The organism is Pantoea sp. Cr_R13 (genome assembly GCF_029222565.1).
Classification (GTDB): domain Bacteria; phylum Pseudomonadota; class Gammaproteobacteria; order Enterobacterales; family Enterobacteriaceae; genus Pantoea; species Pantoea eucalypti.
In genome coordinates this window covers 1,313,659-1,362,449 of record NZ_JARHXL010000013.1, presented here as the reverse complement: position 1 = coordinate 1,362,449, position 48,791 = coordinate 1,313,659, and the positions used below count along the sequence as shown (strand labels likewise).

The window sequence follows — 48,791 nt, the reverse complement described above, 5'->3', positions numbered from 1 at the left end:
ACGCCCTGCTGGGCAAGCCGGTGACCTTTACGCTGCCGACCGACGGCCTGATGAACGCGCTGAGCCCGCGCTACCTCAACGGCAAAATCACCCGGGTGGCGGTGCGCAGCCAGGAGCTGAGCGGCACCCGCTACGCGGTCTATGAGCTGACGGTTGAGCCGGACCTGTGGCCGATGAAGCGCGACCGCAACCTGCGCATCTTCCAGAGCCAGACGGTGCCGCAGATAGTGCAGACGCTGCTGAAGGAGTACGGGGTCAATGTGGAGACGCGCCTGGCGGGCAGCTACCGGGTGTGGGAATACTGCGTGCAGTATCAGGAGAGCAGCCTGGACTTCATCAGCCGCCTGATGGAGCTGGAGGGGATTTACTACTTCTTCCGCCACGAGGCGGACAGGCATACGCTGGTGCTGTGCGACGCGCCGGACCAGCATCAGGCGTTTCCGGGCTATGAGACCATCGCCTATCACGTCACCCCGTCGGGCGGCGTGGTGACGGAAGAGGGCATCAGCCAGTGGTCGCTGGCGGAGAGCGTGACGCCGGGCATCTACAGCACCGACGACTACGACTTCCGCAAGCCGAACGCGTGGATGCTGCAGGCGCGGCAGAACCCGGCGTCGCCGGTGCCGGGGTCGGTGGACGTCTACGACTGGCCGGGCCATTTTGTCGACCACAGCCACGGCGAGTCCTACGCGCGCATCCGTCAGGAGGTGTGGCAGGCCGAGCACCACAGCGTCAGCGGGTCGGGCACCGCCACCGGCATCGCACCGGGCTTCACCTTCGCCATCATCAACGCGCCGCACTTCAGCGACAACGGCGAGTATCTGGTGACCTCGGCCACCTATGACTTCGCCGAGAACAGTTACGCCAGCGGCGACACCGGCGACAGCCGTCACAACATCAGCTTCACGGTGCTGCCGTCGTCGGTGACGTACCGCACGCCGCCGGAGACGCCGTGGCCGAAAACGCACGGTCCGCAGACGGCGAAGGTGGTGGGGCCGAAAGGCGAGTCGATCTGGACCGACCGCTACGGCCGGGTGAAGGTGAAGTTTCACTGGGACCGGCTGGCAAAGGGTGACGACACCAGCTCCTGCTGGGTGCGCGTCTCCAGCGCGTGGGCCGGTCAGGGGTTCGGCGGCGTGCAGATCCCGCGTGTTAACGACGAAGTGGTGGTGGATTTTATTAATGGCGATCCGGACCGTCCGCTGATTATCGGCCGGGTTTACAACGAGGCGAGCATGCCGCCGTGGGCGCTGCCGGCGGCGGCGACGCAGATGGGTTTTCTGAGCCGGTCAAAGGATGGCACGGCAGATACGGCGAACGCGCTGAGGTTTGAGGACAAGGCGGGTGAGGAACACCTGTGGATTCAGGCACAGAAGAACATGGATACCCATGTTAAAAATGATTCCAGTCATTCAGTCGCCAACAATCACAGTCATTATGCGGGCGGCAATGAGTTCTACCGTGTCGAAACCAATCGCGTCCACGGTGTAAAAGGGGGCGAAGAGCGGCTGACCGGTAAGGGCAAACTCGATGCGGTGGTCGATACCTATGTAGTGGGTTCGGGGACTAAACTCCGCCTGGAATGTGGCGAGAGTGCAATCGAACTGAATGCGAATGGCCAGATTAACATTGTGGGTATGGGCTTCAATATTTTCGTGCAGGGCGATGGTCATATCACCACCTCTGGCGGCAAATTGAACCTGAACACAGATGGCGCAAAACCGGGCACTAGCGCACCGGGCTCCAGTCATAAACAGAACATCAGTCAGGCGGTGGAGAACCTGTTCCCGCCGAAGCAGAAAGGCCAGGCCGCGCCCGCTGCGCCAAAAGCTGCGGCGGCACCGGCGAAAGGGGTGGCAACACTAAAAAATGGTGACAATTTTTCAACCATTTCTCCAATAATATTAAGACATGAAGGGGGCTATGCAAATCGCGCATCTGATAAAGGCGGTCCAACAAACCATGGGATTGCCTGGAATACATGGAAAAAATATTCAAAAGAGGATCTGGGTGTTGAGCCGACGCTAGAAAATCTTAAAAAAATCACTCCAGAACAGGCTGAGATTATTTACAAGAAAAGATATTGGGACCCAAGTGGTTTTAATGACATAAAAGATCCTAAGTTAGCTTTGATGTCCTATGACTGGAGCATTACATCTGGTGGGGCAGGAAAACAGATTCAAAAACTCTTAAATAGTCAATATGGAAAAAGTTTAAATGTTGATGGTGTCATTGGACCTGATACAATTTCAGCTATGAATAGTGTCGAAGATTCAGGTAAACTAACCGATAGCATTGATGAAATCAGAAAGCAATATTATACTAACCTCACTATATCTGATCCTAAAAACTTACCCAATCTTACCGGCTGGATTAATAGGGTTAATGATTGTCTGGATTTTAAAGGTTAATTAAATGAACAAAGTTGGATTTAGCTTAGCGGTGCTGTTGTCAATCTCTTCATCATCCTTGTTTGCTTCAGACGATTTCACCGGTCAATGGAGTGGGCAAGAAAAAAATGATAACGGATCATTATACTCAACGTTAACATTAAAGTTAAAGCAGAAAAATAATAACATAATGGGTAGCTATTGCTATGTTACCAGAAGCGGTAACAAAATAGATTGTCCTGATAATGAACAAAAAAATCTCAAAGGTGTTGCAAACGGAAATAATGCTTTGATTGATTTTAATTCTGCTTTTGGTGGTGTAAAAGGTAAAGCAAGTTTAGAAATTAAAGATAATAAAGTTATATGGAAGTTAATTAAAGATCCTGAGAATGGTGAGTTCTATGCGCCTAAAAATTACACGCTCGATAAAGAAGTAAATCAGGAAAATTTAAAATCAGATATGAAAGTTTTTTCGACATCTGATTTCACCATTACTTTAGTGAATGGTTGTGGAGGGTTTTATACTGTATGTGATAAAGTTAAATACTTTGGCCTGAGAAATAAAGATGGAAAGCAAATTATTCTTGAAGGTAAAACCACGCAGCCTGTTAATTTAAATAAAGCCGACGGAATGGTTTTTAAAAATAACGATGTAGATTATATTGTGCGCTTTAATCCGCTTGCGTTAAAGGTAATGCAGGGGAATAAAACACTTGTAGAGCAAACTGGTAAGTGGGAATGATAATTTTTATTTTTCAAATACGAGGATTTTCCTGCGGATTGAATAATATGTATAAACTTAATTAATAATATGATATTTCTCGGGGAGGTGGTTTTTTATCTCCTCCCTGCACGTAGAATTTAAATTTGAATTTATATTCAGTAAGTTAAATTGCAATTTATTAGTGAGAAACCGAAAGTTTTTTCTTGTTTTTTTTGCTAATCTCGATAAAATTTAACAAATGTAGTTTTTTTGATGGTCTTATATTTGTGTCTGCCCTCATTTTTTTATCTTGCATTGCAAGGGCCGAACCCAGAACGAACTTATACTTTCCAACTCTTAATGATAGCGACTTTTCCGTTCTGCTAAATAGCTATGCTTTCAATCCCGGTGAGACCTGAAGCAACTAAAATTTCGTACGTGCAGGCAAGGCCCTGAGTTCAGCTATGGCCTGAGTCGACCTTTTCAGCGCAGGTTTGAATTATGACAAGTAAATATATTGTTCAAGCACTACGGTTAAAAACGGTGTTTAATATAACTGGTGGAATCATTATTCCACCGTTTTGACAAAGCGCTATACCAATGAAGCTGCTGAATTTTTGAAGTTTTCAGGTGAATAAAGTGAGTTTATTTATTAAGTTGTTTTTTTGGGTTTTTTTTATTGGTAGCTTAACAGGTTTTGCAACAGCCTCTGATACGAAATCGACTTACTCTCAGTATGATGTTCTGGGTAATGTTTCGACTATTTTTAATGACCAGGAAGTCGTTTCAAGTTTAAAATCTGTTTTAGGCAGCGAGTACAATGACTTTAGCCAGAACTTTGATGTTTTTGGTAAGCCTCATATAACAGCGAACGGTGGTATATTCGTTGAGGGCTGGTTAAAAGATCTTTACCTTGAGCAGGCTTCAGCATTTGTTATACAGCCTGACGGTAAAGTCTACGCTGCATGGATACTGCCTGTAGATAATAAAATAAATTATATAAGTAATGACCGTGCAACTAACAAAATGCAGGAAGATATTGCGATCTGGGCGAAGCGTTTCGATAAAAAACAGTCAGCTATTTCGGCTATAAATAAAAAAGAAGTTCAAAAAAACGGCGAGAAAGTTTTCGAGACGCAGAAGTTCAGGATTAGGATAGCGTCGCTTTGCACTACTGATTCGGAGTGTAATGACGTCAGTTATGAAGGTGTAAGAAAATCAGATGGCGCGGTTGTCAGGTTAAGAGGAAAGGCTATGAAAAGTGATTGTGGTCAGGCTTCCTGCACGGTGCTAAGTTATAAATTCCGTAATCATGATGCAACTTATATTATCAACAATGTAATTAGTAATCTTACAGTTGTTGTTAATGAAAAAATCGTACTATCTGAAGGCGGAAAGTGGATAAATATTTCCGAGTAATAAAGTTTCTGTGTGATGGTGCGCCATGTGTGCGCACTGTCACACATGATGTTTGCACATTATTTTAAATGGAATTTTATAAAATGGGATGTCTCATTAATAAACGTAATTTTCAATTATGCGCGCTGCTTTCAGTTGTTTTTTATTTTTATTCTTGTTGTGTAATGGCTGATGATTCCAGTAATGAACTAAAAAGCTCTGACTTTCAGGTAATAATAAATCATCACGGTTTAACTTTAGGTGACGATTGGAACAGTGAAATTCAGAAACAGGTGGGCGCGCAGATAAGCGAAAACTTCGTTGGCGACGTGCCCGCCGGTGACAACAGCTATAAGTACTATCAGCATAAATATGATGGTTTTGAAATCTACACTTCCAACTTGTTTTGGCAAAAAAAACAGCGTGATATCAATAGCTATCTCATTGCACAGATCACCATCAATACGCCTGCAATCAAAACAGCCAGAGGCGTAGAAATCGGTGACAGTCAGGATGTGCTGGTCAGTAAATATGGTCAGGGCACAGTGGATGACAGTGATAATCAGCACTGGTTATATTATGACGCTGATCACAAACGCATGTCATTTCAGTTAGAGCATAAAAAAGTCAGTCATATTATGATGACGATTAATACGGATGATTGAAAGGAGTTCTACGTGATATGTCGCGCGGAATTGAATTATGTTATATCTCTGATGTGATCGTTATTTTTAAAAATGACAGGGTAGTTATGGTTAAAATTTTACCTTTAATAGTATTTTCATTGCCTCTGACCGTGTTTGCCAATAACGCATGCCAGATGTTGAGTGATGCTGCCAACGCAAATGGCGTGCGTTTCGACAATACAGATAATGTCTACAAGGTTGGCGGGTCAGGACGGCTGCAGTTTTATTCTGCGCCTGATAGCCGCTGTGTAGAGAAAGATGTTTTTGTGGTGCCTGGCAATGAATTATATGCTTACGTCGAGTATGGGAACTATTACAGCGTAATGTATGTGGCCAATGACGGAAACCAGGTCAACGGCTGGGTCGAAAAATTCCGATTAGTTGAAACACATACTGGTATCGCACCCGACTATGAGGAAAATAAATAATTAATCCCTCTGCTGTTAATAACATCCCATTTTTACTTCCCCCATATGGATATCTATTATGAATTACCAATTCAATGAGGGCGCCTTTGCGCTTTTTCCTGCTGCCTGGCAGGACACCACCATGAATATTCTCCGCGACGAAGCCAGTGGGCTGGCATGGGTTGTAAGCCGTGGTGTTATTTCTGAGGGCAGTGATGCGGAAAAAGAATTCCAGCGTCAGTGGGACACGTTGCGGAGTCAGATGGGTCACATCCAGCAGAGTGAGTTTGTACGCGTGACGGCGGGTGTAGATAACACCCTACACGCAATTGAAGTTGAAACTATGTTTGACCGTAACGGGCAGGCCGTGTGGCAGAAACAGCTGGCTACGCAGGTGCCGGACTCGAACACCTTAATGATTTTTACGCTCTCCGCGATGCGTCCATTCAATGAAGAAGACGGACAGCGCTGGAGTGCTTTTAAACAAAGCCTGACTCTGAACACGCCACGGAAAGCATAACTTATGGATAATCCTGCGGCCCGCGTGGGCGATGAGATCATTCACTCCAGCATTTTTGCTGATATCACCAGCATTGTGGCAGAAGGTGCGGCGTATGCCGTCATTGGTGCCGCAGTGGGTGCTGCTATCGTCTCGGCAGCGCCCCTGCTGGGTACGGGGGCGGCAGCGGCGAGTGTAGCCGCCGTGGGTAACAGTTGCCTGCTCAGCGGTATTCTTGGCGGTATACTGGCCAATGCCGTGGGTCTGTCACATGAGATCAGTAAAGCGGCCGATGGGCTGGGAAACATGATATTCCCGCCGTCACCCGCCGGTGTGATATCCAGCGGTTCAGACAACGTTTACGTAAATGGTCTTTTAGCCGTACGTGCGGCCGGGATGCTCACGCTCGGCGAGACACCGCCACCGGAACCTCAATCACCGAAGAGCTTTGCCGACTACGGCAGCATGCTGCTCTCTGCGGTGGGTCAGTTTGGCAGTGCAATGTGGCAACCCACGGTCGCCTCCGCCGATGCGGGTACCTCTCCGCTGGAGCAGGACAAAGTAGCCTGTGAAAAACACAGTGCACCGCAATATCTGGCGCAGGGATCGAAAAGTGTCTTTATCAATGGCCAGCCAGCGGTGCGCGCAAAGGATAAAACCACCTGTGATGCCACCGTGAGTGACGATGTGTCCCCCAATGTCATTATTGGTGGTGAAACCGTCACGGTCAGAGAGATCAAAAGTGGCAAGGTGCCAGGCCTGGCCGTGATGATGATCGGCCTTTCCCTCATCCGTGGTCGCCCCAGTCAGATCCTCAAAAACATGCCCTGCGCGCTGGCCGGTGCCGTGGGCGGTATGGCGGCGGACATGGCCATCAACGCGGCTTTCTCGTCGCTGTTCCCGGTTCATGCGGCGACCGGCGTCAAAGTCCTGAATGATGATGCCGAGCGCGATTTTTCCCTTCCCGGACGTTTCCCGCTCAGTTTTCAGCGCAGCTATAACAGCCTGACTCAGCGCGCTGGCCTGTTTGGTCAGGGCTGGGCCACGGTGTTTGACAGTTACCTGACGCTGGAAGGGAATCGGGCAACCTGGTTTGATGACAACGGGCGCGAGCTGAGCTTTGACGTTCCTGGTGAAAAAGAGGTGCTCTACAGCATCAGCGAAGGGTTGATGGTGCGGCGCAACGAATCTGGCGATATCGCCATTGCCGATGACGACGGTGCAGTCTGGCGTCTTTACCGGCGCACGGCTGCTGATCCGCAGGTGCTGCGTCTGGCTTCACTGAGTGATGAGTACGGCAACGCCCTGGAGATGGGCTGGGATGAACAGGCTCGTCTGGTGCGTATCCATGACGCGCCGCTGGCGATTGACGTCACGCTGCACTACGACGACAAACAGCACGCGCGGCGCCCGACATCAGCCAGCCATTTTGATGGCGATCAGCACTGGCCTCTGACGCGCTGGACATACACTGAACAGGGCCAGCTTGCCAGCGTTACTGATGCGGCTGGCGTTGTGTCGCGGCGTTTCCGGTACAACGACGACGGGTTAATGGTCTGGCATCAGCTGCCCGGCGGGCTGGAAAGTGAATATCGCTGGCAGAAGCTGGATCACTGGCGCGTTGTCGAAAACCGCACCAATACCGGTGATGGCTGCCACATGCATTACGATCTTGAGGCGGGCATCACGCGGGTTTCAACCTATGACGGTCAGCAGCGTGAACATCACTGGAATGCTGCGGGCCTCATCACCTGTTTTATCGACGAGCGGGGCGAGAAGTGGCGCTACGAGTGGGATGAAAACGAACTCCTGACTCGCCGCACCGATCCGCTGGGCAACGCGGTGAGCTTCACCTATGACGATCTGGGCAACCGCATTGAAGAGAAAGATGCTGACGGCGGTGTGCAGGCGGTGCAATGGCTGTCCCACCGTTCGCTGCCGACAGTGGTTGCCGGAGCAGATGGTTCTACCACGAAATACTATTACGATCCCCATCATGGCCTTGAGCGCGTCGTTGATGCGCTCGGGCAAAGCACGCTCTATAAACGAGATGAATTCGGACTGGTTGTCGAAGAGATCGACGCAGCGGGTAACAGCTACCGCCGGGAGTTCAACGATGCTGGCCAGGTTATCCGTGAAACCGACTGCTCAGGGCTGACCACGCGCTACCGTTATCATCCGCTGGGCTGGCTCAGTTGTGTCATCGCGCCGGATGGTGAAGAAACCCGTTATCACTATGACGCCGCAGGCCGTCCTCTTCAGCTGGAACGCGCAGAAGGATGGGAAGAGCGGTTGCACTGGAGTGAGAACGGACTGCCGCTGGCCTATGAGTCGGCTGATGGCAAACGCAGTGAGTTCCGTTACGACAACGTCGGGCGACTGATTGCCAGCCGCAATGCAGAGGGAGAGACGGTTCAGCGACGCTGGGACAGCCGCGGCCGGTTGACGGCGCTGCAAAACGAGAACGGAGAACAGTACCAGTTCGAGTGGGGCGCAGATTCTCTGTTGCTGGCTCAGGTCGGGCTGGATGGCGTTGCGACGCGATATGACTATGACGCGGCAGGCCGCACGGTATCACGTACCTTTGCCGCCGGGCATCCTCAGTCCATCACCCATCGCTACCACTGGAGCCGGGCAGGGCAACTGCGGGCGCGGACCACGCCGGAAGGCCAGACGCGTTATCACTACAGCGGTGGCGGCCAGCTGGGTAAAGTGTCGCAGCATCTGCCGCTTTCAGACACCGAGTGGAGCCAGCAGGCCGAGCAGGAGATCACCTTTAAATATGATGCGCTGGGCCGCATTATTGCTGAACAGGGAGAGCAGGGCGAACTGGCGTGGGAGTATGACGCGCTGGGTAACTGCACAGCCTTAACCCTGCCGGATGGTCGCAATCTCAAGCAGCTTTACTACGGTAGCGGTCATTTACTGAGCATCGCGTTAGACAACCTGCCGGTTACCGAGTTTACCCGCGACACACTACACCGGGAACTGAGCCGGACACAGGGCGGCCTGACCATGCGCAGTGAGTATGATCGGTTAGGCAGGCTGCGCCGCCGTGACGTGTTTAAGGGTGACTCACAGCGTCCTGCACCGCGCGTCTGGTCCCGTCGCCGCGACTTCGACTACGGCAACAACCTGATCCGTGAAGAGCGTGACGATAATCCGTTCAGCCAGACATTATGGAACTACGATAATGCCGGCCGGCTGTTGTCACAGGACGGCGCACAGCCGGGTAATGAGCAGTGGCGCTGGGATGGCGCAGGCAACCCGCTGGATCGCCATAGTGCCGCGCATGTGATGCATAACCGTGTCACAGAACTGAACGGTATTCGCTGGCAATATGACGTTCATGGTCGTACCACGGAGAAAGATGACGGGCATACCCGCTGGCGATATCGCTACGATGGTTAGCATCGCCTGACGGACGTCATCAGTGAGCCGCGGGACCGCAATAAGCCGCGCACAAAGGTGAGTTTCCGCTACGATCCGCTAGGACGCCGCATCAGTAAAACCAGCCAGCAAATGTTGCAGGGCAGGCAGTCTGGCAACGCCGTCACGACGCGCTTTGTCTGGGAAGGTTACCGCCTGCTGCAGGAAATCCACGACGGCATTCCGCTGACCTACGTTTACAGCGACAGCCAGAGCTATGAGCCGCTGGCCCGTATTGATGGTGTTGAAAGCCCGGAGATTTACTGGTTCCATAATGCGGCCAACGGGATGCCGGAACTGCTGACTGACGCTGAAGGGCAAAAAGCCTGGGAAGGGATCAACAGCCCGTGGGGCAAGCTGCTGCGCGAGTCCAGCGAAAGAGTTCCGGTGGTGAAGCAGAATCTGCGTATGCAGGGCCAATACCTGGATCGGGAAACCGGACTGCACTACAATCTGTTTCGTTATTATGACCCGGACAGTGGACGGTTTACCCAGCAGGATCCGATAGGGCTGGCGGGCGGGATCAACCTTTACCAGTATGCGCCGAATGCGCTGGGGTGGGTGGATCCGTGGGGGTTGAGTTGTAAAAAAATTCAAGGAAAATATAAAGAGATTGAGAAAAGGCCCCTTGCAGAATCACTCGCTGCTACATTTACAAATAGTGATTACAAAACTGTTATTACAACAGAAGATATTGTCTTATACCGTGTTTATGGAGGACGGGCTGATGTGGGAGGTTCATTCGTCTCAACATCAAGTGCAGGTAGTCGTATTCAAGCAAAAATTGATGCTGCGTTGCTACCTGAATGGAAAAATACAAGACAATACGAAGCTACAATATTGGTACCTAAGGGTACAATAATGCAGATTGGTGAAGTTGCACCTCAAGTAACAAAATCTGGTGCAATCCTTAATGGTAAAGCTGATCAAATAATCCTTCCTCGAGAATGGGATCAGAGTTGGATTTTAAATATTAAGAAAATTAACATGCCATAGGTTTTAATATGAAAAAGAGTGAAGTTATAAAAATTTTGAATGATACTTTATTATTAATAAAATATGAAGCTAACAATTATGGAAAAAATAAGCTTGATGATATTATTAGAAAGTATGAATTGACAATCAAAAAGATAGAGAATGAAAGTCTTGACCACAATGACATCCACAACTCAGTAAAAGCTTATTTGGAAATTTATAATGATTACGATAACCCATTGCTTTTTAAAATGTCAGATGCTGAGAAAGCAGTGTCTACATATCTTAAATTATAGTATTTATAAAGGGTTAAAAGTGGTAGATATCAGATTTAAAGAACATTAATTATAATACTGGTGGATGTCTCTTAAAAGGCGCACTGCCGGGAAATGAGCAGTGGTGCTGGGATGGCGCAGGCAACCCGCTGGATCGCCATAGTGCCGCGCACGTGATGCATAACCGTGTCACAGAACTGAACGGTATCCGCTGGCAATATGACATTCATGGCCGTACCACTGAGAAGGATGATGGTCAGACCCGCTGGCGATATCGCTACGATGGTGAGCATCGCCTGACGGACGTCATCAGCGAGCCACGGGACCGTAATAAGCCGCGCACTAAGGTGAGTTTTCGATACGATCCGCTAGGACGCCGCATCAGTAAAACCAGCCAGCCGCTGTTACAGGGAAGACCGTCTGGCAACGCCGTCACGACGCGCTTTGTGTGGGAAGGTTATCGTCTGCTGCAGGAAATCCACGACGGTACACCGCTGACCTACGTTTACAGCGACAGCCAGAGCTATGAACCGCTGGCCCGTATTGATGGTGTGGAAAGCCCGGAGATTTACTGGTTCCATAACGCGGCCAACGGGATGCCGGAACTGCTGACTGACGCTGAAGGGCAAAAAGCCTGGGAAGGCATCAACAGCCCGTGGGGCAAGCTGCTGCGCGAGTCCAGCCAGCGGATGCCGGTCGTTCAGCAGAATCTGCGTATGCAGGGCCAATACCTGGATCGGGAATCCGGACTGCACTACAATCTGTTTCGTTATTATGACCCGGATAGCGGCCGGTTCACCCAGCAGGACCCGATAGGGCTGGCGGGCGGGATCAACCTTTACCAGTATGCGCCGAATGCGCTGGGATGGGTGGATCCGTGGGGGTTGATGAAGTGTAACAACCCTGCGAAAGAAGCAACGCAGTGGCAGGGACCAGGGAATAAATCTTATCCAGGTGTCGATGTTTATGAGAATACGGTAATAAAAAAAGGTACGATACTTTATGCCCTTCATCCTAATGGAGATCAGTTACCTGCATATACTGTAAGCCATCCTACAGTCAGACAACATAAAGGTGATCCACTTGGCTATCATGAAGCTTTGCAAGTTGAGTTGAACCCAGCATATCCAATGCGTTCAAAGGTGAGAGCTTATTACGTTACAGAAGATATATTTGTAGCCAGAGGGCGTGCTGAAGCTAATCCTAAACATGGAGAAGGGGGAGGGCTGCAGTTCTATATTCCGGAAGAAGCTCGGCTTAAACTGAAACCTGGAAAAGTAATTGACATATGAAAATAATGAATTTAGACGAGTCAAGTGGAGCTTTACATATAGATGGGAGTGAAATAGATCTTTCATCTTACGAGGCTTTTACTAAGTCCTTTTTTTTTAATTCAGTTGATGATCTGACATCAGTTGGAAAATATCGTTTTTTTTTAGAAGACGTCAGTTGGCACGATGAACCATTTACTGTGGAATTCAATCCGGCTGTTTTTTCTTTCAAGGCGCTTGTTTTCCTCACTAGCAAAACCGGTGATTTTTATAAAAGTCTATCTGATTGGGAAAAAAGAGCCAATGTAAAGGCTTTAAAGGAAGAAGAAAAAAGAATGTTTGAATGGATGCTTAATAGATATCCCAATAATTATAAGGGTGAATTAAAAGATCCTCCTTATGGTCATGTTTGGAATTTTGAATGGGGAGAGATAACGGTACAGTCGGAAGAGAGATCATTTAATTGTGGGATATACATTGAGTGGGGCTGATTTTAAATTACCAGTCTTATCAAGGTGTTATTTTATAATTTTTGTGCAATGACATATTAACAAGTTGCCAATATTTATAAGTTGGCTCTATATGATGGATGCGAATGTTCGATAGCGATTTTTTATTCCTTTGCTGCTGGAAGGAATGGCAAGCAGACCTGCTAGCGATATATTCACGATGGCAGGGGCATGGTGAATTCTATTTCAGATGCTAAATAATTTGTTATGATCTTTTTTTGATGGAATTTATGGTTGCTATTTGATGTCATTATTGTAGTGATAATAAATGGAGCATCTAGCATTTTTTTCAATCAAAAAATGATAGGGTTTTTTGTGGGTTGTATGCTTAACGATATATAAAACTGATGTGATAATGACTGGTTTTTCTCTTCAAATTTAATATCTCAAGAAATCTATTTTTACCCTGTTGAGCCTATAAGGAGATAAAATGAACCTGCCAGGAATGAATCCCGAAAATAACTTACCGGGTTATGACATCGCGAGACTAACCGGTTATGGGGCACCCGATTTTGATTTTAAAGCGCTGGGTGCGGCAATGGATTGTACCCGGGAGTTTTATCAGGCTGGCATCATCTATGCAGATGGTGCACAGCGATATCTTGTCCGGCCTGGTCAGCGTCATCCTAATGGCCAAAGTGGTATCGTCACACATCTTATTGTGACCAAAACGCCTAAGCAAGCCACAGCGTCTGATACGGGCAAGTCACTGAGTGAAGCAGTCAGCGCGACCTCAATGGGCACGGAGATTGCCTCGACCGTGCTTTCCTGTGGTGCAATGATTATCACCGCTGGCGTGGCGGTTATCGGTGCTTCAGCAACGCCGATAACGGCTGGCAGTAGCGGCGTGCTTGTCGCCATTGGTTATGCCGGTGCTGCGGCAACAGGTGTGCAGTGTATTAATGGTATCTACCGGGTTTATGATCTCGTCGAAAACGGTGGTGAAAACGTCGCGTGGCTGGACTCTCAGGAGTGGTACGTTGCCACTTCAACGTCTCTTGACCTTATTTCACTTGCCAGTGTGGGTGGTGCATTAAAAGAAGCTCTCGCAACATGGCGAGCGATGAAATCGGTCTCTTCTTTAAAAGCCACGGAGTGGCTCAGGAACTATCCAAGGCAGGACAGGGCGCGGCTTACTGAATTAATCATCAAGGCACAAAACCCGGGTATAACTAATAAAGAGCTCAAAGCCGCCATCCGTGCAGGACTTTATCCAAAACGTTTCCCTGTAGAGCCGGTGCAAAAAGAACTTGTTAAGCAACTCGCACAGGTCGTCACCAGTGCAGCGGCTGTGGCTGGCAGTGCTGTCAGTGGTATCATTGCTGCTCCAGGTAACGTCCCGCGTACCGGACGCTACATCGTGGGAACAATCCAGTCACTGGCGGTAATTTAATGCAATTTTTATCATGGCTTATTGGACGTAATATCACTGAACTCCTGCAACAGGGGCGCGAAATAGATCAGGCAATCGCACGGCAGGATGATTCCATACTTGCCCATTCCACTTCAGAGCTTGAGCGCTATTTTAAACAGCCTTCTGAGTCGCTGCCGCGGCAAAACGGCTTCCCGGTTGCAATCGTGCTGATGCTATTACTGGTTGCATTTGCATTTAATCTGCTGACGTTTCTGCATGCTTTGCCTCCTCTGAGTCCACAGATGCATGCGTTGAGTTTTTTTGTTCCCTCAATTGTTGTTATTGGCGCGATGCTCACGGCCAGTTACCTGCTTGCGCGAGGCCATACAGCGGGTGTGGCGGGACTGGCTTATGTCTGTGCAATATTGCTTATATCGACTGTTTTACTCCTGATCTACAGCGTTGTTACTGCTAGCCACTCGGGCCTGTGGCTGCTTCTGGCACTCGCTGCTTTGATGGGTGCTCGCTGGGTATTGAATGGGCAGGGTTTTGTTCTGTTTGCCATTTACTGCCGGACACAACGCCTAACCAGCGTCGCCCGGCAGCGTCGCATGAAATAACCCGTACGGGTCTGTAGTGCTGTTATCGCGGAATATCCATTCCGCGACTCTCTTCTATTTTCTCTCAAACCTGTCGCTAATGGATTTCGATAATGAGGATAGCCATGCAACATTCAGGTTTCTTTGGCGCGACTTCGATAACGGTAGTTGGTTATTGTCACAGGAAGGTGCGCAGGCAGGTAAGTAACTATGACGCTAGTATGGCGCAGGCAACCTGCTGAATTGCGGGTCCACCCAGCGGAAGTCAGTAGTTCAGCACAACCTGCGTATGCTATATGGCCATGAGGCGGGTGAGAATGATTTTTGGTTGCCTGGTATATACTTCTGGGTGAATCTCAGATGAAATTACAGGTCACATAGCCAGCAAATAAATTGTTTATTAATATAATTTAAGGAAAGGGGTAAATGATGGGTGAAACTATATTTAGTGGCTACGGCATATTTATTACCCAAGAAGATGGGAAGTATTTTATCAACTATGATGCTGGTGGAATTTCTAATAAAGATGTTAAATCTGAGATAAGCGAAGAAGAGTTCAATAAAGCCACGCTATGCGAACAAGACACTTATGAAGTAATCATTCGCACTCAAGTTAGAGATAAAATAAACTGCCAGCAGTGAGCTGATTATTTTTGTGATTTCACTAACTACAAAGGCGGCCAAACTATGTTTCTGGAGTTCGACTTTTCAAATCTACCAGTGGCATTAAGTGCTGGATAAGCCATTTCCTCCCCTTGCCCATATCCCTCCCGCCTGCCCGAACACAATCTTTTTCCTATGACTCACCTTTTTATTTAATCCATTACCTGTGACAAACCCCCCTGAAAAACTCATCCATCATCACTATTCCCTCTGGCTATAACCTGCCGTTATACCCTCCTGCTAAACAAGCATTCGTCACCTTTCAGAACGCATGAAATAGTGGTTTCAGAACCTGATCTTTTGGCTGAAACGAGAGACAACATGCTAATCCCACAACCCTATTTACTCTTTCTTGGCGATGTTACCGATCCCCTCGCGGCAAAAACGGCGCGCGGCGTTCATATCTGGCGGCCGGAGCAGTGCGTTGGTGAAATTAAACTGCCGGGCTGCACGGTCAGTCTGGGTCTGGATGAACTGGATATTCCCGACGCCAAAGCACGCGGCGCAAAAACGCTGGTGCTGGGCACGGCGAATGCCGGCGGCTATCTGCCTGCACACTGGCTGGAAACGATTAAAAGTGCCATTCAGGCAGGCATGAATGTGGCCAGTGGTCTGCACCATCGGCTGGTGGACGAACCGGAACTGGTCGCGCTTGCGCAGGTTGCTGGTGTTGAGCTGTTTGACCTGCGTCATATGCGTCCAGCGCTTAATGTTGGCAGCGGTAAGAAACGCTCAGGTAAGCGTATCCTGACCGTGGGTACGGACTGCTCAGTGGGCAAGATGTACACCTCTCTGGCGCTGGAAGCGGCGATGCGCGCGCGCGGTATGAAAGCCGATTTTCGTGCCACGGGGCAGACCGGCATTCTGGTTGCAGGGGAGGGTATTGCTGTGGATGCGGTCATCGCTGACTTTATTGCCGGTGCGGCAGAAGCGTTGTCACCGGCGAATGACGAGGACCACTGGGATATCGTTGAAGGTCAGGGCTCTCTGTTCCATCCGTCCTATGCGGGCGTGAGTATGGGGCTGATGCACGGTGCGCAACCGCACTGGCTGGTGATGTGCCATGAAATGGGACGTCCTCATATGCGTCATTTGCCACACCAGCCCATGGTCAGCCTGCAGGCGTGCGTTGAAGCCAATCTGCGTGCCGCGCAGGTGACCAGTGAGTCCGTCCAGCTTGCTGGCTTTGCTATCAACACCTCCAATTACAGTGAAGAAGAGGCGCTCGCTTATTGCGCTGAAATCAGCGCTGAGTTCGGCTTACCGGCCACGGATCCTGTGCGTTTTGGTATTGATGGGATCGCCGCACTGCTTCAGGAGCGTGGCTGAAATGCGACAGTTGCAGATTGATGTGGTGGAGCTGCCGCTGGCCCGACCTTTTGCTATCGCACGTGGTACCCGAACCGCCGTGACGGTCATCCGGGTCACACTGGAGCAGGATGGGTTCATCGGGCAGGGCGAATGTACCCCGACGGCGCGTTACGATGAGTCGCCGGAGAGCGTTCAGACTATGCTCGAAGCCGTTCGTACTGAGGTAGAGTCGGGCCTGAGCCGTCATGATCTGCAACACCGTTTACCCGCCGGTTCAGCGCGCAACGTGCTGGACTGTGCGCTGTGGCGACTTGATTCTGCCCGGGCGAATCAGACGCTGTGGCAAATGAGTACGTGCTCTCAGCCTGAGTCAGTCATTACGGCAGAAACCCTTAGCCTGGATACGCAGGAAAATATGGCTCTTGCAGCGGCGGATGCCGTGTTCCGTGGCGCCATCCTGCTCAAAATTAAGCTCGACCGCAGTGAGATTCTGGAAAAAGTGGCGGCAATTCGTGCGGCGGCACCGCATGCCACGCTCATTATTGATGCCAATGAAGCCTGGTCGGGGCTGGACCTTGAAAGCCTGCTGGTGGCATTGAAAGCCTTCAATATTGCGATGGTCGAGCAACCGCTTCCCGCCGGACAGGATCATGACCTGCAACGCTTTAAGCATCCCATACCGGTCTGTGCAGATGAAAGCTGCCATACACGGGCGGATATTGCCGGATTACGCGATCGTTACGAAATGATCAATATCAAGCTGGATAAGTGCGGTGGCCTGACGGAAGCGCTGGCGATGGCGGATGAAGCCCGGACGCTGAATATGCGCATCATGGTCGGTTGCATGCTGGGCTCGTCACTGGCCATGGAAGCGGCATTGCCCGTCGCGGTTAACGCAGAGTTCGTCGATCTGGATGGCCCCATCTGGCTTGCCGCCGACAGTTCTCCTTTTTTGAGCTACTCCGAAGGCCGTATCTGGCTATAACTCTGCGAGGCGACGATGACGGACACAGAACGTACTTCCCCTGCAACCCGCGCTGCCTTGCCATCCCCCGTGCTGGCGATTCAGGATCTCAGCGTCTCGTTTCATGGACGCAGCGGTGAAAATCAGGCACTCAAAGGCATCAGTTTTGCCATTCATCCCGGTGAAATTGTCGCTGTCGTGGGCGAAAGCGGCTCCGGTAAATCGGTCACGTCGCTGGCTGTGATGGGCCTGCTGGCAAATAACGGCCGAATCGATCGCGGCAGTATGCAGTTTTGCGACCGGAGCGGAAACGTGCATGCGTTAGAAACGCTGGATGACGCTCAGCGCCGCACACTGCGTGGCCGTGAAATGGCGATGATCTTTCAGGAGCCCATGACGTCGCTGAATCCGGTGCTGCGCGTTGATGATCAGCTTACGGAGGCATTACGCGATCACCATCTGTGTGACAAAAAGCAGGCCCATGCGCGCGTGCGTGAACTGCTGCGCCAGGTGCGAATCGCCGATGTGGATCGCGTCATGAAAAGCTATCCGCACTCGCTGTCAGGCGGCATGCGGCAGCGTGTGATGATTGCGCAGGCCCTTGCCTGTGACCCGCAACTCCTGATTGCTGATGAGCCGACCACTGCGCTGGATGTCACCGTGCAGGCGCGCATTCTTCATATTCTTCGTGACCTGCAACGCGAGAAACAGATGGCGGTGCTGTTTATCACCCATGATATGGGCGTGGTAGCGGAAATTGCCGATCGCGTGGTGGTCATGCTGCGTGGCGAAGTGGTCGAGCAGGGAACCGTATCTGAAATTTTTGCGGCCCCGAAGCACGCTTATACTCAGGCGTTACTGGCGGCAGTGCCAAAACTCGGCGATATGCGGGAACACACGTGGCCGCAACGCTTTCCTCTGCCGGGTGCGGGCGAGGCTGTGCAAAGCGAACAGCAAACCGCTCGGTATGACGTTGCGCCGCTGCTGGATGTGCGCGGCCTGAAAGTCTATTACCCAATCCGCAGCGGCATCTTTTCAAGCCTTACGCATCATGTGCATGCAGTGGAACAGATTGATTTCAGCCTGTGGCCAGGTGAAACCCTGGCGATCGTAGGTGAAAGCGGCTGCGGCAAATCGACAACCGGACGGGCGCTAATGCGCCTCATCAACAGTGACGCTGAAAGCATTCATTTTGAAGGAAAGGAAATTTCTGACCTGAAAGAGGCCGCGTTCCAGCCGCTGCGCCGTGAAATCCAGATGGTGTTTCAGGATCCTTATGCCTCACTGAATCCCCGCCTGACAGTGGGTTTTACCATTGCCGAGCCGTTACTGTTACATGGCATGGTCTCTTCACTGGAACAGGCTTCCCCACAGATTGATGCGCTGCTGAAGAGCGTCGGTCTCCTGCCAGAGCACGCGCGTCGTTATCCGCACGAATTTTCGGGTGGTCAGCGTCAGCGTATTGCCATTGCCCGCGCTATGGCGCTGAAACCGAAAGTCATTATTGCGGATGAGGCGGTATCGGCCTTGGATGTCTCAATTCAGGCGCAGGTGGTCAATCTGATGATGGACCTGCAGCAGCAAACGGGCGTGGCATGGATTTTCATCTCTCACGATATGGCGGTCGTGGAGCGTATTGCGAATCGCGTCGCGGTGATGTACCTCGGCCAGATTGTGGAGCTGGGACCACGTCAGTCGGTCTTTAATCAGCCGCAACATCCCTATACCCAACGTCTGCTGGCCTCCGTGCCGGTTGCCGATCCAGAGAACCGTCAGCCCCGTCTTTTCGATGACAGCGAAATTCCCTCGCCGTTGCGTAAGGTGGGTGAAACGGTCACTAAACCCCGTTATCGCCAGGTTGCGCCCCAGCACTGGGTCGCTGACGGCATTGCATTGTAATTATCATCAACGACCAGGAGAATCTATGAAAACGCTGTTTCGCCGTACTTCGCTAGCCCTCGCATTGACGACGACGCTGGTCATGACGGCGCAGGCACAGGATCTGCGCATTTCAATGTATGCCGATATCACGGGGCTGGATCCACATGACACCTCTGATAATGTCAGCTACTCGGTGCAGAGCGGCATCTTCGAGCGGTTGTTCCAGTTTGATCCCGCGATGAAGCTGCAGCCCTGGCTGGCGACCGGTTATACCTCTAATGACAGTGCCACCGAATTTACGCTGACGCTGCGCAAAGGCGTCACTTTCCAGGACGGTACCCCGTTTGATGCCGAAGCCGTCAAAGCGAACCTTGATCGTCTGGCAGATCAGAAAAAAGGGCTGAAGCGTAATAGCCTCTACAAAATGATCGATAAGGTCACGGTGCTGGCACCCGACCAGGTAAAAATCGATCTGAATCAGTCGTTCGGGGCCTTTATCAACACGCTGGCGCATCCTTCGGCGGTGATGTGGAGTCCATCCATTCTTAAGCAATACCCGGACGAAGCGCAGTTGCGACTGCATCCGGTCGGCACCGGTCCGTTTAAATTTGTTAACTGGACACCGGGCAAAGCAGTCACGCTGGCGAAGTATGACGGTTACTGGCAGAAGGGATGGCCTAAAGTTGACCATGTCATCTTCTCGCCGAGTCCGGAAGATGCGACACGCGTCGCCGCATTAAAATCGGGGCAGGTGGATGCCATCTGGCCCCTGCCTTCAGACCTGATCGCCGCCGTAAAACAGGACAGCCATCTCTCCATTCAGCGCGATCCGAGCATTTATCTCTATTACATGGCGATCAACACGCAGCACAAGCCGCTGGCGGATGTTCGGGTGCGTCAGGCCATCAACTATGCGATTGACCGTAATCTGTGGCTGAAAGTGGCCTTTGCCGGTCTGGGTAAACCTGCCACATCCGCTATACCGGAAGGCGTACAGTTCTATCAGAAACAAACCGATCCTGAGTACAGTTATGCGCCGGATAAGGCAAAAGCCCTGCTGAAAGCGGCAGGCTATCCGAATGGTCTGGATCTTAAGCTCTGGGTGACCAACGCCACGGCCAGCGTCCGTGCCGCTCAGGTGCTGAAAGCGCAACTGGCCACGGCAGGGATTCGGGCCACGGTAACGCCTATGGATTCTGGCACGCGCAACGCTAAGTTGTGGGGCGTACAGGACCCGAAAAAGGCCGAGTTTGACCTCTATTATGGCGGCTGGTCGACCTCAACAGGTGATGCCGACTGGGCGCTGCGTCCGCTGTTTGCCACCGAATCCTGGGTGCCGACCTCCTATAACGTCTCCTACTTCAGTAATCCTGACGCAGACAAAGCGATTGCTGCCGGGCTGGCGACGGCCGATCCGGCAAAGCGTGGCATCGCCTATGCACAGGCGCAAAAAGTCTTGTGGAAAGAAGCACCGGTGGCGTTCCTTGGTACGCCAGACAACCTGGTGGGCAAGCGCAGCACCCTGAGCGGCGTTTCAATGCTGCCTGATGGCAATTTCCTGTTCACTCAGGCGTCCTTTAAATAAGACCGTTCTTCTCTCGTCACCACTCCGGAACGGGGCGGAGACGTGAGGAGGCTAGTCACACCTCATTTCAGGGAATGGCATGTTTGCATACATCATTCGCCGATTACTGGAGATGATCCCGGTTTTGCTGGTGGTCTCGTTGCTGGTATTTGGTTTTATCAAGCTCATGCCGGGCGACCCGGCGCGCGCTTATGCCGGACCGGATGCGCCCATTGAGGCTATCGAGGCGGCGCGTCAGCATCTCGGGCTTAACGATCCGCTGCCGCAGCAGTACCTCCACTGGATCGGCAGCCTGTTGCAGGGCGATCTGGGCACCACTTATCGCACTCAGCAACCGGTGCGGGAGGTGATCCAACAGGGCTTTATGCCGACGCTGTGGCTGGCCTTAGCAGGTTTTACCTGGTCCGTTATTCTCGGGTTGTTATTTGGCGTGATGGCGGCCCTGAAACGGGGAAGATGGCAGGACTGGACGCTGATGAGCGTGGCGGTAGGCGGTATTTCGATGCCCGCCTTCTGGCTGGGGCTGTTGCTTATTCAGTTCGTCGCGATGCCTTTTGGGCTGTTTTCGGTCAGCGGTTTTAACCAGGCCAGCGATATTGTACTGCCCGCTATCACGCTGGGTGCGTCGGTTGCGGCGGTCATGGCGCGCTTTACCCGTTCGGCCTTTCTTGAGGTGGCGCAGGAAGATTACGTGCGCACAGCCAAAGCCAAAGGACTGCGTAACCGGCTGGTAACGTGGAAACATGTAATGCGCAATGCGCTCATTCCGGTGATTACCATGCTGGGTCTGCAGTTCGGATTTCTGCTGGGTGGATCCATCGTCGTCGAGAGTGTTTTCAACTGGCCAGGGTTAGGCTGGTTACTGATTGAGTCGATCAAAGCGCAGGATCAGCCGGTGATTCAGGCACTCGTGATGCTGTTTGTGTTTGAATTTATTGTGATTAATCTGCTGGTCGATCTGCTTTACGCGTTGGTCAATCCGGCCATTCGTCTGCGACAGGAGCCGAAATGAGTAGTCAATCGCTGACTGACAACCCGCCTCAGATCATTCGTTCGCCGTGGCGCGATTTCCTGCATGCCTTCGTGCGTAACCCTCTGGCACTCGTCTCAGGCGGCTTTGTGCTGCTGTTGATTGTAGTGGCGATCTTTGCACCCTGGCTGGCGCCCTGGGATCCCATGGCCCCGGACTGGATGGCGTTATCGTCACCGCCAACGGCGGCACACTGGATGGGGACTGATGAACTGGGGCGCGACCTGCTCAGTCGTATTATTTATGGCGCGCGTATCTCGCTCTATATCGGCGTGCTGTCGGTGACGATCGGCATGCTGGTCGGGGTCATGCTCGGGTTACTGGCGGGCTATTACGGCGGCTGGGCCGATATGCTGATCATGCGCGGTGCCGACGTCTTATTCGCGTTTCCCGGCATGTTGCTGGCCATTGCGGTGGTGGCGCTGCTGGGGACGGGCCTGAACAATGTCATTATCGCGGTCGCGGTATTCAGCGTGCCGGTATTTACCCGCATCGTGCGGGCATCGACGCTCTCTCTGAAGCAGGCTGCCTATGTTGAAGCCGTACGCTGTGCCGGTGCGCCAGACCGCGTGATTATTCTGCGGCATATTCTGCCCGGCACGCTCTCCAGCGTAATTGTCTATTTTACCATGCGCATTGGTACCAGTATTCTGACTGCGGCGGGCCTGAGTTTTATCGGACTGGGTCCGGAGCCAGACGTGCCGGAATGGGGCAATATTCTGGCGATGAGCCGCAGCATGATGATGGCCGGATCCTGGCACATGAGCGTATTTCCAGGGCTGGCGATTTTTATCACCGTGCTGGCATTCAATCTGCTTGGCGACGCGTTGCGCGATACACTCGATCCCAAACTCAAAGGCTGACGATGGATTACCAACAACTGCAGCGTGACCTGCTGCTTGATCGCTGGCGTGACCTGCGTCAGCTTGGGCAGCCGCGAAGCGCCTGCGGACCTACTAATCGCATCAGCGATGTTGCGGGCGTGCGTGTCGGACATTACACGCTGAATGAAGGCGAAAAGCAGACTGGCGTCACCGCTATCCTGCCGCCGGGCGATAATCTGTTTCTCACGCCGCTGCCGTGTGGGGCTGAGGTGCTGAACGGCTTTGCGAAACCCGTCGGACTGGTTCAGATAGAGGAACTTGGCGTGCTTCAGACGCCGATTCTGCTCAGTAACACGCTGGCGGTTGGCTCGCTGTTTACCGCGCTGGTGCGCGATGCCATCCGTCATAACCCGGAACTGGCCCGGACGTTGCCCACGGTGAATCCACTGGTGCTGGAGTGCAACGATGGCTGGCTGAATGATATCCAGGCGCTGGCAATCAGTGAGGATATGGCTAAGGCGGCGCTGCAGACGGCCTCCGCAGACTTCGCGCGTGGCAGCGTCGGCGCGGGACGCGGGATGAGCTGTTTCAGTCTGAAAGGGGGCATCGGAACCGCCTCACGGGTAATTCCTTCACTGAACGCCACGCTTGGCGTGCTGGTATTGGCCAATTTCGGCGCGCTGGAGGCACTCACACTGGATGGCGTCCGGGCGGGCGAGATGATTGCGCCGCTGCTCGCCGGAGAGGCGCCGCAGCGTGATGCCGGCTCTGTCATCATCATCATGGCAACAGATGCCCCGCTGGACACACGGCAGCTAAAGCGCATCGCGAAGCGAGCCGGTGCCGGTCTTGGAAGGCTGGGCAGTTACTGGGGACACGGCTCGGGCGATATTGCCGTGGCGTTTTCCACGCAACCGCTGCCACTGCCGCCACAGGACGACACGCTGGAGCCGCTGTTTGCTGCCGCAGCGGATGCAACGGAACAGGCTGTACTCGATGCCTTGTTGAGCGCAGAGGCTGTTACTGGCTTTCGCGGTCATCATCGTCCCTCACTGACGCAGATTCTGGATAAATTAACCTCATGAAAATTTTTATCTCGGCCGACATTGAAGGTATCGCGGGGGTCATGCGCCCGGAGCAATGTTCACCCGGCCACCCGGAGCATCAGATCGCCCGTGGTCTGATGGAGCAGGAAGTGAATGCCGCGATTGCGGGTGCGTTTGCGGGTGGGGCAACCGAAGTGGTGGTTGCAGACAGCCATGCTCAGATGACCAATTTGCGTGCGGAAAATATCGATCCCCGCGCCCGACTGGTGCAGGGCAAACCCCGCTGCCTGTCGATGGTGGAGGGGATAGAACAGCAGACGTTCGACGGGCTGTTTCTGGTGGGATTTCACAGCGCAGCAGGTGAATCCGGCGTACTGGCGCATACCATTAACGGTCGGGCCTTCTGGCGTATCCATATTCATGGTCTGGTGATGGGCGAAACCGATATTTATGCTGCCGCCGCTGCTGAACAGGGCACGCCATTGCTGCTGGTCACGGGTGACGATCAGTTACAGAACTGGATAGCGGAATATTACTCAGCGGTCGATTACGTCTGTGTAAAGCGCGCCATTTCGCATACCTGCGCGGAATCGGTCAGTCCGCAGGCGGCCCAACGAGCGATCGCTACCGCGGCAAGTACCGCACTGCAACATCGCCCTCAGGTGAGTACGACCCGCCTGACGGCACCTTACACGATGCGGCTTCAGGCCACTAAACCTGTGCTGGCCGATCTGTTCAGTCTGATTCCCGGCGTCACGCGCCTTGATGCCGTTACCGTGGCGTATCAGGCGGAGAAAATGGAAACGTTGATCAGCTTACTCAGTGCATTCTCCTATCTGGCGAGTACGCAGTCGTAGCAACTTTATGCCGGGGCTGCACTGGTTTTGCGGTACAGTTTTTGCAGCAGCATAATGATTGCTCTCACTCTCCGCCGGTGCAGCTGGCTGGAGAGGCCTCCGTGTCCGGTATTCCATCCAGGGTAAATCATCATGCGGCTCCGCCATATAGAGGTCTTTCAGGCCATCGTACAGACCGGCAGCATCAGCGCAGCGGCGCGCCTGCTGAATGTGTCGCAGCCGAATATCAGCCGTGTGCTGAATCACGCTGAACAGCAGCTGGGATTTGCGCTGTTTGAGCGACGGCTACAGGGAATGAGTGTCACGGCAGAAGGGCGACGTCTGCTGCCTGAAATAGAAGATCTCTGTCAGCGCCTGCAATCCATTACCCAGCTCACCGAACAGCTGCGGCGTGGCGAAGGGCAACTCGTTCGCGTTGGCGCCGCTCACGCGTTTGGTCAGATGGTGATGGCTCCCGCGCTGGTCACCTGGCGGCAACAGATGGCCTCGGTCAGTGTGGAACTGGTCACCGAGCACTTCAGTACCTTATGCCAGATGATTCTGGAGAATCAGCTCGATTTCGCGCTGGTCTTTGGTCAGCAGGTCGATGCGGATCTCCTGGCCGAGCCTCTGTTTCAGTCCTCCATGGTGGCGCTGCTACCGCTCACTCATCACTGGCATGAACCCGTTACGCTGGAGTGGTTGTGCAACAATAATTTACTGATGATGCAGGCGCAGGATCCGCTTGGACGCGTACTTCATCGTGCGCTGCGCGATAAAAAACTGAACCCCGCCGTGTCGTTGTCGATTAAAACCTATTCTGTCATTGCGGATATGGTGCTGGCAGGCGGCGGCATGGGCGTCGTGGATCTCTTCACCGCCTGCCGCTATGCCGAACAGTTAAAACTGCTGCCCATAGCACAACCTCTGCCGTTTGAAGTGATGCTGATCAGCCGCCGTGACCAGCCTCAGTCGCAGTCCACTCTGCAGCTTAAGCAGGTTATTCGAAACAGACTGTGGGAAATCGCCCGGCAGTGTGAGGCGCAGTTTATCCGTGGCTGAACAGGTGCCGTTTCAGGTGAAGAGAAGGAGAAGAGGGTGCGCTCAGGTAGCTTCAGATTCTTTTGGCGGCTTTTGCAGAAGAAAAGCGAAGCTAAAACAGTAAACTTTTAGGCCATGATCCCGGCGTTGCGGGAATATGCTGACAGACACTACTGTAAGAGCGTTAAAAAGAAAAACCCACGCCAGTGCGTGGGTCTTAGCGAGTCTGTCAGGTTTTATGGGGTTGCTAAAACCGCATGAAAAAAATCAGACGTTAAACAGGAAGTTCATCACATCGCCATCTTTCACGATGTACTCTTTACCTTCTGAACGCATCTTGCCGGCTTCTTTCGCACCTTGCTCGCCTTTATAAGCGATAAAGTCTTCAAACGCGATGGTCTGGGCGCGGATAAAGCCTTTCTCAAAGTCGGTATGGATTTTACCGGCTGCCTGTGGGGCTGTTGCGCCAACCGGGATGGTCCATGCACGCACTTCTTTCACGCCAGCGGTGAAGTAGGTCTGCAGGTTCAGCAACGAGTAACCGGCGCGGATCACGCGGTTCAGGCCCGGCTCTTCCAGTCCCAATTCGGCCATGAACTCGTCACGATCTTCATCTTCCAGCTCAGCAATGTCAGATTCAACAGCGGCACACACAGGCACCACCACGGAACCTTCTGCTTCGGCGATAGCGCGCACCTGATCCAGGTACGGGTTGTTCTCGAAACCATCTTCATTGACGTTAGCAATGTACATGGTGGGTTTCAGGGTCAGGAAGCTCAGATAGCGGATTGCCGCTTTGTCGTCTGCATCCAGATCCAGTGAACGCAGCATGCCTGCTTCAGAAAGATGCGGCAGGCATTTTTCCAGTGCAGCCAGCTCGGCTTTGGCATCTTTGTCACCGCCTTTGGCTTTCTTCTGCACACGCTGAATCGCACGTTCACAGGTCTCAAGATCGGACAGGGCCAGTTCGGTGTTGATCACATCAATATCTTCAGCCGGGTTCACTTTACCCGCCACGTGGATGATGTTGTCGTTTTCAAAGCAACGCACCACGTGGCCGATCGCTTCGGTTTCGCGGATGTTGGTCAGGAACTGGTTGCCCAGGCCTTCACCTTTTGACGCGCCTTTCACCAGACCCGCGATATCGACGAATTCCATGGTAGTCGGCACCACGCGCTGTGGCTTAACAATCTCAGAAAGCTGGTCGAGACGCAGGTCAGGCATTGGCACCACACCGGTGTTTGGCTCAATGGTGCAGAAAGGGAAGTTAGCCGCTTCGATGCCCGCTTTGGTCAGCGCGTTGAACAGAGTGGATTTACCGACGTTCGGCAGGCCCACGATACCGCATTTGAATCCCATGGTTCGATACCCTTTATAACTGGATGGACAGCACGTCAGGCGACGGACTGTCGGAGACGAATAGAAAAATTTCGCGCATTATACACGGAATCACGACGATTCGGGCGTTTAAGCAGGCTTGAAGGCGTGCAGCCGGTTCATCGCCTTGATGCGATCCTCTTTCAGCCACAGTTCGGTGCAGCGCACCGCTTCATCAATGGCATCATCAATCAGCTTCTGCTCACTGACAGGCGGCTTGCCCAGCACAAATCCGGTTACCTTATTGCGATCGCCGGGATGGCCGATGCCGATGCGGAGCCGATGAAAATTGTTGTTGTTGCCCAGTTTGCTGATGATGTCTTTCAGACCGTTGTGACCGCCATGCCCGCCGCCCTGCTTGAATTTCGCCACGCCGGGTGGCAGATCAAGTTCATCGTGTGCCACCAGAATCTCTTCTGGCGCGATGCGATAAAAGGTCGCCATCGCCGCCACCGCTTTACCGCTCAGGTTCATAAAGGTGGTTGGCACCAGCAGGCGCACATCCTCTCCGGCGATCATCAGGCGGGCCGTGTAGCCGTAGAATTTGCCTTCCTCTTTCAGTGACTGATTGTGGCGCTCAGCCAGCAGATCCAGATACCAGGCACCCGCATTGTGGCGCGTGGCGGCATATTCAGCGCCCGGATTGGCAAGGCCCACAATCAGTTTAATGCTGCTCACAATGATTATCCTGCTGTTATTGCGAAAGGGCGTTAGTTTACTTCGCCACAGCCAGGATGACAAAGCACAAGAGCCGAAATGGTTCAGTGAAGTGATTAATCATTTTCTATCTAAATCAACAGGCTGGACTCAGGGCCAGGGAATGCTTTATGACTGATGTGTGATCCAGTCCGCAACGTAATCTTTACCCATTGCCTAAACTTATGGCACTTAACATTGTGTGCGGTCATTTTCTCATAAGGATGGGGGTGCAGCATGAAATACCAACACTGCCGTGTAGCAGGTAACAGCTTGATGGTACTGGGATTAGTGACAATGGTGCTGGGCGTCGGCTTCTCAATTATTAATCAGCTCCCCTCACTTGATCTGCCACAACTTCTGGCTCAGGGAGCGATTTTAGGCATCTTTATTGGTGCGCTGCTGTGGCTGGTGGGCGCCGGTCTGAGTGGTCGTGAAAAGGTAGAAGATCGTTATTACTGGCTGCGTCACTATGATAAACGCTGCCGCAGATCGCACAACTCACATCATTAAGTGAGTTCAGCCGTGACCGGATGCTGCGCAGTGCAGTTCCGGCCACTTGCCTTCGCGTGATAAAGCGCCGCATCCGCCAGTGCCAGTAAATCCTCAAAGCCCTGATGCGGTTGGGTCAGCGTTGCGAATCCAATGCTGACTGAATAGGTAATCTCATTGGGCTGTGACGCACATACCGCCAGTCGTGTCGCTTCACACCAGGCTTCCGTCTCCTTTGCTCCGGCCGGGATTATCGCCGCAAACTCCTCTCCACCCAGCCTTGCAAAGCGCCCGTCAGCAGGCATCAGCTCTCTGACAATGCCGCAAAAGTGGATCAAAATCTGGTCACCCTGCTGATGTCCGTACCGATCATTAATGCTCTTGAAGTGATCAAGATCGAACAGGATTGCACTATAAGGCCAGTTCTGACGGCGGCAACGCGCCACAATTTTCTCTGCTTCGTTAAATAAAGCACGGCGATTCCAGGCGCTGGTCAGCGGATCGTGCAGGGAAGTGTGTTTCAACACGCTCTGCATCCGCTCATTCACCATGGCGAGTATGGTAAACGTCAGGCCAATGACAAACAGAATGGATTCCAGAATCACGTAAACTGAGAAGTCCGATCCGCCAATGGCGCCATGCTTCGTACTGGCGATGGCGCTATCCAGAAAAATGCGCGCCAGATGAAACAGCAGGTGAATCCACAGCAGCAACTGTGCAGGCCAGAAAGTCGCTTTTAGCGAGTCGTGAGCCAGCCAGACCAGTTGAATAAATGCAGCGGTATAGGCCATGCAGGCGATACACAGCACAAATACTCGCCTGGGTAAGCTGTAATAGAACGCCGGAAAGCAGCAGAGGATTGCCCAGAGCAGCGCGCCCAGCAGCCAGTGGGTACCGATGGGTTTGCCACTCAAGCGCCGCAACGCATTTAACAATCCGCCATAAGCCAGCATCACTAAAACATTGCCCATCGCAACTGGCAGAAAATGCAGACCACTGCTGCGCAGGCTACTTAAGAACACGGAAATCAGGGTAAATATCAGCGACAGGCAGGTGAAGCCCAGAACGCGGTCATACTGCGATCCAATCCAGGCAAAAACCATGATGATGCTCAGAAATCCCAGCACATAAAGCTCGCAAATAAATAAGGTATAAATATCGAGGTTCATGAGGGCCGGGTTCTTATGAAAATTGCGTTGCAAATTACCACTTAACGGCATCGGGCAGAAGCGGGGAACGCAGCGTTTTACTAAAAGAGTGAGTGGCGTTGAAAATAGGGGATAGTGGGGAAATTTATCGCGGAAAAATCAGAAAAAGAAGCGCGTTAGTCGGGCGACGGGCTGGCTTAAAAAAAACCGGGCACAGGGCCCGGTTCCGCGAAGAATTAATGCTCGAACATCGCCGAGATCGATTCTTCGTTACTGATGCGGCGAATCGCTTCGGCCAGCATGCCAGATAAGGTCAGCGTGCGCACATTCGGCAGTGACTTAATCTCGTCAGAGAGTGGGATGGTATCGCAGACGATCACCTGGTCCAGAACAGATTTACGCAGGTTTTCAACCGCATTGCCGGAGAAGATCGGGTGCGTCGCGTAAGCAAACACGCGTTTAGCACCACGCTCTTTCAGCGCTTCAGCCGCTTTGCACAGCGTGCCGCCGGTGTCGATCATGTCGTCGACCAGCACACAGTCGCGGCCAGCAACGTCACCAATAATGTGCATCACCTGAGAAACGTTCGCGCGAGGGCGGCGTTTATCAATGATAGCCATATCGGTGTCGTTCAGCAGTTTAGCGATAGCACGGGCACGTACTACGCCACCAATATCGGGAGAAACAACAATCGGGTTTTCCAGACCGATCTGCATCATATCTTCCAGCAGGATCGGACTGCCAAATACGTTATCAACCGGGACGTCGAAGAAGCCCTGGATCTGCTCGGCGTGCAGGTCAACCGTCAGAACACGGTCAACACCGACGCTGGAAAGGAAGTCTGCCACTACTTTTGCGGTGATTGGCACACGCGCGGAACGCACGCGGCGATCCTGACGGGCATAACCAAAGTAGGGAATGACTGCGGTAATACGACCAGCAGAAGCACGACGCAGCGCGTCGACCATCACAACCAGTTCCATCAGATTATCGTTGGTGGGAGCACAGGTGGACTGGATGATGAAAATATCACCACCGCGTACATTTTCGTTAATCTGTACGCTCACTTCACCATCACTGAAACGTCCTACAGCGGCGTCTCCCAGGCTGGTGTAAAGGCGGTTGGCAATACGTTGTGCTAGTTCCGGGGTGGCGTTACCAGCAAATAGCTTCATATCAGGCACGAGAAGAACCTCAGGCTTTGCGTCCAGAGAATGAACGGCATGACGGTAACCGGCGCGTACAGTCATGTGCGTTCACACGGGTGTGTTGATGCGAAACGTGCAGTGTCTGGAACGTGGTGACACTGTCACGCAATCGCTAATCGCCTCGCAGGGTACGCTGTAGCGGCGAAACGTTTACGCCCCGGGCTACAAATCCGCGCACCCCATTCGGGGCAAGCTCCAGCACCTGACGGGCAGCAGACTCAGTGTCGAATTCAGCAAACACACAAGCGCCCGTGCCAGTCAGGCGTGACGGCGCGTATTCTAGCAGCCAGGAAACAAGCTCATCAACCTTACGAAAACGTTTTCTTACCACTGCTTCACAATCATTGGTGAAGGGTGCAGCTAAAAGCGTCGATAAACTGCGCGATGGGGTATCACGCGTCAGTTCGGGGTCGTTGAATACCACTGGTGTGCTGATGTTCACGCCGGGATGAGCGACAAGATACCACTTTTCTTCCGGCTCTGCGGGCTGAAGTTGTTCACCCACTCCCTGCGCAAAGGCCGCGAAGCCGTGCACAAATACCGGCACATCCGCGCCCAGCTTCACGCCAATTGCTGCCAGCTCATCCGGTGTGAAGCCGGTTTGCCACAGATGATTCAGCGCCACCAGTACGGTTGCAGCATCCGATGAACCCCCACCGAGGCCGCCCCCCATGGGCAGATGCTTCTCAATGGCGATCTGTGCGCCAGCACGATCAGGCAGGGAATGTTTATTCAGGGCTGCCTGTTTCAGCCTATTTGCGGCGCGCACAATCAGGTTATCTGCATCCGCGACGCCTTCAACCGGCGTTAACAGCTGAATGGAATCGCTGTCGTCAACGGTAATCTGCAACTGGTCACCGTAATCCAGAAACTGAAACAGCGTCTGCAGGTTGTGATAGCCGTCGGGGCGACGGCCAGTGATGTAGAGAAAAAGATTCAGTTTTGCCGGGGCAGGCCAGTGGGTGATCATTGAACGGTCCAGCCGTCCATACGCAGTTTAATTCGCTGATCACCCTCTTTCAGCTCCAGGCTGGACGGCAGCGGTGGGGTAACTTTGCTATCGTAGCCCGCAATAGACACCTGCCAGTTCTGGCCGTCGCGGCTGTAGTTCAGGCTGCGTAGCTGATAGCTCTCGTTAAGCTGATAATCGGTGGCATCGCCAGGCAGACCCATCATCCACTGGCGCAGGTTTGCCAGCGGGATGTTCATGCCGGTCAGCTGCGAAATCATCTTCTGCGCATCATTGCTGACGTAACGCTTGCCTTTGTTGTCGACGATCTGCACCACCGAGCCCTGTGCATCAAGCTGCAGTTCGGTACTGCCCAGTGGATTGGTCAGCAGCAGGCGATACCGATCAGGCGCGGTCTGTTGCCAGTTGAAGCGGGCATAGACTTTCTGCTTGTCAGAGAGGTAGGCAAAGGCACCGCGGGTCTGATAGTGCGTAACCTTTGAGACCGCCTGCTGATGCTGTTGCCACTGTGGCGCGGTAACGCTGGGGCCCGGGCCTTGCGGTTTGTTGACGCTACAGGCCGCCAGCAGGACGCTGGCAAGGGGCAAAAGGCGCAACAGATTGCGTGGTGTATTAAGCATCAAGTGGTCATCTCCTCGGACACATGTATTTTTCGTAACGGATAACGCTAACCGTCCCGGTTTTAACCGTCAATGCTGTTATGCAGCAAATTGCGCACGATCGGGTTAATCTTATTACAGTCATAGCCTTTGTATGGCTTTTCTTGATCTGCCGCATCTTGTAGAATGCGCATCACAAAACCCTGACATTATTGGGACATCCCAACAAAAACCGCCATGACGCTGCTCGCTCTCGGAATCAATCACAAGACAGCCCCCATTGCTCTGCGCGAACGCGTCTCGTTCGGGCCGGAGACGCTTGAGCAGGCGTTAAACAGCCTGTTATCACAGCCAATGGTGCAGAGCGGCGTGGTGTTGTCCACCTGTAACCGGACTGAACTCTACCTGAGTGTAGAGCAACAGGCCGATTTACAGGCGCGTCTGGTGAGCTGGTTATGTAATTATCATCAGCTGGATGAAGAGGATGTACGCAACAGCCTCTACTGGCATCAGGATAACGAGGCGGTCAGCCACCTGATGCGCGTCGCCAGCGGACTCGACTCTCTGGTACTCGGTGAACCCCAGATCCTCGGTCAGGTAAAAAAAGCGTTTGCTGACTCCTCGCGCGGCCAGGCACTGAGCAGTGAACTGGAGCGCATGTTCCAGAAAACCTTCTCTGTGGCCAAACGCGTGCGCACAGAAACGGATATCGGTGCTAACGCGGTCTCGGTGGCGTTTGCCGCCTGTACGCTGGCCCGCCAGATCTTCGAATCTCTCTCTTCCGTCAATGTACTGCTGGTCGGCGCAGGCGAAACCATTGAGCTGGTGGCGCGTCATCTGCGTGAGCATCAGGTCAAAAATCTCATCATCGCCAACCGTACCCGCGAGCGCGCTGAAACGCTGGCGGCGGAAGTGGGTGCGGAAGTGATCACGCTGGCGGAGATCGATGCTCGTCTGGCTGAAGCCGACATCATTATTTCGTCAACCTCCAGTCCGTTACCGATTATCGGCAAGGGAATGATGGAGCGCGCCCTGAAAGCGCGCCGTAACAAACCGATGCTGCTGGTCGATATTGCGGTGCCGCGCGACGTAGAGCCGGAGGTGGGCGATCTGCCTAACGCTTATCTTTACAGCGTGGATGACCTGCAGGCGATCATCGAACAGAACCTGGCGCAGCGAAAAGCGGCCGCGGTTCAGGCCGAAAGCATCGTGGTTCAGGAAAGCAGCGAATTCATGGCGTGGCTGCGCTCACAGGGCGCGGTGAATACGATCCGTGAATATCGTTCTCAGGCGGATGAAATCCGCGCTGAGCTGGAAGGCCGTGCGCTGCAGGCGCTGCAGCAGGGTGCCGATCCGCAGAAAGTCATGCAGGAACTGGCGCACAAGCTGACCAACCGTTTAATACATGCTCCAACCAAATCACTTCAGCAGGCCGCCCGCGATGGCGATAATGAACGCCTGCAGATTTTACGCGACAGCCTGGGTCTCGATTAGGCACACCGCTGTCGCCACCTGTTACGGGAATCCCACATTTAAATGAAGACCTCTATAGTTGCCAAACTGGAAGCCCTGCAGGAGCGCCACGAAGAAGTGGAAGCGATGCTGGGCGATGCTGGCGTGATCGCCGATCAGGAGCGTTTCCGTGCGCTGTCACGCGAATATGCCCAACTGACCGATGTGACCCGTTGCTTCCGCGACTGGCAGCAGGTACAGGAAGATATCGAAACGGCGCAGCAGATGCTCGACGACCCTGAAATGCGTGATATGGCGCAGGAAGAGTTGCAGGAAGCGCGTGAGAAAAACGACGTGCTGGAGCAGCAGTTGCAGGTTCTGTTACTGCCGAAAGATCCCGATGATGAGCGCGCCTGCTTTATTGAAGTCCGCGCCGGGACCGGCGGCGACGAAGCCGCGATCTTCGCCGGCGATTTGTTCCGTATGTACAGCCGCTATGCCGAAGCGCGTCGCTGGCGCGTTGAAATCATCAGCGCCAACGAAGGCGAGCATGGCGGTTACAAAGAAGTCATTGCTCGCGTGACCGGCGACGGTGCCTATGGGCGCCTGAAGTTTGAGTCAGGCGGCCACCGCGTGCAGCGTGTACCGGAGACCGAATCTCAGGGCCGTATTCATACCTCAGCTTGTACCGTTGCCGTGATGCCGGAAATCCCGGAAGCGGAACTGCCGGAGATCAATGCCGGTGACCTGAAAATCGATACTTTCCGTTCCTCTGGTGCAGGCGGTCAGCACGTAAACACCACCGACTCCGCGATTCGTATTACCCACCTGCCAACCGGCATCGTGGTGGAGTGCCAGGACGAACGTTCACAGCATAAAAACAAAGCCAAAGCGCTGGCGGTGCTGGGTTCGCGTATTCACGCGGCAGAGATGGCCCGCCGTCACGCCGCCGAAGCCAGCACCCGCCGCAACCTGCTGGGCAGCGGCGATCGCTCTGACCGCAACCGTACCTATAACTTCCCGCAGGGCCGCGTGACCGATCACCGTATCAACCTGACGATCTACCGTCTGGATGAAGTGATGGAAGGCAAACTTGATAGCCTGATCGAGCCGATTGTGCAGGAATACCAGGCGGATCAGCTGGCGGCGCTGGCTGGTCAGGATTAATGGATTTTCGTCACTGGCTGAAACAGGCGGTTGCCACGCTGTGTGGTGGTGACAGTCCGAAGCGTGACGCAGAGATCCTGTTGGGTTACGTGACCGGCAAGTCACGCAGCTGGTTAATTGCCTTTGATGAAACGGTGCTCAGCGATGAACAGCTGGCGCAGCTGAATAGCCTGCTGGCGCGTCGTGCCCGGGGTGAACCGGTGGCGCATCTGGTGGGCGAGCGCGAGTTCTGGTCTCTGCCCTTGCGCGTCACTGACGCCACGCTGATTCCGCGTCCGGATACCGAACTGCTGGTTGAACAGGCGCTGGCGCATCTGCCCGCGACACCTTCGACCATTCTGGATATGGGCACCGGCACCGGAGCGATTGCGCTGGCACTGGCCAGCGAGCGCCCCGACTGTCAGGTGACCGGTGTGGATCGCATTCAGGCTGCCGTTGAGCTGGCAGGCAGTAATGCGCAGCAGCTCAGCCTCAGCAACACTCGCTTTCTGCTCAGTCACTGGTTCCAGGCACTCACGCCGCAGTGCTTTAATCTCATCGTCAGCAATCCGCCCTATATTGATGCCAGCGATAGTCATCTGGAGCAGGGTGACGTGCGTTTCGAACCGCGCAGCGCGCTGGTGGCCGATGAGGCGGGACTGGCGGATCTGCGCACGCTGATCGAGCAGGCACCCGCGTGGTTGTTAACCGGCGGCTGGCTGTTGCTGGAGCATGGCTGGCAGCAGGGCGAGGCGGTGGCTACGCTGATGCGGCAGAATGGCTATCACGCCGTTGAAACCGTCAACGATTACGGTGGCAATCCGCGAGTCACCTTAGGTCAGTTCCCCTAATAAAAGCGCTTTAAAAAGGATTTGTAATGGTCGCCTTTTATCCTCTGATTAAAAATCTGCACATCTTAACCGTCGTGCTGACCGTGACACTGTTTCTGCTGCGGTTTTACTGGCTGCGCTGTGGTTCGGCAATGATGACGAAACGCTGGGTCCGCATTCTGCCGCACATTAATGACACGCTGTTACTGGTGACCGGCGTCTCGCTGGTGATGATTACCCACTTCTATCCCTTCACGCCGCAAGGAAGCTGGCTGACGGAGAAGCTTTTAGCGGTTATCATCTACATCGCCTTAGGATTTGTGGCATTGAGTCGTCGTCCACGCACTGATCGCACCCGCTGGATCGCTTTTCTGGTGGCGTTACTCGCCCTGGTGACCATCATTACGCTGGCGCTGACTAAAATGCCGTTATGGGGATAGTATGACCTCGACCGAACAATTAGATTTCAGCCAGACACCGCTGTGTGAAGCGGTGATTGGCGCTACGCTTGCCATCCGCGCCGATTTTCCGGCGTTGTCGGTGGAAGCGCAACTTGCGGCGTTAGTCGCCGAAGCGCGTGACTATGTCAGCCACGCTGAAGATGCTGATATGCAGCTGGAAAAGCTGCTTGAGCTGTTTTATCGCCAGTGGGGATTTCGCGGCGCCAGCGGTGTCTACAAGCTTTCTGATGCGCTCTGGATCGACAATGTGCTGAAGACGCGTCAGGGCACGGCAGTGTCACTGGGCGTTATCCTGCTACATATTGCCGCCGAGCTGGAACTGCCGCTGATGCCGGTGATTTTCCCGACGCAGTTGATTCTGCGTGCTGACTGGATTGATGGCGACAAGTGGATGATCAACCCGTTCAATGGCGAAACCCTTGACCGGCACACGCTGGAAGTGTGGCTCAAAGGCAACATCAGCCCGACCGCGCGTCTGTATGATGATGACCTCGACGAAGCGAAGACCGTCACCGTGATGCGCAAAATGCTCGACACGCTGAAAGCGGCGTTGATGGAAGAGCAGAAGATGGAACTGGCGCTGAACGTCAGTCAGGTACTGTTGCGTATCGATCCGGACGATCCCTATGAAATTCGCGACCGCGGTTTGATCTACGCGCAGCTGGAGTGCGAACATATCGCGCTGAATGATTTAACTTACTTCGTTGAGCAGTGTCCTGAAGACCCGGTCAGCGAAATGATCAAAGTTCAGATTCACGCAATCGAACAAAAACAGGTCACGCTGCACTAAGCGGACCCACTGAAAAGGAAAGGGCATGACACAGAAAGTCGTGAGTATTGGCGATATCAACGTCGCAAACGATCTGCCATTTGTACTGTTTGGCGGGATGAACGTGCTGGAGTCACGCGACCTGGCGATGCGCATCTGCGAACACTACGTCAACGTCACCACGAAACTCGGTATCCCTTACGTCTTTAAGGCGTCGTTTGATAAAGCGAACCGCTCCTCGATTCACTCTTATCGTGGCCCGGGCCTGGAAGAAGGGATGAAGATTTTCCAGGAGCTGAAGCAGGCTTTTGGTGTGAAGATCATCACCGATGTTCATGAAGCGTCACAGGCGCAGCCAGTGTCTGAAGTGGTGGATGTGATTCAGTTGCCAGCTTTCCTGGCGCGTCAGACTGATCTGGTAGAAGCGATGGCGAAAACCGGCGCGGTTATCAACGTTAAGAAGCCACAGTTTGTCAGCCCGGGTCAGATGGGCAACATCGTTGATAAATTCGCTGAAGGTGGCAACGAGCAGGTTATCCTGTGCGATCGCGGCAGCAACTTTGGCTATGACAATCTGGTTGTCGATATGCTCGGCTTTAACGTGATGAAGAAAGTCACCAAAAACAGCCCGGTGATTTTCGATGTGACCCATGCGCTGCAGACGCGCGATCCGTTCGGTGCAGCATCAGGCGGTCGTCGTGCTCAGGTGGCTGAGCTGGCGCGTGCCGGTATGGCCGTCGGCATTGCCGGTCTGTTTATCGAAGCGCATCCGGATCCGGAACACGCCCTGTGTGATGGCCCATCCGCGTTGCCGCTGGATAAGCTGGAGCCGTTCCTGGTGCAGATGAAAGCGATTGACGATCTGGTGAAAAGCTTCCCGGACCTTGATACCAGCAAATAAGTTTGCTGAAAAAAAAAGAGCGATTACTCGCTCTTTTTTTTCGTCTGAAGCCCGCTGCCGTTACAGCATGATGGTCATCAGATATCCGATAAACAACGCCAGATGGGCGGCACCGTTCAATACATTGGTGCGTCCGGTCGAGAAGGAGAGCTGACAGAGAATCAGCGACGCCATCATAATCACCATCTGTGGCGGCTCCAGACCGAATATCAGCTCCTGGCCGGTCAGGGTGGCGATAATGGTTACCGCCGGTACCGTCAGGGAGATAGTCGCCAGCACCGAACCAAAGAACAGGTTCATGGCGCGCTGTACCTGATTCATCAGCACAGCCTTAATTGCGCCGAGGCCTTCCGGTGAGAGGATAAGCAACGCCACCAGGAAGCCGGTAAACTGTGCCGGTGCATTCAGGTCTGTCAGCAGGCTTTCCAGCGTATTGGCGTTCATCTTGGTTACGGCAATGACCGCAATCAAATGCACGATCAGCCAGATAGTGTGCCAGACGCTGCTGTGCGCCGAAGGTTTGCCATGATGCGGATCCCCATCGTCACTCTCATCTTCATGCTCATAAACAAACAGGCTCTGGTGGGTTTTGGTCTGGATTAGCAGGAAAACGCCATACATTGCGGCTGAAATTGCCGCGATGAGCAGGGCCTGGGTGACAGAGAAATTACCGCCCGGTAGCGCGTTGGGAAATACCAGCACCAGAATCGCGAGGGGAAAGATAGCGATCAGATATTGTTTCACGCCCGCCAGATTGACGTACTGCGTCGCAAACTTATTACCGCCCAGCAGCAGCGCAAAGCCGACCAGCCCGCCGGTCACAATCATCACAATCGAATAAAGCGTATCGCGCATCAGGCCGGGTGCAGCATCGCCTGTCGCCATCAGCGCCGAGATCAGACTCACTTCCAGAATGACGACAGAGAGGCTCAGAATCAGTGAGCCATAAGGTTCGCCCAGCCGGTGGGCCAGCACATCTGCATGTCTCACCACGCTAAACGCGCTGCTCAGAATGGCAATCAATGCCACTAAGTTGATACCGACGACAACGGGAAATGCGGTGTTAGCACCAAAAAAATAGAGTATACCCAGCGTGATAAGGGGAAATATCAGCGAGAATTCCTTGTGACGAGTTTTTTCATGTGAAGGCATTCACCATCCTCTCTGGTTAATGATTATCCGGACACAGCGGGGGCTGCTGTTAGAAATATAATCAGTTTTAGGGCAGGGCGCAGTTTATCTTTTCACCGGCCCTGACGGGAGAAATTTACTGGTTTTTACTTAACTGCAATAACCTTTTGAAATGATATTAACCTGATGTTATCTGAAATATTGCAATATTAATCAGGCTACAACAAGTTTGACGTGTGCATCTATCCTGACGATATATGTCAGAAAAACGGCATTTTAATATAAATTTCAGGGATGGGTTTATATTTTTAAACTGAAGTGACGATAAGTACAGGTTTGCGTTTTTCTGCTGCTGCGCCAGGCTTAACCAGAAACACTAAATCGCGACGATAAGCAGAGGAAAAGTTATGCCTTACGATAAACGAACCGACTTACCCGATAACGTTAAGCACGTGCTTCCTGCGCATGCGCAGGATATCTATCAGCAGGCATTTAACAGTGCGTGGGATCAATATAAAGAGGCGGAAGATCGACGCGGCGATGATTCGCGGGAAGAAGTGGCGCATAAGGTCGCCTGGTCAGCCGTGAAAAAAGATTATGAAAAAGGGAATGACGATAAGTGGCATCCCAAAGCGTAATCGCCTTGCTAGTCTGTTCACGTCAAAGGGCCAGGATTATCCAGCCCTTTTTTTCGACTTCGCTATCAGGTTTATCTGGTTTTTTTTAACCTGCGACCGGAATCACGCTTGAAACCCCGCGCGTAAATAGATTAATGTCAATTTAATGAACGAAACGCAGCGCCGTTTTGGAGATCATGTTACAGGAGCACTTTCGCAGGACGCCGATGACGTTGAGGAGGTCGCATTGCTTACCCGGGAATTTCTATTAAAAGCGGATTGTAAAACATCATTCGGGGATATCGATGAGACGCTACTCTGGAGTTGCGAGCAGCGCGCCGCCTCACTGGCCGCCACGCTGGCCTGCCGTCCCGATCACAGCCCTGTCTGGATCTTTGGTTACGGCTCACTGATGTGGAACCCGATTTTTGAGGCGGATGAAGTTGCATCCGGTTCGCTGGAGGGCTGGCATCGTGCTTTCTGCCTGCGGCTGATCGCGGGACGTGGCACTGCCACGCATCCGGGGCGCATGCTGGCGCTGAAACAGGGTGGCCGCACAACCGGACTGGCATTTCGTCTGCCGGAAGCGCGCTTACATGAAGAGCTGGCGCTGTTGTGGAAGCGTGAGATGATCACCGGCTGTTATTTACCGACCTGGTGTGAACTACAGCTCGAAGATGGCCGCAGCGTGACTGCGCTGACCTTTATTATGGACCCACGTCATCCGCTCTATGAATCGGACTCCTGCCCGGAGGCGATTGCGCCACTCATCGCTGCGGCCAGCGGCCCGCTGGGTTCGAATGCGCAGTATCTGTTTGCACTGGAAGAGGAACTCACCCGTCGTGGCATGGAGGAAGAGAGCCTGAGCCGGCTGGCGCATCAGGTGCGGACGCTCCAGCAATCCTGTCTCAAACAGGCCTGAATCAGGCCAGAGGCGGGTCAGCAGCGTAGAAGTAGCATAGAAAAGGGCGCGACACTGTCGCGCCCTTTTACGATCAATCCGGGGATTAGTTGCCCGGATTGATAAGCCAGGTTCCAGGCTTATCAATGGTCAGAGATTGGGTGTGCGTCTCACTGCCATTTTTAACGTCTATTTTGTACTGCCCGGCCGCCAGATTCAGCGCGGCAAATCCACTGCTGCCAGGTTTCACCTCGATCTGCTGTCCATTGAGCACTACGCTTTCACCGCTTTCCAGCTTCATATAGACCGTCGCCAGCGCGGCAGGAACCGCTGCGGCTGGCGGCGTCGATGCAGGTGCCGGGTGCGTCACGGCTGAGCTATTGCTGACCACATCTGGCATTACAGTGTGGCGATTAGCCAGCCAGATGGCGACGAGCACCGCCAGGATAGCCACGGCCGCCAGGCTCAGCAAGACAGGTGACAATTTGCGCACCGCACGCGGGGTAACAGGCTCCGCTGAGGCTGCAGCATGATTTACCGCCATCACAACCGGCGGAGCCGCCTCAACGACTTCTTCGATCGGCATAACCGGAGGCTCGCCCGGCACCGGGAAACTGTTGACCACGGCCTCAACATCACTGACCGGCAGATCAATCAGCGCTGCAAAGGCGTCGATGGTTTGTGGGCGATCGCCAGGTTTCATGGCCAGCGCGCAGTCAATGGCGTGCAGCAGCGGCAGCGAGTAGCCTTCAGGCTGGCGTTCCACCAGCGGCTGATAATTATCTTCAATGCAGCGCACCACGCTCACCGGCGGGGGATTACCGGTAATCAGGCTATGCAGCACCGCGCCCAGCGCGTAGATATCCGTCCAGGGTCCCTGTTCAACTTCACCCTCTTCGCTGTACTGTTCGATGGGCGCAAAGCCAGGCTTAAGCATGATCTCCGTTTCGTCAGAGAGGTTGCCGATCTCCTTTCGCGCCGAGCCGAAGTCCAGCAGTACGGGCAGCTGATTCTCCTGAAGCTGTATGTTGTCGAGTGAGATATCGCGATGCAGATAGCCAGCCTGATGAATCGTGCTGATAGCACCCAGCAGCGGCGGCAGCAGGCGGCGGATCCAGGCTTCAGAAATCGACGCCGGGCTGGTAACCTGCCACTCTTTGAGCGTCATGCCACTGTAATAGAGCGTGCCCATATAGGCCGTGCCGTTCTGCTCCCAGAAGCGCAGCACGTGCAGCAGCCCAGGATGATTGAATCGGGCCAGCAGACGCGCTTCCTGAATAAAGCTGTTCAGTCCGGCATTAAACAGTTTCTGAAAACGCTCTCCGCGCAGCTCCAGTGACAAATCGGCGGCACGGACCGCCAGCGACACCGGCATATACTCTTTTATAGCAATTGTGCGTTCGAGCTGGTGATCCCAGGCGCGATAGACAATGCCGAAGCCACCGCCTCCAATGACTTCCTTGATCTCAAACTCATTAAAACGGTAGCCGTCAGGCAGGGCATTCGGAACAGTTTTCGTATTATCATTTGCCGACATAGTGAACTCTCTGTACACGGCCTGATTGCCAGGCTGCGCGGTAATTAATTGATGTTACGCCAGGCACCAATGGCAGGATCAACCAGATCCGCGTGCAGGGTGTCGATAAGTAACACATTCACTTTTTGCTGTGGCATGAAATAGGGCGCCCACTGGCTGCGCAAGGTATCGACTCGCGATTTCACCACGTCAGCATTCTGCTGCGCAGCATTCTTATCCATTTTAATCAACAGTGCGCCATTGAAGCGCCAGACATGTTGCCGGGCATCAAAGGGCAGGACCAGCCAGCTATCTGAGGCGTCCGGGCGTGTCACAATCATGCGCTGATTATTAGCGGCGATGACCTCAAGCTTGCTGTCCGGAATCGCCAGGTTGGCGATGGGATAGCCCTGATAGAAGGTGACAGCGACCGGTGTGGGATGTTCCGGGGTCACCAGCGTCAGCTCACTCTTGCCCTCAGCCCAGCCATCCGGCGAGCAGTGCTGCTTACTGACGTCCGGTATAAACAGCGTCTGAGCATTTTCATTCCAGGCGGTGCGGAAGTGACAGCCGCTGGGGAGATCAAAATGTTGCAGCGGCGTGCTGTTGGCAGGCCGTGACAGGTCAAGTGGTGCAGCGTTGCTGTCACTGGCGCTAACGGTGGCATCCGCCATCACAATAGGGCGCCAGTTCTGCAACTTGCTTGCGCTGCCGCTGGCCATGACGCCACCTTCTTTGTTGGTCATCTGCCAGGGCAGTTCATCCAGTAATCCGCACTGATTGGCGAGCAGGGTGCCGACGCGCGGTAAAAAGGTGGTCAGCACGGCGGAATCCTTACTCTTGCCAGAGACGATGCGCAACGGCAGCGTCTCTTTACACCAGTCGTCGGGCGCTTTGCTCACCACATTATCGATGTAGACCTCCAGCGCCAGGCTGGGGGAGTAGACCACCCGATAATTTTCAGCCTGGGCATTAAAGGCAATCAGCAGGGTGATGATGCCGGGCAACCACAGTTTCATAAGGATCCTTGGAATCAAAAACGAGGCGGCAGAAAGCGCGCCGAATCAGCCAGTGAATAAAGCAATGTTGCTTCTTCCGGCTCACCAATCCAGACCGCCAGTGCGCTGAGATTATCTTTCTTCACGTTGCGGCTCACCGCCTGTTCCATCAAAGCCAGCCACTCTTCACACGCATTCACCATGCGCAGCGCCTGTTCCATTTCATCACTGGTCAGATTCAGCCAGAAGCCGTCGGTACAGACCAGAAAAGCATCGCCATCTTCCAGCGCAATCTCTTCTGAAAAGCTCACTAAGCGAGACGGCTCAGCGCCGAGCGCATTATAGAGTAAATTACTGTTAATGCCGGTATTTTCATAGCCTGCATCTTTCAGTTGCTGGGCCAGACTGTGATCCCGAGTCACCTCATGAAGCGCACCGCGGCGAAAGTGGTAAACCCGGCTGTCACCCGCATGCGCCCACCATGCACGTTGTTTATGGCGGTCAATAAACAGGGCCGCCAGCGTCGTGCTCATGCGTGAATATTTCGGATTTTTACCCTGTGCCTCGTGCAGCGCCTGACGGCACTGTTCAATTGCGTTGCGGGTGATTTCCGGTGTGAAGTCGTCATGCGCCTCAATCTGGCTGAGCAGGGTGTCACGCACCAGTTGCGCCGCGATCTCGCCGCCAGGCAAACCGGCTACGCCATCGCAAACCACAAAACAGGCTTTATGCTCATCCAGCGCTGTGCCGGTGCGATCCTGATTTTCATCGCGTAAGCCCTGCTGGCAGCGGCTGGCAAAAACAATTTTCATGTTTCATCTACCCGCGTCTGCGAGTCCTTGTACTGATTCACCTCCATGTCATAGGCATGAAGAAAGGCCTCGCCAAACAGCGTGTGGAAATCATCTTCAATCTCACCGGCAGTTCGCTGGTAATTACGCATGAAGTAGTCCCACAGCGCCGCCTTTTTTACGGTGGAAAATGGCAGCTTTGATACCACGCCATCGGCACGCGCCTGCTCTTCCAGACGCTGTGGATTAAAGGATTGCAGCATTGCTGCAATAATGGCGCGGATACCGGCAATCATGCCCAGCTGGTGGGCCTGCAAATCGACCAGTGCATCACGTACCGCCTGTTCCGGCGGCATAAAACCGGGCATCTGACTCTGGTACATCTGCATCAATACAGTTTTACCGGAGGGCAGGATCTTGAACGGATTATTGGCTTCGTTCAGGATCATCGTCATGTCTGCTTTTACACCACGCTTGAGAATAGATCGCGACGAGAGCAGTGCCACGGTGCCCTGAGAAAACAGGCTCAGCATCCGGCCAGTAATCCGCATCTGCTCTTCGTTAATCGGTGTGGCATGCCCATTGCTGAGCCCCATGCCGTCCAACAGTGCGGCGATGAGCCGATCCTGATCCACCGGCTGTGTCATGAACGCTTTCTGCGGCTCACTGGCCTGCGGATCGATGGCCAGACGCGCATCGTTGTGGCGCTCGTGGCGTAAAGGAGGAGAATCGTTGACCAGCAGCCGATCCTCAACCTCATGATGTTCGTGAATGCCCAGCGGGTTTGCAGGCTCGGCGCTGTCGCCAGCAAACAGCGCCAGGGGATCGTTTCGCGCGTCATTGCAGGCGGGATCACGCACTTCCAGGGCATAGTCACCGATGCGCAACGCATCGCCATGCTTCAGAAGCACCTGCATGCCGCGCCCCAGGGCGATGCCGTTATGTTCTACCGGCGTCACGCTGCCCTGATTGGTCAGGCGACACTCTCCGTCATGTGACAGGTGAACCAGTGCCTGCAGACGCGAAATAGCCCGCGTCTCATCAGGCAGCACCAGATCGTTGTCCTGACTGCGGCCAATGGTGCCCCCAGGCGGTTGAAACGCAACGCTTTTGACCGGAAAATCCGCGGTGCTTTGCACAATGGTAAATTGCATGAGTTATCCCAGATTAAACAGCAAACGCATCCGGCCTCACTCGAACATCGGAGGATAGAGGCCATTACGTCCCGGCAGTGAACCTGCCGCCGGGTTGAACAGTAACGAAAACAGTTGCGCAGTGAGATTGCCGCTGTGCTTGTGGGTCGCATGGACAAACCCATCACTACGATTACTCCACCAGTAGCTCATGTGCTGCTGAGGGTCAAAGCGTTCAGCCACTTCACGCCAGCTCAGCGTGCAGGGCAGATCCTGAAAGCCGAGCACATCCATAATTTCAGAAGGCTTTCTGGCGGGAACCAGCAGCGGCGGCAATGCCTGAATCTGCTGCTCTAACTGCTCACCATCCAGCGGGGTCTGAACAGCCTGTAACAGCGTCGCGCCCAGATCCTGAAACCAGTCACCAGAGATGGTCAGTTGGGCCGGATGCCACTGCGCCAGTGAAAAGCTGTGCAGTGCCAGAAGCGGCCAGGCGCGTCCAACACGGTCACAGGAGGGCAGTAAACAGCCCATCTGTATCTGGGGTCGGGTCGCGGTCACCGGCAGGACAAAATTCCACACTGGCGCGTGAAGGAAGTTCGCGCTACTGGACCACGCCTGCTGATGCCAGTGCATCAATCCCTGCTGGAACCAGTGATTCCAGGGGCTAATCTGTTGCTCGCTCAGCCGACGGTGCAAAAAGTCACCGGTCGATGGCAGTTTGCCATACCAGCCGGGGGCGATGTAAGCAGCCATATTCACCTCACCGTTACTCGCTTTGCGAGTGTGATGGCGGGGCCTGGTGCAGCGGCGTAACTGCCAGCATGTCACCTTTCTGGCCCGCAATGTTCAGATTCTCCGCCAGCTTACGCATCATTAATGCATTATCCCGTGCATAAGGCGATGACTGAATCTGTTGGTCCAGCAACTGGCTCAGGTGCCAGTCGAGCTGCTGCAGATCGCGGGCGCTTACTGTGTCGGGCAGTGAACGCTGTAAATTTTGCAGCAGCCAGGCCCGCAAAAATTCGCCATCGTAGTTTCGCGGCTGATAAAGCATCTGATAGGCGCGCAGCGCATTGCGGCTGTAAGCGTTATCATCACCGGGATCGTTACGCAGAATGTTAGTGATCTGCTGTGCTACCCGCGGCAGCAATAAAGACTTAAGCGCATTTTGATAAAGCACCCAGGCGGCATCGCTGACCTGGCTACCGCGATATAAACCCGCCCGCATGGTAAGCGGTGGATTATCGAGAGAAAAACGTTCTGAGAGCGGTAGCTTTACCAGGTTGTTCAGAAAGGGTAGCAGATCAAAAATATTATCAGCAGGCTGATGAATCACCTGCTGACTCTGCTCGCGTATCGCCGGTACCCGCGCGGCAACCTGTTGCAGATAATGTTGATTCTGATAGTAGCTGAGGCCCCAAAGGCTGGAGGCGATCAGAAGTGCACCGGCCAGTACGCCATAGCCAATCCAGTGGAACAGCTGATTACGGTACTCCCAGCGGCGATTACTGCCGGCCAGACCGCTTTCTTTGAAAATCAGATCGCTGAGCAGGTCACGAATAAAGAAGCTCTGGCCTTTGTTGCCGGGAATCGGACTGTTGCGGTTAACACTGTCCCAGGCCGCAATGGAGTGATCGCCCGCCTGACGTAACTGCAGTTTGCGGCTCAGTTCTCCCATCACCCGGTCAAACGGCAGGCCTTCCTGCGTGCCACTGGTGAAAAACAGGCCACGCGGGCTCCAGGCGACCGCATCCTGATGCTCAGAAAAAACGATATCCAGATATTCGTTCAGTAGTGGACGCAGTGAGGCAAACTCCTGCGGGAAGAGGAAGCACTCGGCACGCGCGTTCAGATCGCGCTCCTGGGTCATCTGTCCTGACAGATGCTGCTGGAGATTCTCTTCCAGCCGCTGGAACTGCTGACCAAAATTGCGGTGCCAGTCATCTTTGTGCGGCTTACCCGAATCCCAGTTAAAGGTGAAGCCCCAGATGGCGTCACGCCGCGCTTTATCCATAGAGCCAAAGTAGCTCATAAAACCTTTCAGCAGGTCGGTTTTAGTGACCATCACATAGACCGGGAAGTGAATGCCGGTCTGCTGATGCAGTTCCGCCATCCGCTCGCGCAGCGCGCTGGCCTGGGCGAAACGCGCCTCGGCGGAATCACTCAGCAGATCGGCAACGCTGATGGTCATGATGACACCGTTGATCGGCTGACGGGTGCGATAGCGTTTCAGCAGATTGATAAAGCTGTGCCACTCCGCAGCATCGCGGACGCGCTGGCTTTCCTGCAACGCATACCGTCCGGCGGTATCGATCAGCACTGCACTGTCAGTAAACCACCAGTCGCAGTTGCGGGTGCCGCCAACGCCACGAATCGCCTGCTGGCCCAGGGTGTCAGTGAGCGGAAACTCAAGACCGGCATTAAACAGCGCGGTGGTTTTACCGGCACCGGGCGCGCCCATCACCAGATACCAGGGGAGCTGGTAGAGATAATTGGCGTTAAAGCGAGACAGTAAACTGCCGCTGTGACGGCGTCCAAACTGCGTGCGTTTCAGCTGCAACGCGGCTTCGCTGAAGCGCTGGTTGAGCCGCTCATCTGTCATCTGACGCTCGGCAGGATCGTCGTTATCCGACAGCTGAAGTTGGGTCAGTAAGCGACTGTTAAACCAGGCACGATAAAGCGACGGAATGAGTTGAAACAGGATCCAGAGAAAATAGAGCGCACCTACGGTGAGCTGGCGGGGCAGAACCGGTTCCAGGGGGCGTGACTGGCCCCATGACCAGAACGGGCCGAGCATCCAGACCAGGCAGCTCAGCGCCGTAACGCCAATAAAACTCCACAGCAGGCGATGTGTTAACAGCAGGCGAAGTGAGGCGCGCATTATTGTGCTCCTTGATGATTAGTGAGCGTTTCAGGCGCGGCAAACAGGGTAATTTCAACGCGACGGTTGCGGGTCCGGTTTTCGCTGCTGTCATTAGGCAGCAGCGGATCGCTATCGCCGCGGCCTTCAGAGCGAACGGTATGACCGTCGTTCAGCTGAACCTGTAACAGCTGAGTGATCGTGCGGGCGCGGGCAAAAGAAAACTCATAGCTGGAGGCAAAGCGGCTGTTATCCACCGGATGATCGTCGGTAAACACCGAGACCAGGATGGTCCCTTTGACATCTTTCATCGCGTTTGAGACGCGGGCCAGCAGCGCCCGCCCCACCGGATTGATCACCGTACCTTGCTCAGCAAACAGTTTGTCCGCCGGAATAATCACTTTGCTGCCAAAGGCGCCGTCACTGACTTCAAGCTGTCCGGCAGCAATCACATCATTCAGGCGCTGACGGAGGTCCAGCAACGCCTGTGGCGAAGAGGGTCGGCGGCCCGCGGTAATTTGCGGCAGGGGTGTCTGATAGATGGCGCGCAGCAGGGGTTCGGCAGCATTGCCAAGCCGCCAGTTTAATCCACTGTAAATCAGGCAGCCAATCAGCGCGACCAGCATGGCACAAGCCCAGAGCGGTACCATAGGACGGGCGAGAGTGCTCACCAGCGGATGAACTTCTACCAGTGGCGGTTGTGGCGTCTGGCGCTGAGCGCGCGTTTCATCAATCAGGCTTTTCAGGCGATTACGGATACCGTCGCACTGGTTGCGACCATTTTCGCTGCCGCGATAGCGGCCCTCATAGCCCAGTAGCAGGCAGTACTGCACGACTTCCAGCAGCCAGAGATGCTGCTGCGGGCTCTGTGAAATGCGTGACAGTAGCTGAAAGAATTTTTCACCACCCCAGCTTTCATTGTGGAAGGTGACCAGCATGCCGTTGCCAGACCAGACCCCGCGCGTGCCCCATGGGGTCTGCGCCGCGGCTTCATCCAGCGCAGTGCAGATGCAGTAACGCGCGCCGATAATCATCTCAAACGGCAGCCCTGCCTGTTTACAGCGTTGTTCAAACTGGCGGATTTCATCGATCAGAGACTGGCGCAGACCCGCAGGG

43 protein-coding genes and 2 pseudogenes (1 of these 45 running past the window's edge) are annotated in these 48,791 nt (G+C 53.7%); 31 read left to right on the top strand and 14 right to left on the bottom strand.

The features are described 5' to 3' along the window. From tssI to P2R09_RS14130, 22 genes and pseudogenes are all read left to right on the top strand, one after another. Positions 1-2,411: type VI secretion system tip protein TssI/VgrG (gene tssI / locus P2R09_RS14235; RefSeq protein WP_275770641.1), on the top strand; the 2,411-nt coding region annotated here is incomplete at its 5' end. A 4-nt stretch (positions 2,412-2,415) separates the two neighbouring features. Continuing rightward, positions 2,416-3,132 carry a hypothetical protein gene (locus P2R09_RS14230; RefSeq protein WP_275770640.1) on the top strand — a complete coding sequence of 239 codons (717 nt, stop codon included), beginning with the start codon at positions 2,416-2,418 and terminating at the stop codon, positions 3,130-3,132. Between the two features lie 600 nt (positions 3,133-3,732). Beyond that, the gene (locus tag P2R09_RS14225; protein WP_275770638.1) at positions 3,733-4,512 is read left to right on the top strand and encodes a hypothetical protein; all 780 of its coding nucleotides are present in this window, start codon (positions 3,733-3,735) and stop codon (positions 4,510-4,512) included. Between the two features lie 164 nt (positions 4,513-4,676). Further along, complete coding sequence (locus tag P2R09_RS14220) at positions 4,677-5,156, top strand: hypothetical protein (protein ID WP_275770636.1); 480 nt, start codon at positions 4,677-4,679, stop codon at positions 5,154-5,156. A 17-nt stretch (positions 5,157-5,173) separates the two neighbouring features. Beyond that, positions 5,174-5,605, top strand: coding sequence for a hypothetical protein (locus tag P2R09_RS14215; RefSeq protein WP_275770634.1), 432 nt, complete (start codon positions 5,174-5,176; stop codon positions 5,603-5,605). 58 nt (positions 5,606-5,663) lie between these two features. Then, the gene (locus tag P2R09_RS14210; RefSeq protein WP_039660441.1) at positions 5,664-6,104 is read left to right on the top strand and encodes a DcrB-related protein; all 441 of its coding nucleotides are present in this window, start codon (positions 5,664-5,666) and stop codon (positions 6,102-6,104) included. Positions 6,105-6,107: 3 nt separating this feature from the next. Next, positions 6,108-10,508: pseudogene (locus P2R09_RS14205) on the top strand (RHS repeat-associated core domain-containing protein). Positions 10,509-10,516: 8 nt separating this feature from the next. Then, the gene (locus P2R09_RS14200; protein ID WP_275770631.1) at positions 10,517-10,783 is read left to right on the top strand and encodes a hypothetical protein; all 267 of its coding nucleotides are present in this window, start codon (positions 10,517-10,519) and stop codon (positions 10,781-10,783) included. Between the two features lie 47 nt (positions 10,784-10,830). After that, positions 10,831-12,054 (top strand): annotated as a pseudogene (locus P2R09_RS14195) (RHS repeat-associated core domain-containing protein); the annotation flags it as partial. 5 nt (positions 12,055-12,059) lie between these two features. Then, entirely contained in the window at positions 12,060-12,524 is a 465-nt protein-coding gene (locus P2R09_RS14190) for a hypothetical protein (RefSeq protein ID WP_238343215.1), read from the top strand. Between the two features lie 448 nt (positions 12,525-12,972). Next, positions 12,973-13,935 carry a hypothetical protein gene (locus P2R09_RS14185; RefSeq protein ID WP_008926140.1) on the top strand — a complete coding sequence of 321 codons (963 nt, stop codon included), beginning with the start codon at positions 12,973-12,975 and terminating at the stop codon, positions 13,933-13,935. Further along, on the top strand, positions 13,935-14,516 hold the full coding sequence (locus P2R09_RS14180) for a hypothetical protein (RefSeq protein WP_275770626.1): 582 nt from the start codon (positions 13,935-13,937) through the stop codon (positions 14,514-14,516). Before P2R09_RS14185 ends, P2R09_RS14180 begins: the two co-directional genes overlap by 1 nt. 408 nt (positions 14,517-14,924) lie before the next feature. Further along, the gene (locus P2R09_RS14175) at positions 14,925-15,137 is read left to right on the top strand and encodes a hypothetical protein (protein WP_345799217.1); all 213 of its coding nucleotides are present in this window, start codon (positions 14,925-14,927) and stop codon (positions 15,135-15,137) included. A 342-nt stretch (positions 15,138-15,479) separates the two neighbouring features. After that, positions 15,480-16,487 (top strand): N-acetyltransferase DgcN, encoded by a 1,008-nt coding sequence (gene dgcN, locus P2R09_RS14170; RefSeq protein WP_275770622.1) that lies wholly within the window; start codon positions 15,480-15,482, stop codon positions 16,485-16,487. A gap of 1 nt (position 16,488) precedes the next feature. Then, positions 16,489-17,454 carry an N-acetyl-D-Glu racemase DgcA gene (gene dgcA, locus P2R09_RS14165; protein ID WP_275770620.1) on the top strand — a complete coding sequence of 322 codons (966 nt, stop codon included), beginning with the start codon at positions 16,489-16,491 and terminating at the stop codon, positions 17,452-17,454. 15 nt (positions 17,455-17,469) lie between these two features. Then, on the top strand, positions 17,470-19,332 hold the full coding sequence (locus P2R09_RS14160; RefSeq protein ID WP_275770618.1) for an ABC transporter ATP-binding protein: 1,863 nt from the start codon (positions 17,470-17,472) through the stop codon (positions 19,330-19,332). Positions 19,333-19,357: 25 nt separating this feature from the next. Then, positions 19,358-20,899, top strand: a complete 1,542-nt coding sequence (locus P2R09_RS14155) for a glutathione ABC transporter substrate-binding protein (protein WP_187512670.1) — start codon at positions 19,358-19,360, stop codon at positions 20,897-20,899. Between the two features lie 79 nt (positions 20,900-20,978). Further along, on the top strand, positions 20,979-21,911 hold the full coding sequence (locus P2R09_RS14150) for an ABC transporter permease subunit (protein WP_275770615.1): 933 nt from the start codon (positions 20,979-20,981) through the stop codon (positions 21,909-21,911). Then, positions 21,908-22,792, top strand: coding sequence for an ABC transporter permease subunit (locus P2R09_RS14145; protein WP_275770613.1), 885 nt, complete (start codon positions 21,908-21,910; stop codon positions 22,790-22,792). The genes P2R09_RS14150 and P2R09_RS14145 overlap by 4 nt, the downstream gene beginning before the upstream one ends. Positions 22,793-22,794: 2 nt before the next feature. After that, positions 22,795-23,838, top strand: coding sequence for a P1 family peptidase (locus P2R09_RS14140; RefSeq protein ID WP_275770611.1), 1,044 nt, complete (start codon positions 22,795-22,797; stop codon positions 23,836-23,838). Continuing rightward, the gene (locus P2R09_RS14135; protein WP_275770609.1) at positions 23,835-24,656 is read left to right on the top strand and encodes a M55 family metallopeptidase; all 822 of its coding nucleotides are present in this window, start codon (positions 23,835-23,837) and stop codon (positions 24,654-24,656) included. The genes P2R09_RS14140 and P2R09_RS14135 overlap by 4 nt, the downstream gene beginning before the upstream one ends. A 132-nt stretch (positions 24,657-24,788) precedes the next feature. Further along, the gene (locus P2R09_RS14130; RefSeq protein WP_275770607.1) at positions 24,789-25,697 is read left to right on the top strand and encodes a LysR family transcriptional regulator; all 909 of its coding nucleotides are present in this window, start codon (positions 24,789-24,791) and stop codon (positions 25,695-25,697) included. A gap of 246 nt (positions 25,698-25,943) precedes the next feature. Here the strand turns inward: P2R09_RS14130 and ychF are convergent, their stop codons facing one another. Together ychF and pth are read right to left on the bottom strand one after the other, a co-directional pair. After that, entirely contained in the window at positions 25,944-27,035 is a 1,092-nt protein-coding gene (gene ychF / locus P2R09_RS14125) for a redox-regulated ATPase YchF (protein ID WP_003850816.1), read from the bottom strand. Between the two features lie 108 nt (positions 27,036-27,143). Beyond that, positions 27,144-27,731, bottom strand: coding sequence for an aminoacyl-tRNA hydrolase (gene pth, locus P2R09_RS14120; RefSeq protein WP_275770604.1), 588 nt, complete (start codon positions 27,729-27,731; stop codon positions 27,144-27,146). Positions 27,732-27,986: 255 nt separating this feature from the next. On the opposite strand from pth, the gene ychH reads away from it, so the two are divergent. Continuing rightward, positions 27,987-28,262: a stress-induced protein YchH gene (gene ychH / locus P2R09_RS14115; RefSeq protein ID WP_008926152.1), complete on the top strand. Its 276-nt coding sequence runs from the start codon at positions 27,987-27,989 to the stop codon at positions 28,260-28,262. On the opposite strand, the gene P2R09_RS14110 is transcribed toward ychH, so the two are convergent. The 4 genes from P2R09_RS14110 to lolB form a co-directional block, all read right to left on the bottom strand. After that, positions 28,259-29,410, bottom strand: a complete 1,152-nt coding sequence (locus tag P2R09_RS14110; protein WP_275770601.1) for a GGDEF domain-containing protein — start codon at positions 29,408-29,410, stop codon at positions 28,259-28,261. The genes ychH and P2R09_RS14110 overlap by 4 nt on opposite strands. Positions 29,411-29,625: 215 nt before the next feature. Further along, a complete protein-coding gene (prs, locus tag P2R09_RS14105; RefSeq protein WP_003850825.1) occupies positions 29,626-30,573 on the bottom strand; it encodes a ribose-phosphate diphosphokinase in 948 nt (315 codons plus the stop codon). Positions 30,574-30,709: 136 nt separating this feature from the next. Beyond that, a complete protein-coding gene (ispE, locus tag P2R09_RS14100) occupies positions 30,710-31,567 on the bottom strand; it encodes a 4-(cytidine 5'-diphospho)-2-C-methyl-D-erythritol kinase (protein WP_275770598.1) in 858 nt (285 codons plus the stop codon). Next, positions 31,564-32,187: a lipoprotein insertase outer membrane protein LolB gene (lolB, locus tag P2R09_RS14095; protein WP_275770753.1), complete on the bottom strand. Its 624-nt coding sequence runs from the start codon at positions 32,185-32,187 to the stop codon at positions 31,564-31,566. The genes ispE and lolB overlap by 4 nt, the downstream gene beginning before the upstream one ends. A 216-nt stretch (positions 32,188-32,403) precedes the next feature. Here lolB and hemA point away from each other — a divergent pair, with 216 nt between their 5' ends. Genes hemA through kdsA form a run of 6 tightly spaced genes read left to right on the top strand, consistent with a single transcriptional unit; the run spans position 32,404 to position 37,725 of the window. Next, a complete protein-coding gene (gene hemA / locus P2R09_RS14090) occupies positions 32,404-33,660 on the top strand; it encodes a glutamyl-tRNA reductase (protein ID WP_003850831.1) in 1,257 nt (418 codons plus the stop codon). A gap of 42 nt (positions 33,661-33,702) precedes the next feature. After that, positions 33,703-34,785 (top strand): peptide chain release factor 1, encoded by a 1,083-nt coding sequence (gene prfA / locus P2R09_RS14085; protein WP_003850832.1) that lies wholly within the window; start codon positions 33,703-33,705, stop codon positions 34,783-34,785. Then, entirely contained in the window at positions 34,785-35,615 is an 831-nt protein-coding gene (gene prmC / locus P2R09_RS14080) for a peptide chain release factor N(5)-glutamine methyltransferase (RefSeq protein WP_275770594.1), read from the top strand. The genes prfA and prmC overlap by 1 nt, the downstream gene beginning before the upstream one ends. A 26-nt stretch (positions 35,616-35,641) precedes the next feature. Next, positions 35,642-36,034 (top strand): SirB2 family protein, encoded by a 393-nt coding sequence (locus P2R09_RS14075; RefSeq protein WP_003850837.1) that lies wholly within the window; start codon positions 35,642-35,644, stop codon positions 36,032-36,034. A 1-nt stretch (position 36,035) separates the two neighbouring features. Next, complete coding sequence (gene sirB1 / locus P2R09_RS14070) at positions 36,036-36,845, top strand: invasion regulator SirB1 (RefSeq protein WP_003850839.1); 810 nt, start codon at positions 36,036-36,038, stop codon at positions 36,843-36,845. Positions 36,846-36,870: 25 nt separating this feature from the next. Then, positions 36,871-37,725 carry a 3-deoxy-8-phosphooctulonate synthase gene (gene kdsA, locus P2R09_RS14065; protein WP_275770592.1) on the top strand — a complete coding sequence of 285 codons (855 nt, stop codon included), beginning with the start codon at positions 36,871-36,873 and terminating at the stop codon, positions 37,723-37,725. Positions 37,726-37,785: 60 nt separating this feature from the next. Here kdsA and chaA read toward each other — a convergent pair whose 3' ends face one another. After that, complete coding sequence (gene chaA, locus P2R09_RS14060) at positions 37,786-38,877, bottom strand: sodium-potassium/proton antiporter ChaA (protein ID WP_003850842.1); 1,092 nt, start codon at positions 38,875-38,877, stop codon at positions 37,786-37,788. Between the two features lie 386 nt (positions 38,878-39,263). Between chaA and chaB the strand changes: the two genes are divergently transcribed. After that, positions 39,264-39,494 (top strand): putative cation transport regulator ChaB, encoded by a 231-nt coding sequence (gene chaB, locus P2R09_RS14055; protein WP_275770589.1) that lies wholly within the window; start codon positions 39,264-39,266, stop codon positions 39,492-39,494. Positions 39,495-39,720: 226 nt separating this feature from the next. Continuing rightward, entirely contained in the window at positions 39,721-40,395 is a 675-nt protein-coding gene (locus P2R09_RS14050; RefSeq protein ID WP_003850848.1) for a gamma-glutamylcyclotransferase, read from the top strand. Positions 40,396-40,480: 85 nt separating this feature from the next. On the opposite strand, the gene P2R09_RS14045 is transcribed toward P2R09_RS14050, so the two are convergent. The 7 genes in view from P2R09_RS14045 to icmH are tightly spaced (at most 44 nt apart) and all read right to left on the bottom strand, a layout consistent with a single transcriptional unit that may run on beyond the window. Continuing rightward, positions 40,481-41,911: a serine/threonine-protein kinase gene (locus tag P2R09_RS14045; RefSeq protein WP_275770587.1), complete on the bottom strand. Its 1,431-nt coding sequence runs from the start codon at positions 41,909-41,911 to the stop codon at positions 40,481-40,483. 44 nt (positions 41,912-41,955) lie between these two features. Then, on the bottom strand, positions 41,956-42,909 hold the full coding sequence (locus tag P2R09_RS14040; RefSeq protein WP_275770585.1) for a hypothetical protein: 954 nt from the start codon (positions 42,907-42,909) through the stop codon (positions 41,956-41,958). A 14-nt stretch (positions 42,910-42,923) separates the two neighbouring features. Then, positions 42,924-43,700, bottom strand: coding sequence for a PP2C family serine/threonine-protein phosphatase (locus P2R09_RS14035; protein ID WP_275770583.1), 777 nt, complete (start codon positions 43,698-43,700; stop codon positions 42,924-42,926). Beyond that, entirely contained in the window at positions 43,697-44,833 is a 1,137-nt protein-coding gene (gene tagH / locus P2R09_RS14030; protein ID WP_275770581.1) for a type VI secretion system-associated FHA domain protein TagH, read from the bottom strand. Before tagH ends, P2R09_RS14035 begins: the two co-directional genes overlap by 4 nt. A 36-nt stretch (positions 44,834-44,869) precedes the next feature. Continuing rightward, positions 44,870-45,568, bottom strand: coding sequence for a type VI secretion system-associated protein TagF (gene tagF / locus P2R09_RS14025; RefSeq protein ID WP_003853123.1), 699 nt, complete (start codon positions 45,566-45,568; stop codon positions 44,870-44,872). A 13-nt stretch (positions 45,569-45,581) separates the two neighbouring features. Next, a complete protein-coding gene (gene tssM, locus P2R09_RS14020; RefSeq protein WP_275770578.1) occupies positions 45,582-47,696 on the bottom strand; it encodes a type VI secretion system membrane subunit TssM in 2,115 nt (704 codons plus the stop codon). Next, positions 47,696-48,791: the 3' portion of a type IVB secretion system protein IcmH/DotU gene (gene icmH / locus P2R09_RS14015; RefSeq protein WP_275770576.1), read on the bottom strand. 122 nt of this gene lie beyond the right edge of the window; 1,096 of the gene's 1,218 nt are visible here — the last part of the coding sequence; its start codon lies beyond the right edge, outside the window; the stop codon is at positions 47,696-47,698. Before icmH ends, tssM begins: the two co-directional genes overlap by 1 nt.

Excerpts from the sequence above, each read along its gene's own strand:
- P2R09_RS14230 (WP_275770640.1), top strand. The coding sequence starts at position 2,416 with ATGAACAAAGTTGGATTTAGCTTAGCGGTGCTGTTGTCAATCTCTTCA.
- P2R09_RS14220 (WP_275770636.1), top strand. The coding sequence starts at position 4,677 with ATGGCTGATGATTCCAGTAATGAACTAAAAAGCTCTGACTTTCAGGTA.
- P2R09_RS14215 (WP_275770634.1), top strand. The coding sequence starts at position 5,174 with ATGTCGCGCGGAATTGAATTATGTTATATCTCTGATGTGATCGTTATT.
- P2R09_RS14210 (WP_039660441.1), top strand. The coding sequence starts at position 5,664 with ATGAATTACCAATTCAATGAGGGCGCCTTTGCGCTTTTTCCTGCTGCC.
- P2R09_RS14200 (WP_275770631.1), top strand. The coding sequence starts at position 10,517 with ATGAAAAAGAGTGAAGTTATAAAAATTTTGAATGATACTTTATTATTA.
- P2R09_RS14190 (WP_238343215.1), top strand. The coding sequence starts at position 12,060 with ATGAATTTAGACGAGTCAAGTGGAGCTTTACATATAGATGGGAGTGAA.
- P2R09_RS14185 (WP_008926140.1), top strand. The coding sequence starts at position 12,973 with ATGAACCTGCCAGGAATGAATCCCGAAAATAACTTACCGGGTTATGAC.
- P2R09_RS14180 (WP_275770626.1), top strand. The coding sequence starts at position 13,935 with ATGCAATTTTTATCATGGCTTATTGGACGTAATATCACTGAACTCCTG.
- P2R09_RS14175 (WP_345799217.1), top strand. The coding sequence starts at position 14,925 with ATGGGTGAAACTATATTTAGTGGCTACGGCATATTTATTACCCAAGAA.
- dgcN (WP_275770622.1), top strand. The coding sequence starts at position 15,480 with ATGCTAATCCCACAACCCTATTTACTCTTTCTTGGCGATGTTACCGAT.
- dgcA (WP_275770620.1), top strand. The coding sequence starts at position 16,489 with ATGCGACAGTTGCAGATTGATGTGGTGGAGCTGCCGCTGGCCCGACCT.
- P2R09_RS14160 (WP_275770618.1), top strand. The coding sequence starts at position 17,470 with ATGACGGACACAGAACGTACTTCCCCTGCAACCCGCGCTGCCTTGCCA.
- P2R09_RS14155 (WP_187512670.1), top strand. The coding sequence starts at position 19,358 with ATGAAAACGCTGTTTCGCCGTACTTCGCTAGCCCTCGCATTGACGACG.
- P2R09_RS14150 (WP_275770615.1), top strand. The coding sequence starts at position 20,979 with ATGTTTGCATACATCATTCGCCGATTACTGGAGATGATCCCGGTTTTG.
- P2R09_RS14145 (WP_275770613.1), top strand. The coding sequence starts at position 21,908 with ATGAGTAGTCAATCGCTGACTGACAACCCGCCTCAGATCATTCGTTCG.
- P2R09_RS14140 (WP_275770611.1), top strand. The coding sequence starts at position 22,795 with ATGGATTACCAACAACTGCAGCGTGACCTGCTGCTTGATCGCTGGCGT.
- P2R09_RS14135 (WP_275770609.1), top strand. The coding sequence starts at position 23,835 with ATGAAAATTTTTATCTCGGCCGACATTGAAGGTATCGCGGGGGTCATG.
- P2R09_RS14130 (WP_275770607.1), top strand. The coding sequence starts at position 24,789 with ATGCGGCTCCGCCATATAGAGGTCTTTCAGGCCATCGTACAGACCGGC.
- ychF (WP_003850816.1), bottom strand. The coding sequence starts at position 27,035 with ATGGGATTCAAATGCGGTATCGTGGGCCTGCCGAACGTCGGTAAATCC.
- ychH (WP_008926152.1), top strand. The coding sequence starts at position 27,987 with ATGAAATACCAACACTGCCGTGTAGCAGGTAACAGCTTGATGGTACTG.
- P2R09_RS14110 (WP_275770601.1), bottom strand. The coding sequence starts at position 29,410 with ATGAACCTCGATATTTATACCTTATTTATTTGCGAGCTTTATGTGCTG.
- ispE (WP_275770598.1), bottom strand. The coding sequence starts at position 31,567 with ATGATCACCCACTGGCCTGCCCCGGCAAAACTGAATCTTTTTCTCTAC.
- lolB (WP_275770753.1), bottom strand. The coding sequence starts at position 32,187 with ATGCTTAATACACCACGCAATCTGTTGCGCCTTTTGCCCCTTGCCAGC.
- hemA (WP_003850831.1), top strand. The coding sequence starts at position 32,404 with ATGACGCTGCTCGCTCTCGGAATCAATCACAAGACAGCCCCCATTGCT.
- prfA (WP_003850832.1), top strand. The coding sequence starts at position 33,703 with ATGAAGACCTCTATAGTTGCCAAACTGGAAGCCCTGCAGGAGCGCCAC.
- prmC (WP_275770594.1), top strand. The coding sequence starts at position 34,785 with ATGGATTTTCGTCACTGGCTGAAACAGGCGGTTGCCACGCTGTGTGGT.
- P2R09_RS14075 (WP_003850837.1), top strand. The coding sequence starts at position 35,642 with ATGGTCGCCTTTTATCCTCTGATTAAAAATCTGCACATCTTAACCGTC.
- sirB1 (WP_003850839.1), top strand. The coding sequence starts at position 36,036 with ATGACCTCGACCGAACAATTAGATTTCAGCCAGACACCGCTGTGTGAA.
- kdsA (WP_275770592.1), top strand. The coding sequence starts at position 36,871 with ATGACACAGAAAGTCGTGAGTATTGGCGATATCAACGTCGCAAACGAT.
- chaA (WP_003850842.1), bottom strand. The coding sequence starts at position 38,877 with ATGCCTTCACATGAAAAAACTCGTCACAAGGAATTCTCGCTGATATTT.
- chaB (WP_275770589.1), top strand. The coding sequence starts at position 39,264 with ATGCCTTACGATAAACGAACCGACTTACCCGATAACGTTAAGCACGTG.
- P2R09_RS14045 (WP_275770587.1), bottom strand. The coding sequence starts at position 41,911 with ATGTCGGCAAATGATAATACGAAAACTGTTCCGAATGCCCTGCCTGAC.
- P2R09_RS14040 (WP_275770585.1), bottom strand. The coding sequence starts at position 42,909 with ATGAAACTGTGGTTGCCCGGCATCATCACCCTGCTGATTGCCTTTAAT.
- P2R09_RS14035 (WP_275770583.1), bottom strand. The coding sequence starts at position 43,700 with ATGAAAATTGTTTTTGCCAGCCGCTGCCAGCAGGGCTTACGCGATGAA.
- tagH (WP_275770581.1), bottom strand. The coding sequence starts at position 44,833 with ATGCAATTTACCATTGTGCAAAGCACCGCGGATTTTCCGGTCAAAAGC.
- tagF (WP_003853123.1), bottom strand. The coding sequence starts at position 45,568 with ATGGCTGCTTACATCGCCCCCGGCTGGTATGGCAAACTGCCATCGACC.
- tssM (WP_275770578.1), bottom strand. The coding sequence starts at position 47,696 with ATGCGCGCCTCACTTCGCCTGCTGTTAACACATCGCCTGCTGTGGAGT.